Genomic DNA, 50,880 nt, shown 5'->3' on the forward strand with positions numbered 1-50,880 from the left:
CGTGGGCCTCCAGCCCGGCGAACGCGATCGTCTCGTCGATGGCCGGCCAGTCCGTCGGCGGCGTCGCCTCGGTGTCGGTTCCCGGTACCCTGTCCCCGAGGAGGCCGGCGGTCTGCTCGCGGCCGTGGTCGTCGTCGTCCGCGTAAAATTCGACCAACAGCGCGGCCTCGGCCTCGTCGGGGACGAGCGACGCCGCTTCCTCGAACTCCGTCGTCTCCCGGGCCAGTCCCAGCAACACGTCGTCGATGAGTTCGACCGCGGCGGGCTCGTGTGCGAGAACGTGTTGGACGTCGGTGACGGCCTCGAGCACGCTCTCGTAGAACAGCAGCGAGACCGCTTTGGTCTCCGGAACGGGCTCGAGTGCGACCTCGGCCTCGGTGACGACGGCGAGGGTTCCCTCGCTGCCCGCGAGCAGGCGTGCGAGGTTGACGGTCCCCGTCTCCGCCTCTTCGACGAGCACGTCGAAATTGTAGCCCGAAACGTTGCGTTTCAGTTCCGGGAAGCGATCCCGCACTTCCTCGCTCTCCTCGTCGATGATCCTCACGACTGCCGAATGGACTCGCTCGAGGAGCGACCCGTCGGGATCGGCGGAGTCGCGGAGTTCCTCGACGCTGATCTCGCCGAGCGTGACGACCGTTCCGTCGGCGAGGACCGCATCACATTCCTCGATGTAGGCGTCGGTCTTGCCGTAGACCAGCGAGTGAGCGCCCGTCGAGTTGTTCCCGATCGCGCCACCGATCGCGCTGCGGTCGCTGGCGGCGGGGTCGGGCGCGAACTTCAGATCGTGGGGGGCGAGCGCGTCGTTGAGATCGCCGAGTACCGTTCCCGCCTCAACGCGGGCCAGTCGGTCGTCGGGATCGACCGAGACGATGCCGTCCATGTGGCGAGTGAAATCGAGGACGACGGCCTCGTTGACCGCCTGTCCCGCGAGGCTCGTTCCGCCGCCGCGCGGGAGGACGGGGATTTCTCGGGTTGCACAGTACGCGACGGTCGCGGCGACGTCGTCGGTCGATTCCGGGTACACGACGCCGATCGGCGTCACTTCGTACGCGCTCGCGTCGGTGGCGTACAGTTGCCGCGTGTAGGTGTCAAAGCGAACGTCGCCATCGACGCGGTCGCGGATGTCGTCTACCATCGCGAGTCGATCCACGTCCGCCGAGACGAAATCGTACTCCGCCCGCCGGTCGGCGATTTCGTCCGCAGCGTCGTCTCCTGCGTCGAATACGGTGTTAGGGTTCGCGGTCATCTCAACTGAACACTTACTCGTACGTCACACGTTTCACAACGATAAAGCGTTCGACAGCGCGCCGAGTCAGCCATCTGTTCGGGTCGTTCCCGAGCCCCGAAACGGCGATCTCGAGGGAGCGACGCGGCGGTGCTCCTCGAGGCGGCCGTCGACCTCGATGCCGGCCTCGGGGTCATCGTCGGCGGCACGCGCGATCCATCGTTCGGGCCGACCGTCCTCGTTGGTCTGGGCGGGATCGCCGTCGAGGTGCGACGGGATACGAGCCACCGGATCGCGCCGATCCCGACGGCCGAAGCGCTCGCGATGACTCGCGAACTCGACGCGTCGCCGCTGTTCGACGGTCACCGCGGGCGTCCGACAGTGGATCGACGCGCCGTCGCCGAGGCGATCGTCACCGTCGGCGAGCTGTTGGTGGACCGCGAGGAGATCCGCGAGATCGAGATCAACCCGCTGCTGGCGCGTCGGAGGGAGCGGTCGCGCTCGTCACGCTCGAGACCGAGCACTGAACGCACAGCGGATCGCGACGAGAGCACGGTGTTCGACGGAGAGAACTGCCGCGGCCCGCGGACGGCACGTCTGCGGACCGAAAAAAGCGATCGGATCGCGGTCGCGGCCGAGTTAGTCGTTCAGCTGGCTCTTCTCGACGTCGACGTCCGCGAACGAGACGTCTCGGTCGGTCACGTCGACGGTCATCGAACCGACGTTCTCGATCTCGGCGTCGATGGTGTCGCCGTCGGTGATCGCGCTGACGCCTTCCGGCGTCCCGGTGGTGATGACGTCGCCTGCTTCGATCGTCGCGCCGATCGATGCGTACTCGACGATGTCCGAGCAGTCGTAGATCATGCCGTCCGTGTTCTGCTGCTGGCGGGTCTCGCCGTTGAGCTGGAGTTCCATCTCGAGGTCGTGGGGATCGCCGATCTCGTCGGGCGTCGCGACGCAGGGACCGATGATCGTGAACGTGTCGTAGGATTTGCGGTTCGAACGGTCCTGATCGCCCCGCACCGAGACGTCGAGCAGGATCGTGTAGCCGAGGATGGCGTCCCAGACATCGTCGCTGTCGATGTCTTTGACGTCCTCGCCCATGACGAACGCGAGTTCGATCTCGTGGTCGACGCGGCGGTCATTGAACGGGAGTTCGATCCCGTCCTCGGGGCCGGCGACGCTCGAGGGCGCTTTGAGGAAGTACCCCTTGTCCTCGATAGTGAACCACTCCTGAGTGACGATGTCCTCGTCGGCCAGCGCCTCCTCGACGTGGTTCTCGTAGTTTAGCGGCGCGGCGATGACCTTGCCGGGTCGGCGGACGGGCGCTTCGACGCGGACGTCGGCCAGATCGTGGTCGGGCTCGGCGTCTCCGTACTCGCTCGCGTCGAGGTCGCGGCGGGCGTACTCCTTGAGCGGGTCGTTCGTCTCGAGACCGAGCCGGTCGGTGACGTCGATGAGGCTGTCGTCAGTCAGTAGACCGAGTCGGTCGTCGTTGAATCTAACGAGTCGCATGGTAGATCCACTGCCACACTCCCACATAAATCATCCTTTCTCTCGTAACGATGTTCTCGAACGATCATGCACTTCGACCGAACATGTGGGGCGAGTGTGATCCGCACCGACCGTTGCCGGAGCAGGGGGCTCCAATACACTTATATTTCCGTTCGCCAAACACACACACACACACATGACCCAGAAAGAGCAAGAGCCAGAGGAGCTGCTAGAGCTGAGTTCCGACACACGAGATTTGCTCGAGCAGAACAATCTCCGACCGCTCTGGGAAGTGGAAGACGAGATGGGGAACCTCCTCGACGACCTGGAGCCAGACATCTGGAAGTGGGAAGATATCCAGGCCGCGATCGACGGCATCGAGGCGGACGTCCCGATCGCCGACCTGCCGCCAGGCTTCCAGCGACGAGTTGCGGTCCCGATCAATGCCGAGCACGCGATTTCGAACACGATCTACATTGGTGTCCAGACGGTCTCGCCAGGCGAGACCGCGCCCGCCCACCGCCACGCCGCCAGTGCGCTCCGGTTTACCATCGACGGGACCGAGGACATGAAGACGGTCGTCGCGGGCGAGGAGTTCCCGATGAAGGACAACGACCTCATCACGACGCCGCAGTGGGAGTGGCACGACCATGTCAACGACTCTGATGAGACCGCCGCGTGGCTCGACGTCCTCGACCTTCCGCTGTTCCTCGACACCCTGAACAACTCCCACATCTTCGAGAACCACGAACTCGAGCGCCAGCCGGTCACGAAGACACAGGGCTACTGGGACTCCCAGTACGGACACGGCCGCCCCGCCAGCGAGGAGTCTGACGGTACCATTCCTGGTCCGTTCGAGGGCAACAAGGAACCGACGCCGCCGTATCGCTTCGGTTGGGATGATATGCTCGAGTCGCTGCACCAGCGCGCCGACAACGACGATCCGGACCCCCACGACGGCTACAGCCTCGCGTACGTCAACCCCGCTACGGGGGAGCCGCCGCTGTTCCCAACCATGTCGTTCCGCGCCCAGCTATTGAACGACGGCCCGACGGACCCCCACTTCCAGAACTCGACAGAGGTCTACTTCGTCATCGAGGGTGAGGGCGCGACCCACGTCGATGGCGAGGCCCTCGAATGGGGTCAGTGGGACATCTTCGTCGTGCCGCCGGACGCTCCCCACCACCACGAGCCCGACGACGAGGCGGTCCTACTGGGCATAACCGACGAGCCGATTCTCCGATCGATGAACTTCTACGCCGAGGCGGCGATCGACGAGTAACGCCGTTGCGTTCCGCGGTCGCGATTCCGTTTTCTCGGCGCTGACGATATCGCGAATCCGATTCCGGCATCGGCGAATAGGTAATATTCTTATACGTGTCCCGCTAGCATTCCTGTATGGCCGAGTTCGATAACCCGTACGTCAACGAGGACCCGTTCATCCGAGCGCACTTTGACTGTCTGGACTGCGGCGGCAAGCTCTGGGAGTACGCGATTCAGGGCCAGATGGTCTGCGAGGACTGCCGCGGCGTCTTCCTATCGGAACAGGTGTTCGACGCCAACATCGAACGGCCCGCGAACTGAACATGTCTCCTTCTCCCGCGCGGATCGCCGCTGTGCCGCTTGAGAAGCAGGGTTGCCGCTCGGCGGTCAGAGGAACCGCTCCGTTCGCGTCAGGTCGTAGCTGTCTGTAATCGAGTCGAGTCACAGCGGAGCAGGACGACCTGCCGGACACCGACGATGTCTACGACGAGGAGATCCCCATCGAGGATGTGTTCGGCGGCGCGTTTGTCCGGGAACGGACCGAGTTCGAGATGTTAGACGAACTGGTCGCGGCCAGCCCAAGCGAGGCGGGGTCGGTCGCGGAACTCGAGACGGTCTCCCACGGCGAGTGGAATGAGTACGTCGCCAAGAACACTGCGTTCGACGACGAGGAGTCGTTCGTCCTGGCCGCCCGCGATCACTGGGTTACTAAGTGGGTGGGACTGGTCCGAACCGGCTTCCTTTTCCACTTATTCCGCGTCTCCGCCTCGAGTCGTCGAATAACCACGGCGTTGCAGTAGCGATCCCCGTGCCGCCAGAGTACCGGTCCCTGTACCGCTGCAGTAGCGATTCGATATAACACACAACGTTCCCTCGAGGAAGCGCTCTTGCGCGTCGACCAGAGTCCCTCGAGAATCGCTGATCGGGATCGGTTTCGCATGAGACGCACTCCGACACTCCTCGATACCGCGAGAAAAACCAGAATCGAATGCCGGTTCAGTAGTTTCCGGTCGAGACGATCGGCAGGGAGCTGTGAGGCCCGTGCGGTGCGTCGTCGAGCCACTCGTCGGCGGTCTTGACGTGGATGCCGTCGGGGGAGGAGTCGACGGTCGTGACTTCGGACTCCCAGTGGATGTCAATCTCGGCTTCGTCGAGCGTGTCGAGCACGTACTGCTCGGTGACGACCTGTGGAACGCTGGTGAAGTGGAAAATGTCGCCCGAGCCGCCCGGCGAGTTGTACGTCCGGTTGAACACTTCCTTCCCCTTGTACAGCGTTCGCCGGGCCGGCCAGACGAGCCCCTCCTCGACGAGGTCGGCACCCAGCTCAGGATGAATGCGCTCGAGCGTTCAGAGCGTCGAGCCGTAGACGTAGATCACCCGGCACCCCGAGCGATCCGGTCCTCGGGGTCCGCCTCGAGAATGGTCGTCTCGATCCCGTGTGCGTGCAATGCGAGTGAAGTCGTCATACCGACTGGCCCGACGCCTGCGACGAGTACGCCGACCGATTCAGTCCCTGGCGGCCGGCGGTCGACAGGCTGCCGTGACGATTGGATCCGTCAGTTGAAGCGTCATCTCGAGGTCCATCACGTTCGTACCGGTCACATCGAAGCCGACATTCTCGTAGATGGCGATCGCCTGTCAGCGTTTCCGCGAGACGTTGAGGTGGAGTTCGTTGTGGTCCCGGTCGACGGCGCGGGCGACGACGTGCTTGAGCAGTTCGGTACCGATGCCGCGGTTCTGGTAGGCCGGGTGGACGAAGATCGCGAACTCTGGCTCCGCCGCGTCGGCGGGGACGACGGCGACGTGTCCGATGATGTCGTCCCCGCGGGTCGCGATCAAATTCCAGCCGTCGGTCACGAGTCGGCGGAGCCACGCCTCGCGGTCATCGGGATCATTGGGCGGGAGCGCCATCGTCGACGTCTCGATCGCGTCGTACATCTTGAGCAGCGACTCGAAGGCCGATTCCCGATACGGGCGGATCAGAACTGCGTCTCCCTCATCGTCGACGTACCGCGGACAGCGCGGCGGACAGTGATCGGTCCCCTCACACGCGACGTTGTCCCATCCCTCGCACTCGCTCGAGGTCATAGGAGTCGAGTTATCACTCGGCCACTTGTTTCTTATCGTGAAGGCGTTCGGGTTCGGTGTAGTTCAACGCGGGTGCGCTCGATGCGGGATTCGCTTCGCTCGCAATGCAACGACGCGACGCCGGTCCCTCGTCGATCCGTCGCTGCTACGCCCGTTGATCGGCGTCAGTACGCCGCTGATATTCCAGCAACTCGCCTGAGCCGCGGTCGCTTCCCGCTGCTGGCCATCGCCGCCGTCTTCGGCTCCGTCACGGTCGCCGGCTACGAGATCGCCCGCCGAATGCGGGACCTGATCAACAGCCTCTCGTGGGAGTTTTCCATCGCCTTGAGCAGCCTCGTCGGACGCCACCTCGGCGGCGAAGAGGAGGACATTGCGGCGACCTACGGTGACGAGATCATCCGTTTCTCGCTGCTCTTCTACGTCGCCGCCGTCTTCGTGATCGTCTTCACGGAGCCGATCGCGCGGCTGTTCGTCACTGAGCAGGACGTCGTTGAACTGGCCGCGACGTTCGTTCACGTCACGGCCGTCGCTACGATCGGAGTCGGACTCGACGAGGCCGTCGCCGGTGCATTACGTGGCGGGGGGAGGGGGGACACTCGCTAGCCGTTTTACGCGGCCTTGATCGGTCTCTACGGCGTCGTGCTGCCGGTCGCGTTTCTGGGCGTCATTACCCCGCTAGGGGTCACGGCGTTGTACCTCTCGCTGCGGGATGTTCGTTCCCGCCGTGATCACGCTCTACCGATACTATAATGGCGTCTGGTGCGACGTCAGTCGTTCGCTCCGTGAGTGATCACATCGAGTACTCGCTTCGGATATTGCCACGCCATGTCGTCGAAAAGCGCCACACAGAGGTGCGGTGACCTGTACTATTTTATACTGTTACCGTAACGTTTCGACTGGTGTCTGACTTAGATGGAAGAACGAGTAACCGAAAAAACTCACCATTCGACTTTAGCTCGGGATGGCCGATTTGTATCAATTACGCTTGTTAGCGTCCTCGCAACGCTAGGGACGAACGTCGTGTCGCCTGCGCTACCGGCGATGGCTGACGCGATGGGCGTGAGTGATAGTCGGGTTGGACTTGTCGTTTCGATGTACTCCGTCCTGGCGATGGTCTCCGTGCCGTTTACCGGCGTTATCTCCGATATATATGGTCGACGGACCGTGTTGCTTCCGTCAGTGTTCCTGTTCGGACTCGCCGGGAGTGCCATCGCTATCGTCGACTCGTTCGAGACGATCCTGTTCCTTCGGGCGATTCAGGGTGTGGCGTACGCCGCAATGATGCCGATCACGGTGGCGTTGCTCGGGGACTTATATGGCGGCTCGAAGGCGTCGACCGCGCAGGGATTGCGAGTTGGTGCGAACGGAATGGGATCGGCCGTCGTTCCTATTCTCGCCGGGTTTCTCGCTGGTCTCTCCTGGAACTATCCGTTTCTGTTATATCTGGTCGCAATACCAACCCTACTAATCGCCCTGTTCTGGCTCCCGGAACCGTCACACAGTGCTATCTTCGATCGCGGGACGTGGCGCACTATTCGAACGTACGTCCGCAATCTCCGCAACGAGGCCGGCCAGGTCAACCTCAGAGTGTTGCTATTCGGGGAGGCGGTCCGTGATTTCATACGGTATGGACTTCTCACGTTCGTTCCGCTGTTCGCCGTGCGAGAGCTCGGAGCCTCGGTGGCAGTGGCAGGAATGGTGCTTTCGGTCCGAGGAGTCGTCTACATCGGTATCGGGCCGGTCTCTGGACGGATAGTCGCGTGGTTTTCTCGGAAACGAGTTCTTATCGGAAGTCTATTGATATCTGCAACCAGCATCGTTCTGATGCCTTTCTCGCCGTCGTTCGTTTGGCTCGGAGCCTTGCTCGGCGTGTATACTATCGGTGATTCGCTGTTCTCACCGGTCATCAAAGATGCCGTCACGGTTATCGCCTCCGATGAACGTCGCGGCGGTATCGTCAGTGGAATGAATATGTTCAAATACGGTGGCCAAGCGTCTTCACCGGTCGTTTTTGGAGCAATTCTGGGTCTCTCTGAGTTCAGTCGCATATTCTTTATTTCTGCATTAATCGCCATCGTATACGCATCACTCATATTCATTTATACAGACTCGAGTTTATAATTTGAATGATAAATTTGCGATATCCCGACCGGCGACGTGATCCGAGCCGCCGTCTCAAATAGACGACAGGGGAGCGGAAACGATCCGTGCTCCGGAGCGCAATTAGATATCACAACGGTTACGATTCGGTAACAGTGAATACAGTAAGATATATATGGAAGATCCCTATCCGGATAATTCGCCCCGCTCAATATGTTTTGATGAGTTCTTGATAGACATCTTTCCTCATCTATTTACATCCGTATTACCGTAAACACGTGTATCCCTATTCGGTAGTTTCGAATGCTACGATATCTTCGACTTGTTTATATTTATTTAATTATATAACATTCACACATTTAATAAAGCATGAATTCAAAAGTGGATTCTGGAACCAGTACCGTGGCTCATTCACCAATGATTGCTCTGACTGCATCCGTGATACGGTGGTCCGTACTTACTGACGATCTGCTAGAAATCCCCCCGCTTGTGTCGGAAATATACGGCAATTCTTATATTCCCTGCTTATGAGGGTGTTATTGCATGGCAATACCAAAGTCAACCAGACGACGAGTGTTACAAGCAGCCGGTGGAGTATCGATAGCCGCACTTGCCGGCTGTGCGGGTACGGGTAGTGACAACCGAAATATGGAGGCCATCGTCCCATATGGCCCCGGAGGGGGGTACGACACTTACACGCGGTTGGTAGTTCCCTACCTGGAAGATGAACTCGACGCCACTATTAACGTCAAAAACGTCGAGGGCGGCGAGGCTCGCCTCGGAACGCGGGAGGTATACGACGCCGAGCCGAACGGAGACACCATCGGAATCATGAACGTCGAGCAATTCTCTCGGCAGCAGGTGATGGAGGACCCCGCGTTCGATCTGACCGAGATGACGTGGTTCGCGACGGTAGCCGAAAATATCACGGGCATAACTCTCGCTCCGGACAACGATATCGATTCGTTCGACGACTACGTTCAGGGCGTTCGGAACGGCGAACTCAAGTTCGGTGCCCAGAGCCTCTTCGCGGGGGCGGCACTCGGTCCGATCCTCTTGGGGGCGATCTCGGGCCTGTATGAACCCCAGCAGGTCGTCGATAACATCGTCATCTACGACGGGCGAGGAGATATGATTCCCGCGCTCGATCGCGGCGATATCGACGTTATGGCCGGCACGTACTCTTCGATTTTGCCGTTCCACGAGTCCGGTGACGCGGAAATGTTCCTCGTGTTGACCGACGATGAGGAACCGCCCGAAGCGACCCCCGATGCCGAAACGCTCGCGACCGCCGGCGTCGACAACGCCACGGAAGTGAACGACATCAATGCACCGATCCGTGCGTTCGCCGGTCCGCCGGAGATGCCGGACGACGAAACTCAGGAGCTACGGGACGGCTTCGAGGCCGCGATCAACAACGAGGAGTTCCAGGCGGAGGCTGAAGAGTCCGACCGACCGGTTACGTACAAGGACGGCGAGACCACGGCCGAGGTCGTCGAAAATACGGTTACCAACTGGGAGAACAACCTTGATCTCCTGAATCAGTTACAGGAGTCCGAATAACGACCGTAGCGCGTTCTCGATCAACCCTAGCCCCATCACGATCTATGGTCAGTACTGGGCTGCGAACGGACGTGCCCGTGGAGTCACTCGAGCAAGTTACTCTGTCCGAGAACCGCGCTCTTTCATATTCGTACGAGCCTCGTAGTGTGAACTGATCGCCGGCGAGCGACACGAGTTGCTCCCCGATCGGGAGGCGAATCGACGGTCGCGATTGACCCCAGTAGACGCCACGTAGCCGGAGATACCCTGAGACGGCGGATCGAATAGCCGTAGCCATCCGACCGCGGAGAGCCGGCCGCACTACTGAGGTTGACAGATCACGTCGACGAGCGCCGGGCAGCCGTTCTTCACGTCTTCCCACGCGGATTCGAGTTCCGGGGCGACATTTTCGGGGTTCCCGATCGGTCTGTATCCGTTCACGCCCATCGCGTCGGCGATCTGCGCGTAGTCCGGAACCGGATCCTGAAGCCCGGTCTCGATAAGCACGCGCTCGTAACTCGAGTCTCGACCCCGATATTCCGCGAGCCGCATCCGATGTTCGGTCGAGTTGTACAGCACTCTGTTGTTGTGAACGACCGAAAAAAGCGGAAGGCCGTAATGGCTGACAGTACAGAGCCAGCAGAGATAGTACATGAGGTCCCCGTCGAACTGGAGATTGATCGGGATGCGGTCGGTATCGGCGTACGCTAGTGCACCGCCGATCGCGGCACCGATTCCGTATCCGATGCTGTCCCGCTGGAGCCGGAGCCGACGTACGCGCCGAATTCGTCGATCTCCTAGAGCCGATGTGCCTATCCCTGCAGCGTTCCGTTGACGAGAACCCACTCTTCGTCGCGAACGAGGTCCCCAATTTCGCCGGCGAGACGAGCGGTCGAGATCGGTTTCTCGTCCCACTGCTTTGCGGCCGCCTTCTACACGATTGCTAGGCCTCGTGTTTCGCTTTCAGCTCGTCGAATCGCTTCTCGCACGCCCGTCGCCGTGACGGTGTCGCAGCGAGCCGTTCTTCGACTACATCGACGAGGACGGGAATCGCGTGTTCCGTGTCGGCAAGTCTCGGAATCTCCGTCTCTCGCAACGCATAGTAGTCCGCCGTCAGACTCGAGGCCCCCAGTTCGTGCGGGCCAACGTTTATGAGATCGAACTCGCCGTCGATCGCTTCGGTTAACTCGTTTCGAACACGGTCGACGTTCTTCAGCCTGTAGTTTAGACTCCAGATATCGAGCGCGAGGACGCCGTCCGCGTCCCGATAGACCTCGGTACCGGTGAGGTCGAGGGGATGCGTGTTGGGGAAATTATAACGTCGACGGCGGCTATCGACGACGGGCGCGCCAAGGAGTTCGGCGAGTCCGATGAGCGATTCGACGGCGTTCCGCGAGTTACCGACTTGATCGGTGAGTACGACGGGCATATCGGCGGCGACCAGTCGATCCGCCGCGGTCTCGATTGCATTCCAGTCGGGCGCCATCTTCGACGGCGGCTCGAACTTGCCCAGATCGGGGATCTCCATCAGTTCCTCAAAGCGCTGTTCTTAGAGATCGTGATCGATCGTCACGTATACCGGTCCGGTCGGGATCGTCGCGGCGATCTTGTGCGCTCGAAGGAGTGACTCCGCCACGCCGTCGATGTTCATCGGCTGATCGGCCCATTTCACCTACTCCCTGACGATGTCCCCCTGAACCAGTGCCATGTAGACCCACTCGATCCACGGCCGACGGTCGGACTTCCACATCAGACCTGACCCGGACAGCGCGAGCAGCGGAACCCGATCGCAAGTACGCGTTGTAGAGGCATCGCTCCGTGCATCGTCCCGCCGACATCGTGGAGTATGCAGACGCTGGTTCGCCCGTTGCCTTCGCATATCCGTGAGCGATGGCCACCGAGAGCTCCTTGTGACCGGTCTGGATTACCTCCGGCCTGTTATCGTTGTAGTTGACTACCGACTCTTCGATCCCACGAGACGATGCGCCCGGATTAAAGGAGACGAAATCGAACCCGAATGCGTCGAATAAATCAGCAACGAAATCGGACCCCCACCCCTGATTCGATATCTCTACGTCTCGCGCGTTCCGGCCGCTTGAATAACCCATTTCGTAACACCAGCGAACGTTCTCGAGCACGCTCAATTCAATAGTTTGCCAACCGCTTTTGCCCTACCGTTGAATATTCTCCGCCGGAAAACTGTTTACTCGGTGATTGCCGTTACGACGGGACGCTCGGCGTTCAAAAGCATGGTCTGGGTGACGCTTCCGAAAAGCGCCTTCCCCGTCGGCGATCGCTTTCGACCCGAAACTACGATATAGCGGGCGTCCTGCTTCTCCGCGTAATCGGTGATTCGAGACGCCGGCTCGCCCACGAGCCCCACCGGTTCGAAGGGCACGTCGAGATCGGCCGCCGCGTCTGCTGCGATGTCCGACGCGACGTTCCGGATTCGTTCCATATCGATCGGATCGTTTTTCTCGGCGCTCGTCCGCCCGAGATTGACGAACTCTGAACGTGTCAGCACGTGAACCACGTGAACTACGTCGTCGAACGCGTTCGCGAGCGTTTCGGCTTCTTTGATTACACTGGCCCGCCGATCGGATCGGTCTACCGCTGCAACGATTACCATACACCTCATTTGTTAGCCCTCGGTATTTATTTTTCCCCCAGCTACACTCTCAGACCCGATAATTAACCGAAATATGATATGAAGGTGTCTATCCTCCTCGACTGCTGCTTTGAATCCCTTTCGTTCGGTGATAACGAATTACGGAGTGGTATATCGATTCAATACCTGATCGACCAGGACCTATTACAACCGTACTTTTGTAATAATTATGCAATTGTGTTTCGTGTTACCGAATGAAGAGGGCCGCGATGTTCACGTCAACCGCGAGCGGCCGGGCTATCTCCAATTGATTCCGTTTGGTGACTGCGAATGTACGATTCAATTCCCGAAACGATGTTAAATTGATACCCTAAATATATGGGGAAGATTTATATGGAGTATTCATCATTGTTACCGTATGGCAGTAGCCCAGATGGAGGCGATCGACATCGCCATAAATACGGTATCGAACCCGTATAACTTTTTACTTATATTGGCAGCAGTAATACTGGGGATGTTTATGGGAATGCTCCCCGGAATGGGTGGGACGATAACGCTTGCACTGTTAATCCCGCTCACGTACACGTTCGAACCGGTGGTCGCGTTCATGGTTTTAGCGGCCGCCCTCGGCGGGACTAACTTCGGCGGGAGCGTTTCAGCGATACTGATCAATACGCCCGGATCCGCACCGAACGCCGCTACCCTGCTGGACGGCTACCCGATGACCAGAAACGGTGAGGGAGGGAGAGCGATCACGGCCAGCGCCGTTTCCAGTGCGGCCGGTGCAATCTTCGGATTACTGATCTTCGTCCTCAGCCTCCCGATCCTCCGGGAGATCATTGTTCTGTTCGGACCGCCGGAGATCTTCTGGCTCGGGATGTGGGGACTGACAGTCATCGCGATCATCATTAAAGGGGATATGACGAGCGGCCTCATATCCGCGAGCCTCGGGCTGATTTTCGCCATTCACGGATTGAATGCCATCACCGCGAACGAACGATGGACGTACGGAGCCGTGGAAATGCTGGACGGAATCCAGCTCATTCCCGCACTCATCGGGCTGTTCGCGGTCGCCGAGATGATCAAACTCGTCTCCGAAGGGGAAAACGCCTCGAGGGGAAACGCCGACGCCACCAGCGGCAAACTCCAGGGGTTCAAGGACGTCTTCGCGAACAAGTTCCTCTTTATCAGATCGTCGATCGTCGGCGGAATTATCGGCATCATTCCCGGCGTGGGGGGAGCAGCAGCGAATTATGTCGCGTACTTTCAGGCGATGCAAACCGAACCGGACTCGGAGAAATTCGGAACCGGTGACGTACGCGGCGTTATTGCGAGCGAAGCGAGCAACGACGCGAAGGACGGAACCGGTTTGCTTCCGACGCTCGGGTTAGGCATCCCGGGGAGCGCGAGTATGGCCGTCTTGCTCGGCGCGTTTATCCTCCACGGGATCACTCCGGGGCCGATGCTCATTGAAGAGAACTTCGATATCGTCACGATCATTGTGGCAGCGCTTCTGATATCGAACGTCCTGACCAGTACGATCGGGATTCTCTTGTCCGATAAGCTAGCGGTCGTCACGAGACTGGATCCGCGAATCCTCGCACCGGTCATACTCATTGTTTCGTTTTTCGGAACGTACGCGATGAACAATGTCGTCTTCCAGATCTGGGTGACGCTGCTGTTCGGACTCCTGGGATATGTGATGATCAAACTGGATATCTCTCGCGTTCCGATGATCCTGGCGATGGTGCTGGGTCCGATCGTCGAGGACAATTTCTTTCGAGCGCTCCAGATATCGGGGAGCGAGTACGGCATCTTCTTCGATTCCTATACTTCCCTCATATTCATTGCTCTCATCGGTATTAGCTTGTTCTTGCCATACATTCGCGTGTTCGTACGAAACCGGGTGATAGCATGACAAGCGAACCGAAAGATACGTCCATAGAATCGGCCGGAGAGGTCCCGAAATCCCAGGAAAAGGAACTGCTCGGATCCGAATCGAGCGACAGCGCGGAAACGAGCGAGGAGCGGAGTCTGTTCCCCGTCGACGCGAAATGGTTCGAGGCCGCGTTTTACGGCGGCGTCCTCGTGTGGATCGCGTGGTTGTTGCTTCAAACGCGGGGCTGGAGTTTTGAGGATCGGCTGTTTCCCTGTATGGCCGGGCTGATCCTCATGGGATTACTGATCGTCCAGCTCGGAAAGGCGCTCTTTCCCGGTCTGATCGAGTCCGTAACGCCGGATCTCTCGGACGAGGATCCCGCGTTCGAAATCGACACGGATCGGGGCGATCGCTCGCGGTACGAGCGACAGAAGTACGAACTCCTGATGATCGGATGGGTGATCGCGCTCCCGCTGCTGCTGAACTTCGTCGGGTTCATCCTCACGATCCCAATCTATCTGTTCGCGTTTCTGTTGTACTTCCTCAGGGACACGACCAAAGCCGCGATAATCTCCGCACTGACGACCGCTGCAATATACGTGCTCTTCGTGGTCGTTCTCAACATTCGGTTTCCCTCTTGAGGGAGCGAATTCGGCATCGCATCCGGATGCGGCGGGGCCGTTCGTATGAACCCTCGAACGTCGCGACTCGAACACCGCAATTGGAACACCGTGAGCGCTGCGGTCGCCCTCGCCGCCGATTTGATCCGCTACCCTCGCGCTTATTTCGACGCTCCATTGACGGATTTGATCGGTAGAACTAAGCCTGTCGGTTGATATCATGGTCCCATGGAACGGATGAGAGACGAGGACGAGGAGTCCGAAGAGTACGATACCGATCCCGAGGTCGAAGTGGAGTACGAAACGGCGCGGATCTTCGTCAACGAGATCTCGAGCAACTATTACAGTATGAAGGACAAGCGGGGGGAACTCCGCGACGAAAACCGCGTCGTCAGCTGGGAAGACACCGAGTGGCAGGAGAAGGGCGGCGGACAGGTCTGGAACAAGGACGTCTTCGGATCGACGAGAGGCGGCGAACACGTGTTCGATAAGACGGACTCGCTGCAGGTTCACATCCTCGAGCTCGCTCCCGAAGGCGAGTCCCAGATGCACGTCCACCAGAACGAGGCCCTCATGTACATCCTCAACGGGACGGGATACGAGATCCACGACGGGAAACGGTACGCGTGGGAGCCGGGCGATCTCGCGCTGATCCACGGCGGCTGTGCACACAAACACTTTAGCGCCGATCCGGACAATCCCGCACGCGTCTTGATCATCAAAGCAAAGCCGATGTACCTGTTCCTCCACCTGATCGATCAGGAGTACATCACGCCGTATCCTGACGAACCTATCGACGGCTGGGAGGACTACGAGCCCGACGAGTTCGGAACGGCGACCGAGATCGATCTCGAACCGGCCCACCGGAAGGCCCTCGAGAAGGTCGCCGACCTCGCGCCGGAAGTGGACCACGACCACCCCCACAGCCACCACCACGAGTACTCCCACGATCACAGTCACGAAGGGGGTGAGCACTGATGACGGACCCGCTCGAAGACGAGGAGATCCGAGACGTCCACGAGGAGGGGGAACGATGGGTGCGCGGCGACCGGCAGGCTAGTTACTACCAGGAATTCCTCGAGCGGTCGCAGAACAATCCGCTTTCCGCCCACGGGGACGGCCCGCTCAACAAGGTGCTCAAACCCGAGGACATGCCGTGGGAACTCTCACAGCAGGGGCTGCTCAAGCACATGCTCAACGAGGACATCGCCGAGGAACACGACTTCCCAGGGATGGGTGCGGACCTCTATCAGCAGCTGATCCCGCCCGAAAGCGAGTCGGGAAAACACCGCCACCGGAGCGAGGAGATCGTCATCGTCCTCGAGGGCGAGGGGTACGATCTCCACTGGGACGCCCAACTCGAGGTGCGCGACGGAGACGAACCCGATAGACAGGAACCCGACTGGACCTTCGACGAAGAACCGACGAAATACGAGTGGGAGGCTGGGGATGCGATCTACATTCCTGTTAACGCGATTCACCAGCACCACAACACCTCCGAGACGGAGCCGGCTCGCTTCATCTCGGCGCAGGCGCGGGCGTATACTAACCTTGGGTTCGGGTTCGAAGACCTCGAACAGTTCGAATCGGCTCCGGAGTACCCTACCGCCGACGAGTAATTCCCACGGTCAACGGCGCCGTTTCGTGGCCGAAGTCTCCGTCACCGGCCTCGAGCGGATAATCGCGACAACAATAGTATAATTCGACGGATTCTAGCCGATTATCGGCGGACTGATTGTTCCGTACTGATCCCTGTTTTCCATGCTGTCGAGAGTCCCGTCCATCCGAGTCGAACCTATCGGTGCAAAACCGGCGGCCACTGACCTCAAACCTGGTGGCCTCACCGGTACTTTGAATAGGCTCGGAAATAACCTGAAACCTGCATGTATGATACATTGCTGCACACCGGGAACAGCCATCCAGACCTCCTGTGGATACTTATTCCGAGCTTCCTCTCGTTCGTCGCAGGATTAGGTCTCGGAACGTCGGTCGATCGGCTGCATGACTGGATCGGTACGCGAGCGGTATCGTCGGAGAACTAGCTGTTCTGGCGTTTGGACCCTCTGGCTTTTTTATCTCTTCAAGCTGAGTTCATACCGTACCGATCACTTTTACAACGGGAATCCGACGGTAAAAGCGACTTCCGCCGAGGAGACCGGAGATCCCGTCGACTCGGCTCGAGAGCGTACCGATTTGATTCCAGATCAGTCGTCTGCAGCGTCCGGCCGGTGGGTGCGGCTTACGATCTTCCACTTGCCGGAGAAGACCCTGTGTCCGGTGATCAACGCCGCGGACAGCGTTTCAGCGATCATGGCAATGAACACGGCTACGGACCCGAGCGACGTAACTATCCCGAGATATGTGATCGGGATCAGCATGCCGTATTGGCCGATGAGTCTGCCGTACATCGACCACTGATTGTCGCCGGCGGCTTTGAGGACCCCCATGAAGGTGTAATCCATCCCCAGGGCAACGAAACTGATCGCTGCGATCCGGATAAAGGGGATCGTGTCGGAAACGACAGTCGGATCGTCGGCGAAGAAGTGAGCCAGCGGGCGGGCGAACGCGAACACCAGAACTGCGGCCGCGACGTATATGGCAGCGGAGAACCGGATGATGTCACCCGCGTACTGATCGGCCCCTGTTTCGTGGCCTTTCCCCAGCTCCTGCCCGACGAGGCCGCTCGCAGCCATTGAAAATCCGTTTCCGGTCGATTGAAGCAAGCTCCGCACGCGACGGGCGACTTCGAACGCGGCCACGATCGTCGGACCGAACAGCACGAGGATCGCGAACAGCGGAAAGCGAGCGAACGATCGCGCGAACTTCTGTGCCATTATTGGCGGCGAGATCGTCAGGAGCTGTCGCGTGAGTTCGGCGTCGAAGTACGGTCCGCTGACGGTCAGGGTAACCGGGAACTCGCCGATAATCGGAACGCCGCCGGTGACGAATCCCCACAGGAAGCAACACGTAATGAGCCCTTCCGCGAGCACGGTTCCCAGCGCCGCGCCCTCGACGCCCATTCCGAACGCGAAGATGAACACCGTGTTGAAGACGATGTTCGCAAACGCCCCGCTTGCGCGGATCGACATCGCGATCCACGTGTCGTCCGTCCCGGCCAGCGTTCGGCTGGAGACCAGATTGAAGACGTTGAACAGGAGTCCGAAGGCGAGGATTTGCAGATAGGCGCCACCGAAGCCGATCGACGCCGGACCGTCGCCGATTAGTCCGATGAGTCGCTCCGAAAACAGGACGTAGCCCAGAATAAAGGGCAGTGCCAGGAGGATTCCGACCCAGACGCTCTGTTTGACCGCCAGGTCGAGACGTCGGTACTGCCCGGCTCCGAACCGCTGCGAGACCTGGCCGATCGTTCCGCCCGCCACACCCAGCGAAAAGCTGTTCGCAAGTCCCCAGTAGATGTTCGCGAACGCCAGCCCGGCGATCGCGGCCGGGCCGATACTCAGACCGACCATCGCGACGTCGACGGTCCTGTGGAGATTCCGGGCGAACATCGTCAGGAACCGCGGCCACGCCAGATCCGAAATCTTGGTCCCTCGCTCCGAGTCGATGACACCGATATCGGACAACTGGGTGGCTACTAGCTGGAAACAGTAGCGGACTGGGTTGAACATCGTGGCAGATTTGGATACAGGAAGCTAGAATAAGCTATTTTCTATAGAACGGTATCGACTACGATACCGCGATCGAAACGAATCGACAGGGTCCAGTGAAATCAATTGGTATCCGATTACTGGTTGCTTCTGCGATCATCCGACCGTTTGCTCCGTTCAAAGTTCGACGTAGATCCCGCCATCTTCGACGGAGACGTCGTAGGTCGGTAACACGATATCCGGATCGCGATGTGCCCGCCTGTGGTGAGATCGTACGCCCAATTCTGGCTGATGTCGAGTTAGGCGGGAAGAGTCCGAGCGTTATCTTCCCGGACGCTGATCTGGAGCGAGCGGCAACTGATACGACGAAGGCATTCTGGAACGTCGGCCAGATCTGCTTCGCCGGAACCCGAATCTACGTCCACGAGCGCATCTACGATGAGTTCGTCGAACTCCTCGTCGAACGAACTGAGCAGCTGACGTGCGATGCCGGAATGAACGACCCTGATCCCGGTCCGCTAATCACCCCGGAAGCGCGTGACAATGTCGCCGAACACGTGGATCGAGCACTAGAGAACGGCGGGCAGTTGCCTACCAGTGGTGAACCGCTCGAACGGGACAGGAACTTCTACGCGCCGACGGTGATCGACAGCGTTGACGACGACGCGCCGATTTCCTGTAACGAAGTATTCGGTCCGGCCCTGACAGTGTACGAGTTTGACTCCGAAACGGAGGCGATCCGTCGCGTGAACGACTCGAGATACGGGCTCTACGCTATCGTTTGGACGCGTGACCTAGGATGCGCTCATTGTCTCGCAGATGAACTGGAAGCGGGCACCGTTGCCGTCAACGAGTTCCCCGTCGTGTTCAACCAAGCCCCGTTCGGCGGATACAAGGAGAGTGGCCTGGGCCGGGTCAACGGAACGCAAGCCGTATCCCATTTCACGGAACTGGAAAATGTTATCATGAACTACGGCGGCAATGATGAGTGACAGAGCAGGTTAAGAACGTTAAATAACCCGTCGAATAAGTCCAATGCTTATATGCCCTAAATAAACCAGTACATTAATAATAAATGGGGTGGCATTTGATAACACAATGCGAAGACGTTCGTTCGTCCAACTAGCAGGTGCAGGTATTGCCACGAGTATTGCCGGTTGTACCGGCCAAAGTTCCGGAGATAGTATCGCAATCGGTGCGGCGTCGTCCGGATCTACGGGTGTACTCATGGATCTCATCATCGGTGAAAGCCTCGACGAGGAACACGATCTCAACTTCGAGGTAACGCGAGCGGGGCCGTCCAAAGTGAACCAACTCGTCGTCAACGGCGCTATCGACATCGGACACGCCGCGCCCACTCAAGCGGCAGCAGCAAACCGACAGGGGAACAACATGCAATTGTTCGGGCCGTGGCTCGCCAACCACACTTCACTGGTCGTAAAATCCGACTCGTCGTACGAGAGTTGGGAGGACCTGCGCGGGGAAACGGTCGCGACGCTTCCGGAGCCGACGGCCTCGTACTACGACACCACGCTCCGACTTTCCCACATGGATATCGAGTTCGAGGAGGCGTACGACGTCGAGCAGGCGGGTACTCAAACGATCCACTCGTACTTCCAGCGCGGCGACGTCGACGCGTACGTGATTTTCCCGCCCCTCCTTATTCCGACGCTCGCGGACGGTGATGGACGGGAAATCGAGCGCTTGGCGGAGCCGTTCCGAGAGATTTACGGGGGCAACTTGCACTTCCAAAACTTGGCGGCGTCCAATGACTGGCTTGAGGAAAACGAGGAGCGCGCGAGCGCGGTGGTGGACATCTTCGTCGAAGCATCGGAGATGATGGCCGAAGATCCCGTGTCGTACCTGGAGAGCAACTACACTGATACAGCGAACTACGAAACAGACGAACACTACGAACTGGCCGCCGAACGCACGTCGGACATCTATCCGGGGACGTGGGAAGAAGAGGATCGCCAGCAGGTCCAAGACCAGATCGAGGAACTCAAAGATCTCGGTCACCTCGAAGGTGATACTCCATCCGATGTCACGGTGACAGTCTAAATAATGTCGATAACCAATACCAATTCACGATCGAAGCAGTTGTTTATTAATGTCGGCTATCGGGTGCTATTCGTTGTCTCGTTCCTGATCGTCTGGCACCTCGTCGCAGAGTTCCTTACGGAGGGACTCCTCCCGCCGCCACACCCAGTCGGCCAAGAGGCGTATACGCTCGTAAGTACAGGCGAGTTTATCGAACACACGATCGACACGGTACGACGGGTAACGATTCCGTTCTTCGCCGCGTGGGCCGTGAGCATCGCGCTCGGCGTCGCGATGGGGCTGTCCGCACGGGCCGAGAAGTTCTTCGACGCCGGCGTCGTTATCGGGCTGACGGTCCCGGGACTGGCGTGGGCGATCATCTCGGTGATGATCTTCGGACTCAGCGAGGTGGGCGCATACTTTGCCGTCTTCGTCATCGTCCTGCCGATGATTACGATCAACTTCTGGGAGGGCGTCAAGGACATCGATATGGATCTGATCGAGATGGGCGAAGTGTTTGATTTCGACAGATACACCACGCTCCGTCGCGTGATCCTGCCCCAGTTGTACCCATACATGCTCTCTGCCGGACGGTTCGGACTGAGTCTGTGTTGGAAGGTCGTCGTGATCGTCGAGTTCCTCGGGTTCGGTAGCGGGATCGGATACATGATTCTGAACGACTACAATAACTTCAACATGGCCGGCGTGCTCGCTTGGACGGCGCTGTTCACGGTCCTCATGCTGGTGATCGAGTACGGCGGGTTCAAGACGCTCGAGAGCCACTTACTCGGATGGCGCCCCGAAGTCGGCGTTCGATCGGCGGAGGCACAACAATGAGCCGTTCACGGGATTCCAATTCCAGTAACGAGGAGAATGAACCCGAAACGATGAGCGACACGACACACTCCGATGAGGACGAACTGGAAACGGTCCTAGAGATCGAAAACCTCTCGAAGTCGTATACTAACAGCGACGGTTCGGTCGAAGAAGTGCTTGAGGACATCGATCTAACGATTCAGCAGGGGGACTTCGTCTGTCTGCTCGGTCAATCCGGTTGCGGAAAATCGACGCTATTGAAATGTGTAGCAGGGTTGACGTCGCCCGACACTGGTACGATCAAGGTCGACAGAGACTCGATCGGATACGTGTTCCAAGAGGATCGATTACTGGACTGGCTCACGGTCGAGGAGAATATCCGATTGGTGCTCGAGAGCAAGGGTGTTCCTGAATCGGAACGCCAGGAACGGATCGAGCGCTACCTCGATCTGGTCGGGCTCTCGGACACCGCGGAGATGTACCCGATGCAACTGTCTGGCGGCATGAAACAGCGCGTTTCCATCGTCCGAGCCTTGGCTATCGAACCCGATATCCTGCTACTGGACGAGCCGTTCAGCGCTCTCGACGAGATCACCGCCCGAAACCTTCGGGAGCGGTTTCTGGAGATGATTTGGGAGTTGAATCAGACAGTCCTGTTTGTCACCCACAACGCGAGCGAGGCCGCGTTTCTCTCGACGGACATCGTCATCCTCGACTCGACTGCGCCCTCGTACCTTTCGAAAGAGATGACAAACCCGCTCGACTACCCCAGAGATATCGATTCCGAGGCGATTCTGGATCTACAGAAGGAAATAGTGTCATATATATAGCATATCTGTGTTGTGGTCGAGTGAGAGGATGAATTCACACGATACCCCGAAGAGTACCGGACTGGGAAAATCTCGTTCTCGAAGAGTCAGTCTCGATTCCGGAATCTGGTGGCCCGCCGTGCCGGTGCAGAAGACGGGACAACGTCGTTGGCTAGGGACGTCCGGACGGGAATGGTGGAGGGGAGTGCAACGCGGATAGTCAGTAGAGACTGCCGGTCAAGGTCGAATTCGGCCCGGTTGTAGCGGTACAATAGCCGCTCGTGGCAATACCAGCCGATACATCGAGGACAGATACACGGCATGATTTCGTCTTTGGAGTTAGTGGGCGCAGTGCTCGGAATAGGCGGGGCGTTGATGATCGCAGTGACGAGTTTGCTGGTTCGAATTGGTACGAACGAGGGGGGTGCTAACGACGCTCTCGTCGTGGTGTTGATCTGTAACGTCGTAATCCTCGCACCGGTTTCGCTCGTTCTCTACTATCCGACGTACGGGTTGACACCGACCTCGGTCGTCGCCTTCGCGTTCGCGGGGGTGGTCGGCACGATGCTTGGTCGTGTGTTTTACTTCGTGAGTATCGAACGGATCGGTTCGAGTCGCACCGACGCGATCAAGGCGTCCCAGCCACTGCACGCCACCGTCATCGCGCTATTCGTTCTCGGGGAGTCGTTGACCGTGGTTCACTTTGTCGGCATTCTCCTCATTATGTTCGGTATCGCGGTCGTTTCGTGGGAAATAACGGCCAGCCGGAAACAGGATCTTTCGCGAAAGGAACTCTTGATCGGACTGCTGATCCCCTTGGGCGCGTCGTTCTTCTACGGGATCGAACCGACGCTGGCGAAAATCGGATTTGCCGAGGGAACGCCAGTGATAGTCGGACTCACTATTAAAACCGTGGTTGCGATGATTGGATTCGTCTCCTACCTCCGATACCGCGGTATTTTACCGACGCTCTCGATTTCTTCCGACGAAAACATACGGTGGTACGTCGCTGCCGGTGTCGCCAACACGACCTTCCTCGGATTCTATTACGGAGCGCTCGAACTGGCCCGCGTTAATATCGTCGTTCCCATGGTACAGATGAGCCCGTTCTTTGTCATGCTACTCTCGTATTTTCTGTTGCCAAAACTAGAACGGATTACGCTTCGACTCGCCTCGGGAGCGGTCCTGGTCGTCGCTGGAGCGATCACCGTCGTTAGTTTCGTATAAGGGGGCGAACTGTTTGACTCGATCCGCAGCCGTACTAACGGCCAGAGAGAACGAAAATGATATGTGCTGTGACACCGATTCACTCAGTATGGGGCAAGAACTGGATCCGGTTAGAGAGCGGGCGAGAGACGAGTTCATCGTTGACACTGATTTCCACCTCAATGTTAGTATCGAGGAGTTGCTTCCGTACGTAGATGACGAACGAATTGTCGAGAAACTGAAACGACTCGATCATCCCCCCGGGACGCAGTACTGGACGGCCGCTTACGCGACTAATCACGGAGGCCGCGGACTCGCGACGCAGGGAGAAGCCCACGACGGAGAGGATATCCGAGACGCCATGGAAGAGGTCGGTATTGACGTTCCGATCGTGACGCCCGGCCTCAACTATCTTCCGTCGGCCCACAATCCACGCATGAAAACGGCTGTGTGCAGGGCCTACAACGATTACGTCCTGGATCACGTCGTCGATGCTAGTCCGGACATTCGCGCCCAAGCGATGATGCCGCAGTGGGATCCGGAAGCGATGATCGAAGAACTCGAGCGAATCGGCAGCGAGGACGACATCGTCGGCGCGTACGGGTGGTTCGGCCCGTATACGCCGCTGGGTGCACCGGAGTACAATCCCGTGTACGAGAAGTTATGTGAACTCGATATGCCCTTGTCGCTGCACGGCTCCGGCGGCTACTGGCCGCGAACCGACCCGATCGGCCAGGGACTGCGCACGTGGACCGAAATCTTGGGACTCGGCTGGCCGATGCACGCGATTATGTTCGTCGGGAACCTGATTATGACGGGTGTCTTCGACAGGTATCCCAATCTCCGCGTGCTCGTTCAGGAGGGCGGCGTGAACTGGCTCCCGTTCGTCGCCTACCGGCTCGACGAGTTCTACCAAGATCACCCCGAAGATATTCAGCTCACCGAACGAATGTTCGATACGGATCGAATTTACCTCGACCACCTCCCCAGCGAGTACCTCTTCGAGAACTTCTACTTCTCGACCCAGCCGATCACGGGCCCGCCGAACGCGAAACACCACAAGGAGTTGCTGGATATGTGCCACGCACCTAACACTATCGCGTTTTCCAGCGACTGGCCCCATCATACGTTTGATATCCCCAACTGGCTGTACACCAACCCACACATCGACGAGGACCTTCGCGCCAGCATTCTTCGAGAGACGCCCGAAGAGGTGTTCGGACTGTAACGATGGCTCGTCACAGGGTCGCGGCGGCCGGCGAGGTATCGAAGGGCGGCAGTATCGGCGTCGAGGTCGACGGCCTCGAAATCGCCGTCTTCAACGTCGACGGCGATTTGTACGCCGTCCAGAATACGTGCGTCCACAAGGAGGGGCCGATGTATGAGGCCGAAGTCGACGAAGAGAACCGCACAGTACACTGTCCATGGCACTATTGGGAGTTCAAACTCGAGACCGGCGAGTTCGTGGTCGATGAGCAGAAGCAGTTGCGAACGTTCGACGTAGAGGTCGAAGACGGTGAGATCTGGGTTAAAATATGAGTGATTCGAATCGTTCCGATAGCGGAGACGCAGAGGACGAACCAACGGCGGCCGAAACGATGCTTCGATCGCTACGATCCCACGGCATCGAACGCGTCTTCGCTAACTTCGGCACTGATCACACGCCCCTTCTCGAAGCCGCCGCTCAAGTCTGCACACGTGAGGGTGCTGATCTCATGCCATCGTTCGTGGTCTGTCCCACGAACTCGTCGCGATGAGCGCCGCACACGGATACACCGCTGTGACCGGGGAACCGCAAGCGGTGCTCGTTCACGTCGACGTCGGAACGCAGAACCTCGGTGCCGCGATGCACAACGCGCACGTGTATGGCACCGGTGGTAGTTATTGCTGGCGAAGCACCAGTGAGCGATGCTGGGTTCCCCAGAAGTCGGGACAACCTCATTCACTACAAGCAGGACGTCTTCGACCAGACAAGTATCGTTCGCGAGTATTGTCGGTGGACCTCCGAGTATCATCCCCCGGGCGATTCCGGTGCGGCAGTCATACGAGCGGTCGAACGCGCTCAGACCCCGCCCGCCGGCCCCGTCTATTTATCGGCCTCACGGGAGGCGCTGGAGGCGACTGAATACGAGATGCGCGAGGGACCACGATCGATTGACCCTCGTCCGAGCGAGCACGACGTGTCGGCGCTTGCAGATCTCATCTCGGAGGCCGACCGACCGCTGATCATCACGTCTCGACTCGGCTCTCCGCCTGCCGAGTTGGCCGTCGAAACGCTCGTTGCCTTCGCGGAAAGCGCCGGTGCCAGTGTCGTTGAGAACCGACCGATGACGTTGTCGTTTCCCCGAGATCACGATCTTCATCTCGGATTCGACCCAAGTACGCCGCTGGCTGCGGCTGACCTCGTTATCGTCGCGGGAATCGACGTCCTCTGACTGCCAGCGGACGATCCCACACCCGACGGACTCGTCGTACAGATCGATCCAGATCCGTCCAAGCAATTATTCCAGAAGTGGGACTTCGAGATCAATCGGACGATCTCGGCCGAGCCGGTCGAGACGCTCTCTCACCGCTAAACGACTTGATCAGGCCTGTTCGTCCACCTCACAGAACTGGGTGGACCACGCTCGAAACTGGCGAGAGCGGCGAACGCAGACGCTTCGAGATCACCGCGACGACGGTCGACTGACCTCGAGCGTTCTGTCGGCAGCCCTCGACGAGATCGTCGATTCGTCGACGATCGTGGTAGAAGACATGGTCACAAACCGGGATACTCTGATCGAGCACGTAACGCTGACTGAGCTGGGCAGTTACTACAGCAGCGGCGGCGCCGGGTTAGGATGGGCTGGCGGTGCAGCGGTCGGCGCCAAGTTAGCCGCGCCGGATAGCTGAGTCATTTCAGTCGTCGGCGACAGCTCGTACACGTTCTCTAACCCGATGGTGAGTACTTGGCTAGCGTCAACATAGAACGCATCGACGCTCACGGTGGTTTACGATAACGGTGGCTGGAATGCCGTTCGTCGAGCGGTCGAAAAAGAACATCCTGACGGAATCGCAGTCAGCGAAGACCTGACCCACAGTTCGTTCACCGTCGACCCGGATCTGACCGCGCCGTCGCAAGTGGTCGACTGTTACAGCTGTGTGATCGAGACGACGGATGCGGCTCGACAGAAACTCGAAGCCGCCGCTACCGCGGTCGTGCACGCGAAGCTCGATCCATCGTAACTAGGGGCCAATCATGTCCTGGAAGCGATATTATAAATTCTACCGGCTCTGCGTCTGCGATTAGAATCAGCGTGTGGGCGCTTCGACCGGACAGGTCCAAGAGATGTTCGGCTGTGTAGTCGATGAAGTTCTTGATAGTATATAATCATAAAAACACTATTTCGAAGACGATTGTCTAAGTTTCAGATCAACTCCGGCAGCGAGTAAACACTCGACATTAGGGAGGGAGAATATTCAATTTTAAGTACACACAGATCGAGGTGGGGGTATGGTTGAACGAATTGACGCATTTGCACATGCACTGCCGAAGTCCTTCTCCGAGGAGATGAGCGAGGCGCATCCGACCGAGGAATTACACGCGATCGCGGATGAACCTCGGTTTTTCGATCCCGAGCACCGGATCGCCGTGCTCGACGAATACGGGATCGACAAGCAAGTCATTACCCTTGCGCGGCCGCCGATCTGGAATGGCATCGATCGCGATACCGCGATCGAGATGACGCAACTGGCCAACGATGCCGTGAAAGCGTACGCTGACGAATACCCGGATCGGCTGATCCCGGTCGCGACGCTGCCGCTGATCGGTCCGGAGTTCGTCGCGGAGTTCGAACGCTGCATCGACGACCTCGATATGGCGGGTGTCCAGCTCTTCTCCAACTTCGAGGGTGACCCGATCGATGCCGAGGGCAGTCTCCCGCTCTACGAGAAGGCCGAGGCGGAAGGAGTACCGATCTGGCTCCATCCGCAACTCCACGAGTGGCAGGAGTGGGATCACGAATACATGCTTCACAAGATTCTCGGCTGGCCGTTCGATACGAGCCTGGCGATGGCGCGGCTCGTCTTCAGCGGCGTCATGGATCAGTTCCCGGATCTGAAAGTGATTCCCCACCACATGGGCGCGATGGTCCCCCATTTCACCAATCGACTGGAGCTCTTCTACGAGATGCTCGTCGAACACCGGGACGTCTATCCGTACCCGGTGAACGAGCTCGAGGGGTCCGTGGAGGAGTCGTTCTCGAACTTCTACGCCGACACGTGTCGGTGCGGCTCATCGGACCTCCTGGAGGACGGGCTCGAGTTCTTCGGAACGGACAACCTCGTCTTCGCGACCGACTATCCGTTCGGCCCCGACGAGGGACGGGCGTTCCTGCGCGAAGAGATCGCAGCCGTCGAATCGATGGACGTGAGCGAAGACCTCGAGGAACGGGTCTTCGCCGGGAACCTGCGATCGCTCCTGCGGTGAGGTCGGGCGCGACCGACGGGCGGTCGGACCCACTCTATGCTTCGGACACCTGAATTACTCGGGGTCGTACTCGCCGTGTGTGCAACGCTGTTGACAGCGACGACGGCGGTGTGTCTGCGCGTCGGGACGGAGAGAGGCGGAGCGAACGACGCCCTCGTCGTCGTGCTCCTCTGTAACGTCGCGCTCTTCGTTCCCGCGGCGCTCGTCCGTCATTACCCCGCTTACGGAGTGACGACGCGTTCGTTCGGCGCGTTCGCCCTCGCCGGACTGGTCGGAACGATGCTAGGTCGGGCGTTCTATTTCGCGAGCATCGAACGAATCGGTGCGGGCCCGTCGGACGCGATCAAGGCGTCACAACCGCTTCACGCGACGATTATCGCACTTCGTGGTACTCGGGGAGACGCTCACTGAAGCACCTCCTCGGAATCCTCCTCGTCGTAGTCGGAATCGGGATCGTTTCTCGAGAGATCGCGCCGGATCGGTCGACGGCTGCCGCTCGAAAACGGTTTGCCGTCGCTCTCGTTTTTCCGCTCGGCGCCGCGTTCTTCTACGGCATTGAGCCGACGTTCGCGCGGATCGGGTTCGCCGAGGGGACGCCAGTTCTGGTTGGCCTCTCGCTGAAGACGGTCGCGGCCACCGCCGGATTCCTCGGCTACCTGCGCTGGGGCGGGTCGCTTCCGGCGCCGTCCGGCCTCGCGGACGGGCGGCGAACCTCCAACAGACACTGATCGACGCGCATTCGCACATCCGCGACCAGCCCGTCGAGGTCCTCGAGGAGTACGGTGAGCCGATCGGTATCGAAACGGACGAACAGATCGATTTCATGGCGGAGAAGCTCCCCGATATCGTTCCGGGCTGGGATACGGACGAGGCCCAGGAGAACATCCCTGATCAGATCGAACTGGCCAAGGAACAAGGCGTGATTCCCGATGACGCGCCGACGGATATCGTCGCGGACATCTAGAACGATGGCAACGAAAGACGCAACCCAGCTCCGTATTGATCAGGCGAAATCGATCGCTGCAGGGGAGTTGTTTCCCAGAGTCCTGTTTCTGGTGATGCTTTTCATCGGCTGGGGGCTGCTCGCCCGCTACGTCACGACGAGCCTTCCGCTACCGACGGAGGTCGGCGTCGAGGCGCTGGGGATCCTGACCGGCGGCGAGTTCCTCTACCACATGTACCATACGATTCGGTGGGTGCTCGTCTCGTTCGCGTTTGTCTGGGTCGCGAGCATCGCGATCGGACTGGTGATGGGACTCTCCGACTTCGGGGAGCGGTTTTTCGACGTCGGGATCCTGATCGGGCTGACGTTACCGGGCCTAGCACTGGCGATTATCGGCGTCATGATCTTCGGGTTGAGCGAGGTCGCCGCGTACGCCGCGACCTTCATCGCCGTCCTCCCGCTGGTCACGCTGAACTTCTGGGAGGGGGTCAAAGACGTCGATATGGACCTCGTCGAAATGGGCGAGGTGTTCGACTTCAGCTGGGTGACGACAATTCGCCACGTAATTCTGCCGCAACTGATCCCGTATATGCTCTCGGCCGGCCGATACGGACTCGGCCTGTCATGGAAGATCGCGGTGATCGTCGAGTTCCTCGGCTTCGGGAGCGGCGTCGGATACATGCTGGTCATCGAGTACAACCGGTTCAACATGGCCGGCGTGCTCGCCTGGACCGCGCTGTTCACGTGCATGATGTTCATCATCGAGTACGGCGGCTTCAAAGTGATCGAACGGCGCTATCTCGCCTGGCGGCCATCGGTCGAAATTCGAGGTGGTGGCGCGTGAGCCAAGTGCTGGATATCCGGGGACTGGACAAGTCGTACGGGAACGAGCGAGTGCTCGAGGACCTCGATCTGACGGTCGAGAAGGGCGACTTCATCTGTCTCCTCGGCCGCTCCGGATCCGGGAAGTCGATGCTGCTCAACTGTATCGCCGGTCTCGAGGATCACGACGGCGGAGCGATCGACGGGAAGTGGGAGAGCATGGGATACGTCTTCTAGGAGGACAGATTGCTGAACTGGAAGACGGTTCGAGAGAACATCGAACTCATCCTGCAGACCAAGGGGGTTCCGGAAGAGGTCCACGACGAGCGAGTCCACAAGTATCTCGACATGGTCGGACTCAGTTCGAACGCGAACGATTACCCCCTCCCGCTCTCGGGCGGGATGCGACAGCGGGTTTCGATCGCGAGAGAGCTGGCGATCGAACCCGACGTTTTCCTCATGGACGAGCCGTTCAGTAGCCTCGATGAAATTACCGCCCGTGAACTGCGTGAGAGCTTCCTCGAGATCATCACTGAACTGGATCAGACGGTCGTCTTCGTGACCCACAACGCGACCGAGGCAGCGTTCCTCTCGACCAAAATCGTCGTTCTGGGAGCGACGAGCCCCACGGAAATAGCGGCGGAGATCGAGAACCCGCTCCTGTATCCACGCGATATCGATTCATCGGAGATCCTGGAGTTCCAGAAGGAGATCGTCGACCAGATTTGAACGCTTTTTCGCGGCAGTTCGGCCTCGAATGGCGTCGTTCGCCGAATGGCGTTATCGGACGGACGTCGCGTCGTCCGTGCGCTATTGTGGATCATACCCCCGTGACCTACGTTCGTGTCGTACCTGCGGAGCGTCGCTCCGCTGTACTCGTTTGCGCATCGATTCGGGCATTCCGTAATTCCGAACGCCATCTGATTCGAAGTCGATACGCCGAGAACCGGTAGTATCCGCACCGCTATACACGTATTTGGCCGACTATGTCCGACGGCCGAATTTATTTTTACAATAATACATATGTAAAACAGCTGCGAGTGCCATTCGGAGTTACCGAACGCACCCTCGAAAGAAGGGACTTTTTATGCTGCCCCGTTCCCCTCCGGGACCGAAACTTTGTTATGGGAATAGATATCACGTTCTCATATGGCCCAAGCGAACGATCAACAGACAACGCGGACTATCGTCGACTGCGACGTCCACACCGCCTACCGGACGGAGACGATCCGAAATAAGATCGCAGATCGGCTCGAGGAACCGTACAAATCCTACCTCACGAAGGAGACCCTCAACTATGGTCCGTATCCCCGGGACTCGTTCCCGAAGGAGGGATTAATGTCCTCGGGTGGGACGACCGAAGGCGCGGTCGTTGAGACGCCGGAAGACATCGAGGAGGACCTCTGTGAGGGGTTCGGCGTCGATGTCGCGATCCTCAATTCTCTCCAGAAGTTCGACCTGATTCCCCAGCGGGAACGCGCTCGTCGCGAGATGCGCGCCGTCAACGACGTGTTCGTCGAGCACTTCTTGGAGGGTCACGATGAGTTCTTCGGTCTCGCGATGCTGCAGACGCAGGACCCCGCGGCCGCCGCGGAGGAGATCGACCGGATGGGTGCTGAAGACGATATCGTCGGCGCGCTCATCCTGAACGGCCCGTCGGACAAACCGCTGGGCGATCCGAAATACGACATCATTTACCGGGCTGCGGAAGACAACGATCTCCCGCTCGTCTTCCACAGCTCTGCCGTGGGCTACGCGGTTTCGAAGAAGTTCCCGTTCATGTACAACGATCTGCAACACTACGGGTCGCTCCATGGGCTCTCGCATCCGTTCGCGAACATGGTCACCGTGACGTCGCTCATCATGAACGGCGTCCCCGAGAAGTTCCCGGGCCTCGATTTCGTGTTCCTCGAGCAGGATATCGGTATCGTTCCGCTACTGATGCACCGGCTCAACCGCGAAACCAACCAGCAGCCCTACGAGGTGCCGCTGCTCGATAAGGCGCCGGAGGAGTATATTCGAGACCAGTTCTACTGGGGCACGCAACCGATGCCCGAAGCGCAGGACAACAACGACGTCCGGAAGACGGTCGATCTGATCGGTCCGGACAACATCGTATTCACAACTGATCATCCACACAGCGACTTCGACGATCCGAGTTCGGTGGTCAACAAGTACTTCAGCCACCTCTCGGAGGAGGATCAGGACAAAATCATGTACAAGAACGCCGATCGCGTATTCGGACTGGGACTGTAAGGAGGATCGAATATGGGAGAACATGTCGTCGGTCAGACGGACGATCTTTCGGAAGGGAACCGCATACTCGCCGAAATCGAAGGGCGCGAAATCGGCGTTTTCTGCGTCGACGGGGAGTATCGTGCGTACGTCAACTGGTGTGTCCATCAGGGCGGCCCGATCTGCGAGGGTAACCTGACGGGCAAACAGGAGGCGGAATTCGACCGCGAGAACCTGAAAACGGATCTCGAGTGGACGGACGAGGACGGCGTCGTCGCGTGCCCGTGGCACGGTTGGGAGTTTGACCTCGAGTCCGGTGAGAACATCACACAGAAGGACGTTCAGCTCCCGTCCTACCCCGTCCGGGTCGAAGACGGGGACATCATCGTCACGCTGTAAGTGCCGCCGGGAGCGATTCCGGTCGGTTCTCAACAGTTTTTTACTGCAACCGAAGACCGGTGAGTGCCGGAATCGTTCGACGCACTCTAAGTCGGGCTATCCGGCGGTCGGTCCGCAACCGCCGTAAGCCGCAACTGCTGAGAAAATCCTCGTTGACGAGCGATCAGACCTTGTACTCGTCGAACGTCGTCGGGGCGAAGATCTCCTCGACAGAGAGTCGACGATCGGTCAGCCCCTGTTCGTGGGCCATCTGCGTCATGAACTCGAGGGTTTCCCGATTGTCGTCGATGCCGTACGGCCAGAAGTCCCACCCCATCAGGTCTCGAGTCCGTTCGACCTCGTCGATGAGCCACGGGAGCGCACGCTGGAGTTCTCCCGTGTCGTGAAGTTCCTCGAGGCAGATCCGTTTGGCCTCGTTGAAGCACTTGTAGAGCTCCTGGGCGACCCACGGCCGCTCGTCGTAGACGTCCTGTCGCAGGACGACGGTGTGCATGATCGGGAAGTGGCCCGTGTTCCGATAGTAGTCCATCTCCACCTCGCGGTAGTTCTCGAACAGCCGCTCGACCGAATCCGTCTCGAACGAGGACGGCGTCCGCGCCGTGATCAGCGCGTCGAGGTCGCCGTCGGCGAGCATTCCGCTCAGCGTCCGCTCCGAGGGGATGTACTCGAGGTGAATCGAGTCGGGCAGATCGAGTTCGAGTTTCTCCTCGCGACCGGCGTCCTCCTCGCCGCCGTGGTACCACTCCATCTCCTCGGGTGCGACACCGTATTCGTGCTGGAGGGCGCCGCGACACCACAGCGCCGCGGTCATCTGATACTCCGGCACGCCGACTTTCCGACCAGCGAGGTCTTCCGGCTTGTCGATTCCGGCGTCGGCATTAACGAAGATACAGGAGTGACGGAAGAATCGCGACGGGAAAACCGGGATCGCGATCAGCTCCGGATCGTTCCGGTCGCAGGTGATCATGTACGACGACATCGACATCTCCGCGGCGTCGAACTCCTGATGTTTGAGCATCCGCCAGAACGTCTCCTCGATCTGCAGTGGCAGGAACGTCAGATCAATCCCCTCGGGCTTGACGGTCCCGTCGTGGAGTGCCCGCGTTCGATCGTTCAGATCGCAAGCGAGCGCGAGGTCAACCTGCTTGCTCATTGTCGCCCCCTCCGATTGCCGCACTCACCGAGAATGACACTCATGCGTATTGGTTCCATGATTCGTGATATAGTTCATTTTCCCTTTTAATAAGTGTTCTGATCGAACGGATCGATCGCCTCAATAATTAAGACGATGCCGCCACAATACGCGGTTGGTGTATAACCTCAATGTCAGCTGAACTGATAGAACGACTAGTAACTGCAAATCGCATACTCGCGAACGAAGACATCATTCGGGGGTTCGGCCATGTCAGCGTTCGAGTTCCCGACGAAGACGCGATGTACATTTCGCGGGCTCTAAGTCCGGCGCAAGTAACCCGCGACGATATCATCAAGATGTCGTTTGACGGGGAGATTCTGGATCGGCCCGACGTTCGTCCGTACAAGGAAACGGTGATCCATCGTGCGGTCTATCGCAACCGCGACGGCGTCGATGCCGTCGTTCACCACCACGCCGATCCGGTGGTCCCGTTTACCATCTCGGACGTCGAGATCGAGCCGGCGTTTCACAACGGTGCCCTGTTTCATCAGGGCGTTCCGACGTTCGACAAATTCGACGACAAGTTCGGCCGACTCGTGGTCAGCGAGGAGGAAGGTGAACGAATGGCCGCCAATCTTGGCGACTGCCGCGCCCAGTTGATCGCGGGCCACGGCGCGAACGTCGTCGACCGATCGCTCAAGGACGCCGTTATCTCCACCGTCTTCTTCGTGAAGAACGCGGAATACCAGTACCGGGCGCTCCAACTGGATGACGAACCGAACTACTACACGGGACCCGACGTATCGATCGAGTCGATGATCAACGACATCGTCCAGAACGACATCGGCATCGATCGAAAGTGGAACTACCTCGTCAGTCAGCTTCCTGACGACACTCCGACGGCGTAACCGCTGGCCGGTAGCCAGTAGCGCCGTTCCGTTTGCTTCCACCGGTATTTTACGTCGGCTGTCCGAAGATACGACTATGACTGCCGAAGAGCGGATCGCCGAACTGGGTGAAGAGGAACCGACAAGCGACCCGTCGGACGTCTACGACGACGTGACGTCGCTCCCACAGTGGTGGCGGGAAGTCGTTTACGAGTTCGAGGAGAACGGCCTCCGTCCGTACCAGCCGTCCCGGTTCACCGACGACGAAATCGTCCGCGAGGTCGTAAGCAAACTCGAGCAGCGGTACGACGTCGAGATCAGACTCGGAGCGAAAAATCCCGAACCTGACGGACCGTGGGCGATCCACGTCGACGGCGAACCTGTCGCGGACGTTGAACATCGACGCGAACCTGACGGCTACACGCGATACGGCGTCTCGAGCGATCGGTTCGAAGAAATCGTCGCGAGTGCGATCGAATCCGACGATCGCGGTGACCGCGGATCCGGTTCCGATTCAGAGTAGTGACTTGATGTTCTCGGCGAAGATGGCGTTTCGTTCCGACTCGGGGACGTCCAGTTCCTCAAGCGTCGGGACCGTGTTCTCGTAGCACTTGCGGCCGCCATCCGTACCGAACGGGTAGTCTGCGGCGAAGACGAGCTGGTCCGATCCGAAGAAGTCGTGGCCGCATTCGAGGGCCGATTCCGAGCCGCTGACGGCGAGGTCGCCGTAGAATTTCTGAAACTGGGCCTGGGGTCCGTCCTCAAACTCCGGGAGCGTCGTCCGCGGATATACGTCGCGCTGTGTTACCCGTTTGTTGTAGAAGTTCTCGATCCGCTCGTGGTAGAACGGGACCATTCCGCCCATGTGGTGGGTAATGACGTCTGGATCGTGCTCATCCATAATCCCGCTCCAGACGAGACGCGCCATAGAGAGCGTCGTGTCGAACGGCCAGCCGAGCATCTTGTGATCCATGTACTCGTCGGTCCAGTCATGCCAATCGTGGAGTTGGGGATGGATCCAGACGGTAGCGTCGAGGTCGTCGACCGCCTCCCAGAACGGCCGGAACTCCTCCGCGTCGAGCGGTTTCCCGTCGATGTTGGAGAAGATCTGGACGCCGGGCATCCCGAGATCGCGGACGCACCGTTCGAGTTCCTCGACGAAGTCGCCGTCCAGCTTCGGTAGCGTTCCGGCTGGAATGAACTGGTCCGGGTTGTCTGCCGCCATGCCTTCGACGGCGTCGTTGGCCAGCTGCGTCGCCTCGAGAGCGTCCTCCCGATTGATTCCGCGCCAGATCGACGGCCGGGCGAGCGTGAGTACCTGCTGATCGATGTCGAACTCCTCCATGTGACCGATCCGATGGTTGACATCGATGAGGTGCTCCGCGTTCGTCAGTTCTTGGAGTTCATCGGTCGGATGGATGTCGTTCATTCCGTCGATAAACGATTCTGGCAGTATGTGGCTGAATGCGTCTATCCGTTCTGGCATACACTGTCATCCCTTCCGCAATCACATGTAATATCCTTTCCCGGATACTTTTGCTACTTCCTCATCCGATCATATTGCGTATATCTTAGCGACTTGCCAATATCTATATATGGTGTTAGTGTATACTTCGCATACGGTGAGTTCACATGAATGAACCTGTTCCCGATCGTCGAACAGTTCTTAAGTCAGCCGCCGCTGGATCCGTCGGGATCATAGCCGGCTGTATGGGAGAGGGGGGCGAACAATCGGAGTTCCTCAGCGAGGAGATCACGTTTATCGTTACATTTTCTCCGGGCGGTGGATTCGACACGTACGCACGGGGCCTCGTCGATCTCCTTCCGGACCACCTCCCCGAGGACGTCGATTTCGTGGTCGAAAACTCGACGCCGAACTTCACGGGGTTGATGGACATCTGGCGCGCCGATCCGGATGGACACACGATCGGAACGACCGCGGCGCTGGGCATGGTCGCGCGCCAGATCGTCGAGGATGTCCCCTATGACATGCGCGAGTTCACATGGCTCGCTCGGATGGCGCTGACGGAGTACATGATCGCGGCCGGCGCCGATACCGGGTACGAAAGTGTCGATGACCTTCGCGAAGCCGACGAAGTAGACTGGGCAACGCCCGGAGCGGGGACGACGGCGTGGCTCGCGAGTATCATCTCGGCGTCCGATCTCGAGATCAATTTCAACGTGGTCAACTTCGAAGGGACTCAGGAGGCCGCCGCCGCGGTACTGCGTGGCGACGCCGACGTGATGCTCGGACCGACGACGACGCCGTCCCTGACCGAACCGCTCAACGCAGGCGACATGACACCAATCGTCTCGTTTACGGATGAACAGCCCGAGACGGTACCAGAAACCGACACGGCTACCGATATCGGTCAGGAAGGGCTGATGAACCTGAACCTGAATCGGCCGGTGTTTGGTCCGCCGGACATTCCCGACGACCGGGCAAATACGCTGTCGGAGTCCATCGTTGAAACGCTCGAATCAGACGAGATGCAGCCGTGGGCAGAAGAGAACGAACGACCGATCAATGCCACGGGACGCGACGAGATGAGCGACACTATCTCGGGTGCATTCGATACTCTCTCTGAATACGAAGACCTACTCAATGATCACTTAGATCAATAATGTCTGCTATAATAGATGCACTGCTCTCAGCCGCCCTTACCCTCTTTAGCTGGCCGACTATCCTGTATGTCGTGATTGGCGCCATGCTCGGGATGCTGTTCGGCCTGCTTCCGGGGCTCGGGGGACCGATCCTGTTGTCACTGCTCATTCCGGTCACCTACGGCTTTGATCCGGAGGCGGCGATCGTCCTCCTGGCCGGGTCGCTCGGGGGCGTCGCGTTCGGTGGCAGCATCACCGCGATCCTGATCAACACCCCCGGGACGCCGCCAAATGCCGCGACGACGTTTGACGGCTACCCTCTTGCCAGACAGAACAGAGCGGGTGAGGCGCTCGGGATCTCCGCGACGGCGAGCGCGCTGGGTGCGATGTTCGGCCTCATCGTCCTGGCGCTGCTGATCCCGGTCGCCCGAGAGGTCATCCTCGCGTTCAGTCCGCCCGAGTTCTTCTGGATCGCGGTGCTCGGACTGACAGTGATCGCGTTCGTTGCACAGGGGAGCTTCCTGAAGGGGCTCGTCTCGGGCGGGCTCGGACTGCTGATCTCGTTTATCGGGTTCAGCGGCGTCGTCGGGACCTACCGGTTTGGGTTCGGAACGGAGGTCCTCTGGGGTGGCATCGAACTGATCGCGGCGCTGATCGGACTGTTCGCGATCGCGGAGGTGATCAAACTCACCGTCGAGGAGACGGAGTCGATCGCGGACAAGGAACAGGCCGCCGTCAGCGGCGGACGTCTGAAGGGCGTCAAAACGGTGTTCAAGCACTGGAATGTGTTCGGTCGATCAGCGCTAATTGGGACGATAACTGGGATCATACCTGGGGCTGGCGGTACTGTCGCTAATTTCATCGCCTACATTCAGGCTGCTCAGACGTCGGACAACCCTGAGAAGTTCGGCCACGGAGCGGTCGAGGGAGTCATCGCCAGCGAAGCGTCGAACGACGCGAAAGACGGCGGTTCGTTGCTTCCTACGCTCGTGTTCGGAATCCCCGGTAGCGCGACAGCAGCCGTCCTCTTGGCTGGGCTGATCCTCCACGGCGTCAATCCCGGACAGGATCTCCTAACGAGCGAGCTACCGACGTTGTTCCTATTATTACTCGCCTTGTTGGTCGCGAATCTCGTGACCTCGCTGATCGGGGTCTCGATTGCGAACCAGCTCGCGAAGATCACGCACGTCCCGGTCCAGCTGCTGATTCCGGTCGTGCTGACGCTGAGTCTCGTCGGTGCGTACGCGCTTCGGTCGAACATGTTCGACGTGTTCGTCGCAGTCGCGTTCGGGTTCCTGGGCTACGGGATGGTGATCTACGATTACTCGCGCGTCGCAGTCATCATCGCGCTCGTGCTCGGACCCCTAATGGAGAACTCGTTTATCCAGTCGCTGCAGATGTCGGACTCGGGGTACTGGATCTTCGTCACGCGACCGATCTCGTTCGTCCTTGCGTTGCTGATCGTCCTCATGCTCGTCATGCCTCTTGTCCGTTCAATCGTCTCGTTGAATGGTATCAAACCGACGCTCCGCGGAGGTAGCTAACGATGCAAGACCGATTGAACCGTGACCGATTGAAAGAGTACGCAGCGATTCAGCGGCTGTTAGTCATCCCCGAGCGCTACATCGAGATCCTCTTCACGGTGACACTGCTGGCGTTCGTCGGCTTGTTCCTCTGGATGGCGCCCGATTACGGCCGATACGGGAGACTCATCCCGCTGCTCATCGGCGTTCCAACGTTCGCGTTTCTGGCAGTGACGACCCTCGGGCTGCTCTCGACTCGGTTCGGGCGCTTCCTGAATCGGTTCAAACTCAACGATATCCTCGATATGAGTGGCAGCGTTTCCCAGTTCGCGGACGACACAAACGAGTCCCAGCCCCTGAGTGTGCAACGATTACAAATGCTCGTCATCAGCGGCTGGATTCTGCTCCTGACCGCGCTGTTCGTCAACGTCGGCATCAAGGAGGCGATTGCGGTGTTCTTGCTCGGCTACTATCGGTTCCAGGCCGGTCTCAGTATCGGTCGGACGGTCGCGTACAGCGTCGTGATCTGGGGCTTCATCTATGCGGTCTTCGAGATCCTGCTGGGAACGCCACTCTGAGTTCGGTTCCTTCTTCATCCGATATCCTCCTCCTGCGGACGACTCTGCCACCGATTTTGACGAGTTCGGAGTATTATCACAGTACAATAGTCGCCGTCTCCGTCGTTTCCAGCGGTGAAAATGGTTCGTCTCCGTCGGTAGACACGTCACAGATCGGTCCAACGTTCGGCTGATATCAGCCTCTCGACCACCGACTGTCGCTTCGAACCGCGTTACAGCTGAACGAGCACGTCGCCGTCCTCGACTACGCAGTCGAACGTGCCGATACGCTGGCCCGAGGCCTCGTGTTCGCCCGTTTCGAGGTCCCACTCCCAGAGATGCCACGGACAGGACACCGTACAGGCCTCGGTATCGACGCCGCCGCGTTCTTCCGTCCAGGTGTCCTCCGCGTTGATCTTCCTGTCACCTGCCTTGCACAGCGGGGCTCGCTGGTGCGAACAGCGGTTACTGATCGCGTAGTAGTTGTCACCGGTGTTGAACACGGCGATCTCGATTCCATTGACGTCGAATCCTTCGCCCTCTCCTTCTGGAATGTCGCCGACCTCTGCAACCTTCGTGAAATTTTCAGTATCAACCATTGATCTCTGTCTTAGATGTCGAGGATATCGGTGGCGTTTCCATTGAGGATTCGTTCTCGCGTCTGGTCGTCGAACGCCCGCGAGGTGTAGAACCACGTCGGTGGGTCCAGCGTCTGGTGGGGCCAGTCGCTCGAGTAGATGAACATGTCCTCGGCCATCGACAGGTCGAGGAGGTTCTCTGCGGCGCCGGCGCTTCGAGGCAGCGCGAACGGCTGAGTACAGAGATAAATGTTGTCCCGAAGGTACTCGCTGGGCGCACGCTGCAAGTAGCGATCACCAGAGTCCATCTTGCGGGGCGTGATCTGAACGTCTTCAGGGTGCATCTCGTAGAACTCGTCCATGCGGTAGCGGAGGAACGGCACCCACCAGTGGCCACCTTCCTGAATCACGACGTTCAGGTCCGGAAACTTGTCGAAGACGCCGCGCATGATCATGTTAACCACGTTGACCATCGCGTGGATCGGCCAGTCGAAGCCGAGCACTTCGGTCCACGTGAGCATGTCGTCCCCGATGTAGGAGTGTTGGGGCCAGTAGGCCAGCGAACCGTGGAGCAACAGCGGCAGGTCGTTCTCGACGAGCGCTTCGAAAACTGGGTCGTACTGTTCGTTGCCCCACGGGACTTTCGGATCGAACCACGAGTAGGCCGCGACGATGTTGTCCTCATCGGCGACGCGGTCGATCTCCTCGACGGCGTACTCCGGATCCCACTTTGGGACCATCATCGATGTGTAGACCCCTTCGTCGACAAAGTTGTCGATCATATAGTCATTAGCCGCCTGACAGACGGCGTTCTTTAGGACGGGGTGGTGCTGGAGGTTGAGATTGTTGATCCCCGGGTTGACGATCGGCTCGTCGACGGCGATCGACTCACAGGCCTCGCGGACGTCCTCGGCGTACTTGGCTCGCCCCTGAGTGAACAACCCTTCCTGTCCTTCCTTGATAGCATACGCCGCGTCCCACTTGCCCATCACAGGCGTTGCACCGAACTCAGTCGTTAACCTATCCAGTACCTGATCGTCTTCGACGTACGCCAGCAACTCGTCTTCCTGCGGATTGACGTGAAAGTCCAGATCGACGATATAGTCCTCGAACGCCTGATCCGGTACTTCGGCTTCCCGGTCCAGTTTCTTGACTGATGATACCATACATTCTATTGTACTGAATCGCCCTTATTCAAACTTCTGGTCCGAATGCCGTGCGGCGATCACTCTCAAGCCGTTTTCATCAGTACATATTGTTCGGTAATACCGAATTTGACCAGGAAAATTATCCGTTGGTAGTCTCGAAGCAAGCGAGCTCGCTTCCGTTCGCAAATCTTTACAATGGTACGTATGTATAGGAAGGCGGAAAATGTTCGGTAACGCCGAATACATGTTGAGCGGTGTAGGGGACGGTACGCAAACGGGAAGAACTGATACGTATCAGTTCGGTGGATACTGTAGTTTCAGTTCGAGTTCGTTCGAGGCTTCGAGTAACAGCGGTTTGATCTCTTCTTCGCATCGTTCGATAGTGAGCCGGTTGGCGGGCCCCGAGATGCAGATGGCGCCGTAAACCGTCTCTTCACCGAGGACGGGCACACTGATCGCTAGCAATCCATTCACGGTTTCTTTATTGTTGAAGGCGATTCCTTCCTCGCGAATCGTCTCCAGTTCCTCCCGTAGTTCGTCGGGATCGGTGATCGTATGAGGTGTTAGCTCTGGGAGACCGTGCTGGTCGATGATTTCGTCGACCCGCTCATCAGGAAGATGGGCTAGAATAACCTTTCCGGTCGCGAGGTGGTGCAGATGCGCCCGGCCGCCGACGCTCGCGTGCGTCTGGACGGCCTTTTCGCCCATCGCCTTCTCTAGGTACACTGCTCGTCCGTGTTCCTCGACGATGATCCAGGCCACCTCTCCCGTTTCCGCTGCGAGCTCCTCGAGTATCGGTTTCCCCATCTGCGCGATAGGCATATCGTTCTTGACGAACATACCGTGATTGAGGAATTTGAGACTGAGTTCGTACTCGTCTCCGGTTCGGACGACGTATTCGTTGCTCTCGAGGGTTGTGAGATGACTGAGTATCGTGCTTTTCGCAAAGTCCAGCTCATCGGCAAGGTCCGCGAGCGTTGCGCCGTTCATCGACTGTAACGCTTCGACAATCTCGAACAGCGTGCCAGTCGATTTGACCTGTCGACTGGATGAGTTCCCTGTTGCCATACCGTGTAGTCGAACGTAATCCGTAAAGTATTTTCGTGTGCTAGAACGGCGCTGTTTCGTTAAGCGTGAAAAGTGAGGCGGTACGATTTTATGGTGTCCATGCCAAAAATCGACCGCCTCAGGGGTGTAGCGACTGGATCGATTTGAGTTTTGTGGAGCGAGAGCGGACACCGCGTCAACTGATGGAACTCGGTATTCGACTCCATCGTGCTGGTCTCTCGCTTTCGAATACCGTTCGAGAATTAGAGAGGTTCGGTGTCGAGCGCAGTCGCAATGCAGTCCATGATTGGGTTCACAAATGCGATATACAGCCGGTGGTTGACGAGGAACCGAATCACGTCGCGCTTGACAAGACGGTGATTCAACTTAACGAACATCGCTATTGGCTGTACACTGCTGTTGATCCAGAAACGAACAATATTCTCCATATACGGCTGTATTCGACGACTACGACTGCGTTGACAGAACGGTTCTTGCACGAACTCGCTGAGAAACATGATCTTGATGATGCCATGTTTCTCGTCGATGGAGCAAAACATCTCCAGACTGCACTCCGTCGATCTGGGCTCCGATTTCGATACGAAAAACATGGGAATCAGAACGCTGCTGAACGTGTCTTCCACGAGATAAAGCGACGTACCTCCTCGTTCTCAAACTATTTCAGTCACGCACAACCGTCAACAGCCGAATCGTGGCTTCAAGCTTTCGACGTCTGGCACAATGCTACAAACTAAACACGACCATAGGCACCTCACCGAATTCTTATACCGATTCACTCGGATCATCATACTATGGGGAGTGGCTCATCAGAGGCGGTGATACTGCTGGTAGAAGACAACCCCGGCGATATTCGTCTCATCGAAGAAGCCTTCTCAGACGGCAACATCGGAAATACGCTCACCACCGTCATTAATGGCCGAGCAGCACTCGACTCTATCAATCAACATGGCGAGTACGAAGACGCTCCCCAGCCGGGCATTATACTGCTTGATCTGAATCTACCAAAAGTGGACGGAGAGGACGTTCTACATGAGATCAAGCACCACCCAGAACTGGATGACGTACCAGTGATTGTCTTAACCGGGATGGATAAGAGCTTGATTGAATCCCGGGATCTCGATCATGATGCGGACGAAGATGCAGTCCTCGAAAAACCGGTTGATCCTGGCGAGTTTGTTGAGCTAATTCGGTCGTTCGAGCAGTTTCGGTTAGCAGTTATGCGAGTGGACTGACGGGAATAGCTTCTGCGGTAAGTCCTTGACCTGTACTGAACGATTAGTAGTGTGAAGAGCCTGTCATAGAATCCGTCTCATAGCGTGAGCTTCTCACGGCCTGGATCATCTCCCCGCTCGAAATTGGTGATTGCAATGACGATCCGGAGACACAGCGCAAGAAACACTTCTGTTCGTGCGTGGACGCGGCCTCGGGCGCGGACGTGCCCGAGGCCGCAGTCCTTGACCGCGTCGTTGGTTCGTTCGACGCCTGTCCGGCGGTTGTACGTCTTGTCCAAGATGGATTGTTTGAGCTGAACGCCCTCGCTGTGTTCGGTGATGCGGTCTTCGATCCTGTACTCGATATCGAGCGGATCGTCGGTGTTTCGTGGGTTGTACGGAGCGACTGGCACGGCCCCTGCAGCCAGCAGGTGGTCGTGCCAGTCGAGGATATCGTAGGCACTGTCGCCAAGCATCCAGACTGGTGTTGCGACGGCGAGCGCGTCACGCGTGACGCGCATCGCCGTCTCTTGGGACGCTTGCTTAGCTTGTGTGAACTCCGCCGCTATCGGGATTTTTTCGCCGGTTGAGACGATTGTACAGCCGAATCCGTAGTAGTACTCTTCGGCTGTTGAGTCGTAGTTCCACGACGCTGCGTCGTTGTGCTGAATCGCTTCGATGTGTGTTGAATCGATAGAGTACGTTGAGTCGAGCAGGCCGTGGACGGCGGCCTGCTCGACGAGCCTGTCGAAAATATCGTCGATGACGTGTTCGAGGTCAGTGAGAAACCGGTCAACTGTATCTCTAGATGGCGGTTTGTTGAGTCCGCAGTAGTACCAGACGAGACTGTGCTGGAGTTCTCGCGTAACCGGACGCGTGCCGTAGACATTCTCGTAGTAGCAGTGCAGAAAGCCCCGAAAGAGGTCTGGTGGCTTGTGAACTCGTGTTCGCCCCCGGCGAGCGGGGGCGAACACGTCGTACTCCAGCAGAAACTCGAACTCTAGGTATTCGAATAGCGGTACTGTCTCAGTAGCCGCCGCATTCAAGAACTCGTTGACCGAAGCTACGTTTTGCAGGGCGTTGGAGCTGGTGGACACAGTTTCCAAACCCTGCGGCCTCCCTTGGGAGGCTTTCTATGACAGGCTCTAGATACTAAAAGGTCAGAAGAGTGAATCAGGGTGGCACTTCGGACTGGGAGCAAACGGGCCGAGATGCCAATCACTGTCGAAGTTGAGTTCCTCGAGGTCGTCTTCATCATTCATATCCTTCACTACGCTCACATCGTCGACGTCTCCGTCAGAGAGGAATTTCTGTGTATCAACGACATCCCGGGTAATATCTTCAATCGTACCGAGAATCTCGTCGATCCCGTACTCTAGCGTCATATACAGTTCCCGCAGTAGCACGAGATAGGTTTTCAATCCCAGAACTTCCCGTACAACACCGAGCAGATACGTGTCTAGTTTCCGCACGGCAAAGGATGCAGCGCGACTGACCAACTCGTATTTGATCATCACAATCTCCGCTACGAGTATCCCCATACTCATCAACATGTTTTCCACGTCTCCGGTGACCGTGTCCGGGTCGGATTGAGATACGGCACAGGAGTCATCCAGTAGTTCCTCCACGGTAGATACGACAGGGAGTACTTGGCTAGTCCATCGTGTCCACGTTGCTGTCTCTTCTAACAGGGCCTCAGACAGTGGCGCACTATACCCGGTTTTGTTCTCGATCACCTCAAGCACCGACTGGAGAACCGATGCTGTGCGTTCCGCTCCGGATACGTCATCATTGATCTCGTCGGCCGCGAGACCATCCATCTCTGCAGGTACCTGACTGCAGATTCCATCCGCGATCTGTACCATTGTCTGTGCCAACGATTCGGATCCTGGAAGCAAGGTGTAGAAGGATGCGATCTCGTCTGTCGCTTCGTTGACGGCAGTTTCTTCATCTCGGTACCGGGCACGGATCAATACATCTACTGTTGTACCGTCATCCTCTGGTTCGGCGAGGACCTTACTGCTCCAATCAAACACAATATTGTACGTCCCTGTTCCAATACGATGAGCGGCTTGCGTCGCTTGTTTTTCAGTTAGACAATCCAGCGCCTTGATATTCACAACGCTTTCGACATCCCACCTCTGCCGTTGCTGGAGTCGTTTCCATACATTTTCGAGGTTAGGGACTTTGAATGAGTGGGTGCCAAATCTTCTAAGATCAACTCTTGCAGTCCCCAGAAGGGGGTATGAACCGACCTGCACCTCGTATTCACTAAACCCAAAATGATCCAAGATGAGAACGTCAGGTTCCGCTCCCGACTCTTCCGATCGAATCTCGTACTCAATAACAGCAGTTTCATCGAACCTCGGAAAGGTATAGACCCTGTACGGATCATCTTCTGAAAGATCAAATTCCTGCCTGGTCTCTGTAATCACCGAGTCGATAGGACCGTCGGATGTCGGCAGATCCGACCGGGCGTCATCAGAGGAGGCACCCTCCGCAGCGGCCTGTACTGTTCCTGCCATGGATAAGGAGATTGCGCCCATGGTAGAGACCGAAAGGAGTTGGCGGCGGGAGAGATCCATTTATACCGGATACCATACCAAAGCAAAAATCACTTTCGCCGCGTATTATCTGTTCCCGGGACACAGGGTTACGACCAAGAAAATCAGTCTCAGTGGTCACCCATCACCGTACTCGCGTGGAACACATGCCGCCAACCCACATTTCAGGTTAGGAACCAGCTGACCTCGAAACGGCGATTACATAGACGAGAGAATTGGAGATCGCGCAAGCATAGAACAGAGATGGTTACATCTCTGTGAATTAGGTTTCCGGGTGATCGTACCGGTGGAACCGGTACTTGCCTGTTCGCATCACCCAGTATCGTCCATCAAACTCGAGAAGATCATCGTTGCTGACCGCCTCCGAAATGAGGTCCGAGATATTCGTATCGGTGATGCTGTGATCAGTTGCCATCTCCGTGATTTCCTCGAAGGTGGTCCCCGGGTTCTCCGCCACGACCTCCAGAATCTGGTCGTATCCCTCTGTCATCGGTCAGGATATCTGATGTTGTACGATCGTTTCTGTCCGGCATTCAGGACAGGTATCGGTATCTTTGTCGACAGTGGTGTCACAGCGCCGACACTCGTACACGACGTCCTTTTCGTTCACTAGGCCAAGCAACCGGCCTACTCTGTTACATAGCATGGGCGGTAGTCACTGTGGATTCACGACGTCGCGGCACTCAGGACACTCGGCGTATACGGCCGGTCCCGTCTCGGTCTCATACTCGAGGATCACGTTGAGCGTCGTGATCTCGGCCTGGCAGAACGGACACGCACCGAGATCCGGTGGGTTCGTCGTGGACATGAATTTGTGAAGGTAATACAGAGGGAGCGTGTGACTGCGACAGGGGATGATGTGGTTACTCCCTCTACAAGCAGGAGAACACCCGTATTCACAAATAGGCGATCCAACCACGGTGAAACTGAAAATAGACGGTACATGAACACATCAGGTTGCAACTCGAGGATTCCTCTCTAAATGATAGACAGACCTTCCTTAGGAAATCCAACGCCCCGCCGATACAGAGAACGACCGGGTCCCACCCGATGAGATTCACGGCCTTCAGAGGGAGACGCTAACCGGAACCACCAACCACTGATCAGGAGCGCCAAGATTACTGTCAGTCTACCGACTACCGCTTCACAGGAAACACCGATCCCGCCAGTCGATCCAGTTATCGCCAATCCAGAGAATAGACCAGGTGACCGAATCTCAGCCGTCACCTCAGTCGAAAAACTCGGCGAATGACTTTGGAATGGGGCTCAGTTGTCATTTCCGACGAACCACCGTGCACGACCCCAGATCGAGTCACCGTCATCAGCACCCGCCTCATCTATTCGAGGTTCAAATATTGATCACGACGCTCGAGTACCTCTTGATAGTCACTGAGTTGCTCTCGAAGCGCTTCATTAGTCGCCTCAAGTTCGTTGATACGGTCGTCTTTCTCCCCGAGTGTTGCCTCGAGTTCGTCGACGCGGTCGTCGATGCCGAACTCGCTGGCACGGGTGATCGAGTCGTGTTCGACCTTGCGATGGCTGACGTCAGCGCCGAAATCCTCGAGCGAGGTCGCAACACTTTCTTCGGTCGGTTCAAGTCCACCGTCAGCGGTGAACCTGTCTGTTGTTGGATCGTAATCTCGGGTCGATCTATTATCTGGAAAAATATCCACCCCTCTCGAGGGTACAAACAACACTCTCAGATCTTCGCAGGCGTCGTAATCGGTGGACCAGTCACGACTCCTCACGAAGTTCTTCAGCTCGCTGGCTTAGCTGTTTGAGGATTGGAAGGCGTTGTTGGTGCTGGTTTTCGTAGGCGACACACGCCTGAAGTGTCTCCATGTCGGTGATCGTCGCGACTCCTGCATCAATGATCCGGGGATTCGATGACTCGAGGCGCTGTGCTGGTGTCAGTGACTCATCAGTCTGGTCGGCATCTGCCATCATGGACCTCCTCTCACTCTCTCGAGGAGAGGAACAACACTACGGGACCGTGGCGCTGGTCTAACGTGTATTTCGAGCAGTGAGACGTGTCCGTCGTCCAGATTTTAGTTCACCGGGGTGCGTGTTTCCGTTCGGACTGTCAGGGTCCGGGCCGTGTCGGGAAGACTGACACCGGGTGCATTCCCAGATTGATGAGTCTGGAATCTCTGGAACGGGCACTTCATCGAAGCCACTGAACATCTGGCGTGTCGCCTCACCGCAAGACCGACACTCGAGATTGCGACGGGTTCACCCCTCACGAGGAGGGTTCTCGGAGCGATCCGGTGGGGAGACGTTTTCGAGGGCGATCGCATTGGGGGCAAGACTTCCTTCGTCTTCAGGAGCGAACTCCCAGCGGTCGTCATCGTGTTGTAGAACTCCTCGTGTGTCGTCAATTTTCGCTCTTATCCCTTCCCTCGTGAATCTCCGAGTAGTGGAGTGAAAGTGAAACGATATTTTGGCGATAGATCAAAAGAATTATCTATACGTATTAATTGTTTTATATGTGGGGAGGCCGGGCGGTTGTCGTCCGTTCGGCTGTTACCTGTCAGAGGCACCCTCACCCGCGCTTTCCGTACGTTTTGTTTCCCACCGTAGAGCATGAGGCTACTGCTACTCCCACAGCATCTCGATGCGCTCCTCGATGTGATCAAGGACGAGGCGGCTCACGTCGCGGTGGTCGTCCGGCCACTGAGCGTTCTCCGCGTCGGTGCGGCTAGCGGCCGGTGGTGGATGGAAGTGATCCCGTGAGTTGTGTGCGTTTGGGTGCCGATCCCATCGACACTTCCAGTCGCCGTCTCGGCGCTGCTCCTGGTAGTGGAAGTTGAAGTCATCGTTGCGATACCAGCGAATCTCAAAGCGAGCAGACGCCTCGTTCGGATAGTAGTCGCCTGACAGCTCGATGCGGAGGTGCAGCTTCCCCTCCTTGACGATCTCCGCCGACTCGAACATGCGACGCCCAACGAATCGGGAACGCATTCGCTCCAATATCGACCGGTCTATCGGTGCGGGACTCGCACCGTCATCCGTCGGCACCATCTCAGCTGTGCGACGGGGCCGTCGAGCCGGCGGCCTTTCTCCTGGCGCGTTCGTGTAGACGACGCTCCTCGATGAGGGTGGCCCAATTACCGAGTTCCACGTACACGTCATCAATCCGCTCCGCGTCGAATTCGAGGACATCGACCTCGGCGGGCGAGTCGACCCCATATTCGCCGCGGTACTCCTCGATCCGGTCGGTCAACTCCGACACGCGGGCCTGCAACTCGTCGACAGTGTTCTCCCGCGCCAGCTTGTTGACCCGCCGCCACTCGAAATAGTCGTCGTTGCGCTCGTACCTGACCGGCCGGCCCTCATGCCGAATGACGATGCCAAGGTCGGTGTAGAAGGACAGGTGTGTCCGTGCCGACTCACTCGAGCAGTCTGCCCGCTCGGCGATTTCGGCGGCAGTCATCGGCTCTCGAGCGTGTAGCACTGCACCGTACACGCGCTGCTTTGTGTCCTCGCCTTCGAACGGTCTATCGAACGGGGGCGGGCCGTCGTGACGAACATCGTCTGTCATACTCCTACTACGGGATTGGAACACATATTTCTTCCTCTGGGCAAAATATATCGTCCAAAGTCATAGTCACTCGCTGTGCACCCCAACCGTCTTTGACCCCACGCTCGCCGCCACCCACGCTATCGTGTTCTAGATCTCGATCGTCATGGTGAGGATCAATCCTCCTCGGCGTTGCTGTCTGCGTTGTGGCGGTCGTAGGGTAGTATCTGTTCCTCGCTGTCCCCGTCTCCGACGGGCGGCTGTCGAGAGAGGGGGACGTCTTCGTCGAACGTGTGTTCGTATACGTCTAGGAGTGGCATAATGATCAGTCTTGGAGAGCGCGTATTGCTTGTATACGCGCCCTCCACTCCTCTGAGGAGGTGAGCAACACCACGGTCGATCGCGTCGGAAGCGCAGAGGGCTACTGAGAACCCAAGTGATACAATCAAGAGGCTCTGTTGAAATCCTTAGAACATGATAGGTTTGGCGCCCTCTGCGGTAAGTACAGGCGAAGCATCTAACAGTTAGTCTTGAGAGTATCACATACATGACTTCGCTGCAAATCATCCCAATGGGGCCGCCAGGAGCAGGCAAAGGGACACAGAGCCGACGAATTGCGAGCAAATTTGATCTCACGCACATCGAACTGGGGGAGATTCTTCGTTCGAATAAGGATATGGAGACCCCATACGGCACTCCTCGAGAATATATGGAACAAGGCGAGTTAGTTCCTGACCCTGTTATGAATTCACTTGCTGAAGAGACAATCAGTGACGCCGATGGCTTTATTCTTGATGGCTACCCAAGAACCCAGGCACAACTCGATTTCCTTGATGAAATCACTACTATCGATATAGTCCTACATATCGATGTTTCTGAGGAGATATTAGTCGAGAGGCTCACTGGACGGCGTAAGTGCGACAATTGTGGCACGACCTATCACGTAGAGTTTAATCGACCGAACACGCCAGGAGAATGTGATGATTGCGGTGGTTCTCTCATGCAACGTGATGACGACACGCCGAAGACGATCAGGACAAGGGTACGTAAATATGAAAAGAAAACAGCAGAAATCATAGACCTGTATCAAAATCGAGGATCGCTAGTCACAATTGACGGCGAACAACCGCCTGACGCCGTCTGGGATGATATTCACACAGCTATCAATGCACAGAAGTGAGCTGCATCCGGCGCTCTAATTGAGTGATTGAGAATCGGTTAATACGTTCGCACATGTAGTTGCCGTTCAGTACAGGCCAAGCACATATCGTCGGTCCAGAACGTAGATCTATCACCGATTCGGGTTTCATAGCGTCAGTTATTGCTTAGGTCTTTTACTACAGTTGCGGGATTACCTTGTGCGACGACCTCGTCGGGAACATCCTCGGTTACGACTGCTCCGGAGGCGATGACGCTGTCGTCTCCGACGGTCACACCGGGATTGATAACAGCCTGCCCACCAATCCAGACGTTGTCACCGATTGTAACTGGTTTAGCGTACTCTGGCCCTTTGATTCGCTCGGTGGCGTCGAGCGGATGGGTCGCTGTGTAGATGTGGACGCTAGGTGCGATCATACAGTTCCGACCGATGTCTACTCGGCCTGCGTCCAAAATAACGCAGTCGAAATTTGCGTAGAAGTTCTCACCGATGTGGATATTGTATCCGTAGTCACAGCGAAATGGAGATTCGATCTGACACTCCTCACCCACCGACCCAAAGAGGTCTTCTATCAGGTCTCGCCGTTCGGTCTGGTCATCAGGTGCCGTGTTATTGTATCGATTTGTTAGGTCACGCACACGGTTCCGGTCAGCTACAAGCTCGGGATTGGTCGGATCGTACAGTTCCCCATTCAGGGCACTGTCTAGTTTAGCACCTCCGCTGGCGGTTGTTTGTTGAGTGACTGGTGCGGTCGCTGTGTG

General features: G+C 57.9%; 59 protein-coding genes and 4 pseudogenes. 37 read left to right on the forward strand and 26 right to left on the reverse strand.

Features of this window, described 5'->3' with window-relative positions:
- The coding region (locus PGX04_RS14000; protein WP_273739080.1) for an FAD-binding oxidoreductase at positions 1-1,246 on the reverse strand (1,246 nt) is incomplete at its 3' end.
- A 129-nt stretch (positions 1,247-1,375) separates the two neighbouring features.
- Between PGX04_RS14000 and PGX04_RS14005 the strand changes: the two are divergent.
- Positions 1,376-1,654 (forward strand): annotated as a pseudogene (locus PGX04_RS14005) (acetate--CoA ligase family protein); the annotation flags it as partial.
- A 210-nt stretch (positions 1,655-1,864) separates the two neighbouring features.
- On the opposite strand, the gene PGX04_RS14010 reads toward PGX04_RS14005, so the two are convergent.
- A complete protein-coding gene (locus tag PGX04_RS14010; RefSeq protein ID WP_273739081.1) occupies positions 1,865-2,740 on the reverse strand; it encodes a fumarylacetoacetate hydrolase family protein in 876 nt (291 codons plus the stop codon).
- Between the two features lie 175 nt (positions 2,741-2,915).
- Between PGX04_RS14010 and PGX04_RS14015 the strand changes: the two genes are divergently transcribed.
- The 3 genes from PGX04_RS14015 (at position 2,916) to PGX04_RS14025 (ending at position 4,782) form a co-directional block, all read left to right on the forward strand.
- A complete protein-coding gene (locus PGX04_RS14015) occupies positions 2,916-4,001 on the forward strand; it encodes a cupin domain-containing protein (RefSeq protein ID WP_273739082.1) in 1,086 nt (361 codons plus the stop codon).
- Positions 4,002-4,117: 116 nt separating this feature from the next.
- Entirely contained in the window at positions 4,118-4,303 is a 186-nt protein-coding gene (locus PGX04_RS14020; RefSeq protein ID WP_273739083.1) for a hypothetical protein, read from the forward strand.
- 188 nt (positions 4,304-4,491) lie between these two features.
- On the forward strand, positions 4,492-4,782 hold the full coding sequence (locus PGX04_RS14025) for a hypothetical protein (protein ID WP_273739084.1): 291 nt from the start codon (positions 4,492-4,494) through the stop codon (positions 4,780-4,782).
- A 196-nt stretch (positions 4,783-4,978) separates the two neighbouring features.
- Here PGX04_RS14025 and PGX04_RS14030 read toward each other — a convergent pair whose 3' ends face one another.
- The 3 genes from PGX04_RS14030 to PGX04_RS14040 all read right to left on the reverse strand — a co-directional run bounded on the left by PGX04_RS14030 (position 4,979) and on the right by PGX04_RS14040 (position 6,070).
- Complete coding sequence (locus PGX04_RS14030; RefSeq protein ID WP_273739085.1) at positions 4,979-5,236, reverse strand: hypothetical protein; 258 nt, start codon at positions 5,234-5,236, stop codon at positions 4,979-4,981.
- A 119-nt stretch (positions 5,237-5,355) separates the two neighbouring features.
- On the reverse strand, positions 5,356-5,448 hold the full coding sequence (locus PGX04_RS34645; protein WP_273739086.1) for a hypothetical protein: 93 nt from the start codon (positions 5,446-5,448) through the stop codon (positions 5,356-5,358).
- A 172-nt stretch (positions 5,449-5,620) separates the two neighbouring features.
- On the reverse strand, positions 5,621-6,070 hold the full coding sequence (locus PGX04_RS14040; RefSeq protein WP_273739087.1) for a GNAT family N-acetyltransferase: 450 nt from the start codon (positions 6,068-6,070) through the stop codon (positions 5,621-5,623).
- Positions 6,071-6,151: 81 nt separating this feature from the next.
- Between PGX04_RS14040 and PGX04_RS14045 the strand changes: the two genes are divergently transcribed.
- The 3 genes from PGX04_RS14045 (at position 6,152) to PGX04_RS14055 (ending at position 9,733) form a co-directional block, all read left to right on the forward strand.
- On the forward strand, positions 6,152-6,673 hold the full coding sequence (locus tag PGX04_RS14045; protein WP_273739088.1) for an MATE family efflux transporter: 522 nt from the start codon (positions 6,152-6,154) through the stop codon (positions 6,671-6,673).
- A 309-nt stretch (positions 6,674-6,982) separates the two neighbouring features.
- Complete coding sequence (locus PGX04_RS14050) at positions 6,983-8,191, forward strand: MFS transporter (protein WP_273739089.1); 1,209 nt, start codon at positions 6,983-6,985, stop codon at positions 8,189-8,191.
- A 522-nt stretch (positions 8,192-8,713) separates the two neighbouring features.
- Positions 8,714-9,733, forward strand: coding sequence for a Bug family tripartite tricarboxylate transporter substrate binding protein (locus PGX04_RS14055; RefSeq protein WP_273739090.1), 1,020 nt, complete (start codon positions 8,714-8,716; stop codon positions 9,731-9,733).
- Positions 9,734-10,033: 300 nt separating this feature from the next.
- Here the strand turns inward: PGX04_RS14055 and PGX04_RS14060 are convergent, their stop codons facing one another.
- The 4 genes from PGX04_RS14060 to PGX04_RS14075 form a co-directional block, all read right to left on the reverse strand.
- Positions 10,034-10,558 (reverse strand): thiamine pyrophosphate-dependent enzyme, encoded by a 525-nt coding sequence (locus PGX04_RS14060; RefSeq protein WP_273739091.1) that lies wholly within the window; start codon positions 10,556-10,558, stop codon positions 10,034-10,036.
- A 97-nt stretch (positions 10,559-10,655) separates the two neighbouring features.
- Positions 10,656-11,240: a hypothetical protein gene (locus PGX04_RS14065; RefSeq protein ID WP_273739092.1), complete on the reverse strand. Its 585-nt coding sequence runs from the start codon at positions 11,238-11,240 to the stop codon at positions 10,656-10,658.
- A 21-nt stretch (positions 11,241-11,261) separates the two neighbouring features.
- Entirely contained in the window at positions 11,262-11,384 is a 123-nt protein-coding gene (locus PGX04_RS14070) for a hypothetical protein (RefSeq protein ID WP_273739093.1), read from the reverse strand.
- 531 nt (positions 11,385-11,915) lie between these two features.
- Positions 11,916-12,341, reverse strand: a complete 426-nt coding sequence (locus PGX04_RS14075; RefSeq protein WP_273739094.1) for a universal stress protein — start codon at positions 12,339-12,341, stop codon at positions 11,916-11,918.
- A gap of 397 nt (positions 12,342-12,738) precedes the next feature.
- Here PGX04_RS14075 and PGX04_RS14080 point away from each other — a divergent pair, with 397 nt between their 5' ends.
- The 4 genes from PGX04_RS14080 to PGX04_RS14095 all read left to right on the forward strand — a co-directional run bounded on the left by PGX04_RS14080 (position 12,739) and on the right by PGX04_RS14095 (position 16,438).
- Positions 12,739-14,238, forward strand: a complete 1,500-nt coding sequence (locus PGX04_RS14080; protein ID WP_273739095.1) for a tripartite tricarboxylate transporter permease — start codon at positions 12,739-12,741, stop codon at positions 14,236-14,238.
- Positions 14,235-14,840, forward strand: coding sequence for a tripartite tricarboxylate transporter TctB family protein (locus PGX04_RS14085; protein WP_273739096.1), 606 nt, complete (start codon positions 14,235-14,237; stop codon positions 14,838-14,840). The genes PGX04_RS14080 and PGX04_RS14085 overlap by 4 nt, the downstream gene beginning before the upstream one ends.
- A 207-nt stretch (positions 14,841-15,047) precedes the next feature.
- Positions 15,048-15,797, forward strand: coding sequence for a cupin domain-containing protein (locus PGX04_RS14090; RefSeq protein WP_273739097.1), 750 nt, complete (start codon positions 15,048-15,050; stop codon positions 15,795-15,797).
- The gene (locus PGX04_RS14095; protein WP_273739098.1) at positions 15,797-16,438 is read left to right on the forward strand and encodes a cupin domain-containing protein; all 642 of its coding nucleotides are present in this window, start codon (positions 15,797-15,799) and stop codon (positions 16,436-16,438) included. The genes PGX04_RS14090 and PGX04_RS14095 overlap by 1 nt, the downstream gene beginning before the upstream one ends.
- A gap of 585 nt (positions 16,439-17,023) precedes the next feature.
- On the opposite strand, the gene PGX04_RS14100 is transcribed toward PGX04_RS14095, so the two are convergent.
- Complete coding sequence (locus PGX04_RS14100) at positions 17,024-18,448, reverse strand: MATE family efflux transporter (RefSeq protein WP_273739099.1); 1,425 nt, start codon at positions 18,446-18,448, stop codon at positions 17,024-17,026.
- 230 nt (positions 18,449-18,678) lie between these two features.
- Between PGX04_RS14100 and PGX04_RS14105 the strand changes: the two genes are divergently transcribed.
- The 13 genes and pseudogenes from PGX04_RS14105 to PGX04_RS14160 all read left to right on the forward strand — a co-directional run bounded on the left by PGX04_RS14105 (position 18,679) and on the right by PGX04_RS14160 (position 28,177).
- Positions 18,679-19,419, forward strand: coding sequence for an aldehyde dehydrogenase family protein (locus tag PGX04_RS14105; RefSeq protein WP_273739100.1), 741 nt, complete (start codon positions 18,679-18,681; stop codon positions 19,417-19,419).
- A gap of 235 nt (positions 19,420-19,654) precedes the next feature.
- The gene (locus PGX04_RS14110; protein ID WP_273739101.1) at positions 19,655-20,488 is read left to right on the forward strand and encodes an ABC transporter substrate-binding protein; all 834 of its coding nucleotides are present in this window, start codon (positions 19,655-19,657) and stop codon (positions 20,486-20,488) included.
- A 63-nt stretch (positions 20,489-20,551) separates the two neighbouring features.
- Positions 20,552-21,304, forward strand: coding sequence for an ABC transporter permease (locus PGX04_RS14115; RefSeq protein WP_273739102.1), 753 nt, complete (start codon positions 20,552-20,554; stop codon positions 21,302-21,304).
- A 50-nt stretch (positions 21,305-21,354) separates the two neighbouring features.
- A complete protein-coding gene (locus tag PGX04_RS14120) occupies positions 21,355-22,113 on the forward strand; it encodes an ABC transporter ATP-binding protein (RefSeq protein ID WP_273739103.1) in 759 nt (252 codons plus the stop codon).
- Between the two features lie 300 nt (positions 22,114-22,413).
- Positions 22,414-23,319 (forward strand): DMT family transporter, encoded by a 906-nt coding sequence (locus tag PGX04_RS14125; RefSeq protein WP_273739104.1) that lies wholly within the window; start codon positions 22,414-22,416, stop codon positions 23,317-23,319.
- 88 nt (positions 23,320-23,407) lie between these two features.
- Positions 23,408-24,526 carry an amidohydrolase family protein gene (locus tag PGX04_RS14130; protein WP_273739105.1) on the forward strand — a complete coding sequence of 373 codons (1,119 nt, stop codon included), beginning with the start codon at positions 23,408-23,410 and terminating at the stop codon, positions 24,524-24,526.
- A 2-nt stretch (positions 24,527-24,528) separates the two neighbouring features.
- Positions 24,529-24,837, forward strand: coding sequence for a Rieske (2Fe-2S) protein (locus PGX04_RS14135; RefSeq protein WP_273739106.1), 309 nt, complete (start codon positions 24,529-24,531; stop codon positions 24,835-24,837).
- A 214-nt stretch (positions 24,838-25,051) separates the two neighbouring features.
- A pseudogene (locus PGX04_RS34650) lies at positions 25,052-25,108 on the forward strand (hypothetical protein); the annotation flags it as partial.
- A 55-nt stretch (positions 25,109-25,163) separates the two neighbouring features.
- Positions 25,164-25,733, forward strand: a complete 570-nt coding sequence (locus PGX04_RS14140) for a thiamine pyrophosphate-binding protein (RefSeq protein ID WP_273739107.1) — start codon at positions 25,164-25,166, stop codon at positions 25,731-25,733.
- A 181-nt stretch (positions 25,734-25,914) separates the two neighbouring features.
- Complete coding sequence (locus PGX04_RS14145; RefSeq protein ID WP_273739108.1) at positions 25,915-26,190, forward strand: hypothetical protein; 276 nt, start codon at positions 25,915-25,917, stop codon at positions 26,188-26,190.
- 93 nt (positions 26,191-26,283) lie between these two features.
- Positions 26,284-26,523, forward strand: coding sequence for a hypothetical protein (locus tag PGX04_RS14150; protein ID WP_273739109.1), 240 nt, complete (start codon positions 26,284-26,286; stop codon positions 26,521-26,523).
- Between the two features lie 268 nt (positions 26,524-26,791).
- Entirely contained in the window at positions 26,792-27,766 is a 975-nt protein-coding gene (locus PGX04_RS14155) for an amidohydrolase family protein (RefSeq protein WP_273739110.1), read from the forward strand.
- Positions 27,767-27,802: 36 nt separating this feature from the next.
- Positions 27,803-28,177 (forward strand): EamA family transporter, encoded by a 375-nt coding sequence (locus PGX04_RS14160; protein WP_273739111.1) that lies wholly within the window; start codon positions 27,803-27,805, stop codon positions 28,175-28,177.
- On the opposite strand, the gene PGX04_RS14165 is transcribed toward PGX04_RS14160, so the two are convergent.
- The gene (locus tag PGX04_RS14165; protein ID WP_273739112.1) at positions 28,171-28,491 is read right to left on the reverse strand and encodes a hypothetical protein; all 321 of its coding nucleotides are present in this window, start codon (positions 28,489-28,491) and stop codon (positions 28,171-28,173) included. The genes PGX04_RS14160 and PGX04_RS14165 overlap by 7 nt on opposite strands.
- Positions 28,492-28,589: 98 nt before the next feature.
- On the opposite strand from PGX04_RS14165, the gene PGX04_RS14170 reads away from it, so the two are divergent.
- From PGX04_RS14170 to PGX04_RS14190, 5 genes and pseudogenes are all read left to right on the forward strand, one after another.
- Entirely contained in the window at positions 28,590-28,730 is a 141-nt protein-coding gene (locus PGX04_RS14170; RefSeq protein WP_273739113.1) for a hypothetical protein, read from the forward strand.
- 4 nt (positions 28,731-28,734) lie between these two features.
- Positions 28,735-29,553, forward strand: coding sequence for an ABC transporter permease (locus tag PGX04_RS14175; protein WP_273739114.1), 819 nt, complete (start codon positions 28,735-28,737; stop codon positions 29,551-29,553).
- 50 nt (positions 29,554-29,603) lie between these two features.
- Positions 29,604-30,260 (forward strand): annotated as a pseudogene (locus tag PGX04_RS14180) (ABC transporter ATP-binding protein).
- A 420-nt stretch (positions 30,261-30,680) separates the two neighbouring features.
- On the forward strand, positions 30,681-31,787 hold the full coding sequence (locus PGX04_RS14185) for an amidohydrolase family protein (RefSeq protein ID WP_273739115.1): 1,107 nt from the start codon (positions 30,681-30,683) through the stop codon (positions 31,785-31,787).
- A 12-nt stretch (positions 31,788-31,799) separates the two neighbouring features.
- Complete coding sequence (locus PGX04_RS14190) at positions 31,800-32,165, forward strand: Rieske (2Fe-2S) protein (RefSeq protein WP_273739116.1); 366 nt, start codon at positions 31,800-31,802, stop codon at positions 32,163-32,165.
- A gap of 163 nt (positions 32,166-32,328) precedes the next feature.
- Here the strand turns inward: PGX04_RS14190 and PGX04_RS14195 are convergent, their stop codons facing one another.
- Positions 32,329-33,318: a PhnD/SsuA/transferrin family substrate-binding protein gene (locus tag PGX04_RS14195; RefSeq protein WP_273739117.1), complete on the reverse strand. Its 990-nt coding sequence runs from the start codon at positions 33,316-33,318 to the stop codon at positions 32,329-32,331.
- A 170-nt stretch (positions 33,319-33,488) separates the two neighbouring features.
- Here PGX04_RS14195 and PGX04_RS14200 point away from each other — a divergent pair, with 170 nt between their 5' ends.
- On the forward strand, positions 33,489-34,208 hold the full coding sequence (locus tag PGX04_RS14200) for a class II aldolase/adducin family protein (protein WP_273739118.1): 720 nt from the start codon (positions 33,489-33,491) through the stop codon (positions 34,206-34,208).
- A 76-nt stretch (positions 34,209-34,284) separates the two neighbouring features.
- Positions 34,285-34,710: a hypothetical protein gene (locus tag PGX04_RS14205; RefSeq protein ID WP_273739119.1), complete on the forward strand. Its 426-nt coding sequence runs from the start codon at positions 34,285-34,287 to the stop codon at positions 34,708-34,710.
- On the opposite strand, the gene PGX04_RS14210 is transcribed toward PGX04_RS14205, so the two are convergent.
- On the reverse strand, positions 34,702-35,673 hold the full coding sequence (locus PGX04_RS14210) for an amidohydrolase family protein (protein ID WP_273739120.1): 972 nt from the start codon (positions 35,671-35,673) through the stop codon (positions 34,702-34,704). The two genes, PGX04_RS14205 and PGX04_RS14210, sit on opposite strands and share 9 nt — an antisense overlap.
- Before the next feature lie 224 nt (positions 35,674-35,897).
- On the opposite strand from PGX04_RS14210, the gene PGX04_RS14215 reads away from it, so the two are divergent.
- From PGX04_RS14215 to PGX04_RS14225, 3 genes are read left to right on the forward strand one after another with little or no spacing between them, the layout of a single operon-like run.
- Complete coding sequence (locus tag PGX04_RS14215) at positions 35,898-36,812, forward strand: Bug family tripartite tricarboxylate transporter substrate binding protein (RefSeq protein ID WP_273739121.1); 915 nt, start codon at positions 35,898-35,900, stop codon at positions 36,810-36,812.
- On the forward strand, positions 36,812-38,335 hold the full coding sequence (locus PGX04_RS14220; RefSeq protein ID WP_273739122.1) for a tripartite tricarboxylate transporter permease: 1,524 nt from the start codon (positions 36,812-36,814) through the stop codon (positions 38,333-38,335). The genes PGX04_RS14215 and PGX04_RS14220 overlap by 1 nt, the downstream gene beginning before the upstream one ends.
- 2 nt (positions 38,336-38,337) lie before the next feature.
- Positions 38,338-38,892: a hypothetical protein gene (locus PGX04_RS14225; RefSeq protein ID WP_273739123.1), complete on the forward strand. Its 555-nt coding sequence runs from the start codon at positions 38,338-38,340 to the stop codon at positions 38,890-38,892.
- Between the two features lie 212 nt (positions 38,893-39,104).
- Here PGX04_RS14225 and PGX04_RS14230 read toward each other — a convergent pair whose 3' ends face one another.
- The 3 genes from PGX04_RS14230 to PGX04_RS14240 form a co-directional block, all read right to left on the reverse strand.
- On the reverse strand, positions 39,105-39,470 hold the full coding sequence (locus PGX04_RS14230) for a Rieske (2Fe-2S) protein (RefSeq protein ID WP_273739124.1): 366 nt from the start codon (positions 39,468-39,470) through the stop codon (positions 39,105-39,107).
- An 11-nt stretch (positions 39,471-39,481) separates the two neighbouring features.
- The gene (locus PGX04_RS14235) at positions 39,482-40,615 is read right to left on the reverse strand and encodes an amidohydrolase family protein (RefSeq protein WP_273739125.1); all 1,134 of its coding nucleotides are present in this window, start codon (positions 40,613-40,615) and stop codon (positions 39,482-39,484) included.
- A 276-nt stretch (positions 40,616-40,891) separates the two neighbouring features.
- A complete protein-coding gene (locus PGX04_RS14240; protein ID WP_273739126.1) occupies positions 40,892-41,665 on the reverse strand; it encodes an IclR family transcriptional regulator in 774 nt (257 codons plus the stop codon).
- A 99-nt stretch (positions 41,666-41,764) separates the two neighbouring features.
- On the opposite strand from PGX04_RS14240, the pseudogene PGX04_RS14245 reads away from it, so the two are divergent.
- Together PGX04_RS14245 and PGX04_RS14250 are read left to right on the forward strand one after the other, a co-directional pair.
- Positions 41,765-42,399 (forward strand): annotated as a pseudogene (locus tag PGX04_RS14245) (IS6 family transposase).
- Positions 42,400-42,456: 57 nt separating this feature from the next.
- Entirely contained in the window at positions 42,457-42,897 is a 441-nt protein-coding gene (locus PGX04_RS14250) for a response regulator (RefSeq protein WP_273739127.1), read from the forward strand.
- 77 nt (positions 42,898-42,974) lie between these two features.
- Here PGX04_RS14250 and PGX04_RS14255 read toward each other — a convergent pair whose 3' ends face one another.
- The 9 genes from PGX04_RS14255 to PGX04_RS14295 form a co-directional block, all read right to left on the reverse strand.
- On the reverse strand, positions 42,975-43,973 hold the full coding sequence (locus PGX04_RS14255) for a transposase (RefSeq protein ID WP_273739136.1): 999 nt from the start codon (positions 43,971-43,973) through the stop codon (positions 42,975-42,977).
- A 63-nt stretch (positions 43,974-44,036) separates the two neighbouring features.
- The gene (locus PGX04_RS14260; RefSeq protein ID WP_273739128.1) at positions 44,037-45,461 is read right to left on the reverse strand and encodes a hypothetical protein; all 1,425 of its coding nucleotides are present in this window, start codon (positions 45,459-45,461) and stop codon (positions 44,037-44,039) included.
- 241 nt (positions 45,462-45,702) lie between these two features.
- The gene (locus PGX04_RS14265; protein ID WP_273739129.1) at positions 45,703-45,930 is read right to left on the reverse strand and encodes a hypothetical protein; all 228 of its coding nucleotides are present in this window, start codon (positions 45,928-45,930) and stop codon (positions 45,703-45,705) included.
- A gap of 165 nt (positions 45,931-46,095) precedes the next feature.
- Positions 46,096-46,248: a DUF7837 family putative zinc-binding protein gene (locus PGX04_RS14270; RefSeq protein WP_006111149.1), complete on the reverse strand. Its 153-nt coding sequence runs from the start codon at positions 46,246-46,248 to the stop codon at positions 46,096-46,098.
- A 529-nt stretch (positions 46,249-46,777) separates the two neighbouring features.
- Positions 46,778-47,113 (reverse strand): hypothetical protein, encoded by a 336-nt coding sequence (locus PGX04_RS14275; protein WP_273739130.1) that lies wholly within the window; start codon positions 47,111-47,113, stop codon positions 46,778-46,780.
- Positions 47,114-47,174: 61 nt separating this feature from the next.
- Positions 47,175-47,384: a DUF8129 domain-containing protein gene (locus tag PGX04_RS14280; RefSeq protein WP_273739131.1), complete on the reverse strand. Its 210-nt coding sequence runs from the start codon at positions 47,382-47,384 to the stop codon at positions 47,175-47,177.
- A gap of 651 nt (positions 47,385-48,035) precedes the next feature.
- Positions 48,036-48,374 (reverse strand): toxin-antitoxin system TumE family protein, encoded by a 339-nt coding sequence (locus PGX04_RS14285; RefSeq protein ID WP_273739132.1) that lies wholly within the window; start codon positions 48,372-48,374, stop codon positions 48,036-48,038.
- 88 nt (positions 48,375-48,462) lie between these two features.
- Positions 48,463-48,981: a DUF7342 family protein gene (locus PGX04_RS14290; protein ID WP_273739133.1), complete on the reverse strand. Its 519-nt coding sequence runs from the start codon at positions 48,979-48,981 to the stop codon at positions 48,463-48,465.
- A 155-nt stretch (positions 48,982-49,136) separates the two neighbouring features.
- Entirely contained in the window at positions 49,137-49,280 is a 144-nt protein-coding gene (locus PGX04_RS14295) for a hypothetical protein (protein WP_273739134.1), read from the reverse strand.
- Between the two features lie 227 nt (positions 49,281-49,507).
- Between PGX04_RS14295 and PGX04_RS14300 the strand changes: the two genes are divergently transcribed.
- Positions 49,508-50,140, forward strand: coding sequence for a nucleoside monophosphate kinase (locus PGX04_RS14300; RefSeq protein ID WP_273739135.1), 633 nt, complete (start codon positions 49,508-49,510; stop codon positions 50,138-50,140).
- A 134-nt stretch (positions 50,141-50,274) separates the two neighbouring features.
- Here the strand turns inward: PGX04_RS14300 and PGX04_RS14305 are convergent, their stop codons facing one another.
- On the reverse strand, positions 50,275-50,814 hold the full coding sequence (locus PGX04_RS14305; RefSeq protein ID WP_273739137.1) for a sugar O-acetyltransferase: 540 nt from the start codon (positions 50,812-50,814) through the stop codon (positions 50,275-50,277).
- Positions 50,815-50,880: the final 66 nt, after the last annotated feature.

This window comes from Natrinema soli (assembly GCF_028618695.1).

Bases quoted from the DNA above. Each gene is read 5' to 3' on its own strand.
- PGX04_RS14055 (WP_273739090.1), top strand. From the start codon at position 8,714: ATGGCAATACCAAAGTCAACCAGACGACGAGTGTTACAAGCAGCCGGT.
- PGX04_RS14295 (WP_273739134.1), bottom strand. From the start codon at position 49,280: ATGCCACTCCTAGACGTATACGAACACACGTTCGACGAAGACGTCCCC.
- PGX04_RS14100 (WP_273739099.1), bottom strand. From the start codon at position 18,448: ATGTTCAACCCAGTCCGCTACTGTTTCCAGCTAGTAGCCACCCAGTTG.
- PGX04_RS14175 (WP_273739114.1), top strand. From the start codon at position 28,735: ATGGCAACGAAAGACGCAACCCAGCTCCGTATTGATCAGGCGAAATCG.
- PGX04_RS14080 (WP_273739095.1), top strand. From the start codon at position 12,739: ATGGCAGTAGCCCAGATGGAGGCGATCGACATCGCCATAAATACGGTA.
- PGX04_RS14230 (WP_273739124.1), bottom strand. From the start codon at position 39,470: ATGGTTGATACTGAAAATTTCACGAAGGTTGCAGAGGTCGGCGACATT.
- PGX04_RS14050 (WP_273739089.1), top strand. From the start codon at position 6,983: ATGGAAGAACGAGTAACCGAAAAAACTCACCATTCGACTTTAGCTCGG.
- PGX04_RS14265 (WP_273739129.1), bottom strand. From the start codon at position 45,930: ATGACAGAGGGATACGACCAGATTCTGGAGGTCGTGGCGGAGAACCCG.
- PGX04_RS14215 (WP_273739121.1), top strand. From the start codon at position 35,898: ATGGGAGAGGGGGGCGAACAATCGGAGTTCCTCAGCGAGGAGATCACG.
- PGX04_RS34645 (WP_273739086.1), bottom strand. From the start codon at position 5,448: ATGACGACTTCACTCGCATTGCACGCACACGGGATCGAGACGACCATT.
- PGX04_RS14135 (WP_273739106.1), top strand. From the start codon at position 24,529: ATGGCTCGTCACAGGGTCGCGGCGGCCGGCGAGGTATCGAAGGGCGGC.
- PGX04_RS14020 (WP_273739083.1), top strand. From the start codon at position 4,118: ATGGCCGAGTTCGATAACCCGTACGTCAACGAGGACCCGTTCATCCGA.
- PGX04_RS14285 (WP_273739132.1), bottom strand. From the start codon at position 48,374: ATGTTCGAGTCGGCGGAGATCGTCAAGGAGGGGAAGCTGCACCTCCGC.
- PGX04_RS14095 (WP_273739098.1), top strand. From the start codon at position 15,797: ATGACGGACCCGCTCGAAGACGAGGAGATCCGAGACGTCCACGAGGAG.
- PGX04_RS14045 (WP_273739088.1), top strand. From the start codon at position 6,152: ATGCGGGATTCGCTTCGCTCGCAATGCAACGACGCGACGCCGGTCCCT.
- PGX04_RS14130 (WP_273739105.1), top strand. From the start codon at position 23,408: ATGGGGCAAGAACTGGATCCGGTTAGAGAGCGGGCGAGAGACGAGTTC.
- PGX04_RS14185 (WP_273739115.1), top strand. From the start codon at position 30,681: ATGGCCCAAGCGAACGATCAACAGACAACGCGGACTATCGTCGACTGC.
- PGX04_RS14140 (WP_273739107.1), top strand. From the start codon at position 25,164: ATGGCACCGGTGGTAGTTATTGCTGGCGAAGCACCAGTGAGCGATGCT.
- PGX04_RS14155 (WP_273739110.1), top strand. From the start codon at position 26,792: ATGGTTGAACGAATTGACGCATTTGCACATGCACTGCCGAAGTCCTTC.
- PGX04_RS14085 (WP_273739096.1), top strand. From the start codon at position 14,235: ATGACAAGCGAACCGAAAGATACGTCCATAGAATCGGCCGGAGAGGTC.
- PGX04_RS14195 (WP_273739117.1), bottom strand. From the start codon at position 33,318: ATGAGCAAGCAGGTTGACCTCGCGCTCGCTTGCGATCTGAACGATCGA.
- PGX04_RS14200 (WP_273739118.1), top strand. From the start codon at position 33,489: ATGTCAGCTGAACTGATAGAACGACTAGTAACTGCAAATCGCATACTC.
- PGX04_RS14205 (WP_273739119.1), top strand. From the start codon at position 34,285: ATGACTGCCGAAGAGCGGATCGCCGAACTGGGTGAAGAGGAACCGACA.
- PGX04_RS14225 (WP_273739123.1), top strand. From the start codon at position 38,338: ATGCAAGACCGATTGAACCGTGACCGATTGAAAGAGTACGCAGCGATT.
- PGX04_RS14065 (WP_273739092.1), bottom strand. From the start codon at position 11,240: ATGGAGATCCCCGATCTGGGCAAGTTCGAGCCGCCGTCGAAGATGGCG.
- PGX04_RS14120 (WP_273739103.1), top strand. From the start codon at position 21,355: ATGAGCGACACGACACACTCCGATGAGGACGAACTGGAAACGGTCCTA.
- PGX04_RS14160 (WP_273739111.1), top strand. From the start codon at position 27,803: ATGCTTCGGACACCTGAATTACTCGGGGTCGTACTCGCCGTGTGTGCA.
- PGX04_RS14280 (WP_273739131.1), bottom strand. From the start codon at position 47,384: ATGGCAGATGCCGACCAGACTGATGAGTCACTGACACCAGCACAGCGC.
- PGX04_RS14170 (WP_273739113.1), top strand. From the start codon at position 28,590: ATGGCGGAGAAGCTCCCCGATATCGTTCCGGGCTGGGATACGGACGAG.
- PGX04_RS14015 (WP_273739082.1), top strand. From the start codon at position 2,916: ATGACCCAGAAAGAGCAAGAGCCAGAGGAGCTGCTAGAGCTGAGTTCC.
- PGX04_RS14210 (WP_273739120.1), bottom strand. From the start codon at position 35,673: ATGCCAGAACGGATAGACGCATTCAGCCACATACTGCCAGAATCGTTT.
- PGX04_RS14240 (WP_273739126.1), bottom strand. From the start codon at position 41,665: ATGGCAACAGGGAACTCATCCAGTCGACAGGTCAAATCGACTGGCACG.
- PGX04_RS14235 (WP_273739125.1), bottom strand. From the start codon at position 40,615: ATGGTATCATCAGTCAAGAAACTGGACCGGGAAGCCGAAGTACCGGAT.
- PGX04_RS14125 (WP_273739104.1), top strand. From the start codon at position 22,414: ATGATTTCGTCTTTGGAGTTAGTGGGCGCAGTGCTCGGAATAGGCGGG.
- PGX04_RS14220 (WP_273739122.1), top strand. From the start codon at position 36,812: ATGTCTGCTATAATAGATGCACTGCTCTCAGCCGCCCTTACCCTCTTT.
- PGX04_RS14250 (WP_273739127.1), top strand. From the start codon at position 42,457: ATGGGGAGTGGCTCATCAGAGGCGGTGATACTGCTGGTAGAAGACAAC.
- PGX04_RS14110 (WP_273739101.1), top strand. From the start codon at position 19,655: ATGGATCTCATCATCGGTGAAAGCCTCGACGAGGAACACGATCTCAAC.
- PGX04_RS14040 (WP_273739087.1), bottom strand. From the start codon at position 6,070: ATGACCTCGAGCGAGTGCGAGGGATGGGACAACGTCGCGTGTGAGGGG.
- PGX04_RS14290 (WP_273739133.1), bottom strand. From the start codon at position 48,981: ATGACAGACGATGTTCGTCACGACGGCCCGCCCCCGTTCGATAGACCG.
- PGX04_RS14300 (WP_273739135.1), top strand. From the start codon at position 49,508: ATGACTTCGCTGCAAATCATCCCAATGGGGCCGCCAGGAGCAGGCAAA.
- PGX04_RS14260 (WP_273739128.1), bottom strand. From the start codon at position 45,461: ATGGATCTCTCCCGCCGCCAACTCCTTTCGGTCTCTACCATGGGCGCA.
- PGX04_RS14190 (WP_273739116.1), top strand. From the start codon at position 31,800: ATGGGAGAACATGTCGTCGGTCAGACGGACGATCTTTCGGAAGGGAAC.
- PGX04_RS14090 (WP_273739097.1), top strand. From the start codon at position 15,048: ATGGAACGGATGAGAGACGAGGACGAGGAGTCCGAAGAGTACGATACC.
- PGX04_RS14075 (WP_273739094.1), bottom strand. From the start codon at position 12,341: ATGGTAATCGTTGCAGCGGTAGACCGATCCGATCGGCGGGCCAGTGTA.
- PGX04_RS14010 (WP_273739081.1), bottom strand. From the start codon at position 2,740: ATGCGACTCGTTAGATTCAACGACGACCGACTCGGTCTACTGACTGAC.
- PGX04_RS14270 (WP_006111149.1), bottom strand. From the start codon at position 46,248: ATGTCCACGACGAACCCACCGGATCTCGGTGCGTGTCCGTTCTGCCAG.